The sequence below is a fragment of the Enterobacter sp. WCHEn090032 genome, assembly GCF_003986875.1.
GTDB lineage: Bacteria > Pseudomonadota > Gammaproteobacteria > Enterobacterales > Enterobacteriaceae > Enterobacter > Enterobacter sichuanensis.
Genome location: NZ_RXRN01000027.1, coordinates 1 through 56334, shown reverse-complemented (window position 1 = coordinate 56334; position 56334 = coordinate 1). Strand labels below are relative to the sequence as shown.

Genomic DNA, 56334 nt, shown 5'->3' with positions numbered 1-56334 from the left:
CCAAAGGGGAGAGGGGCTCGAACGGTTCCCTCTCCCCTTTGGGGAGAGGGGTAGGGTGAGGGGCGTTCACTTCGCCAACATCCTCTCATTCTTCGCCCGTAACTTCTTCGCCCGACTCTCCAGCACCAGATAACAGACCGTTGCCAGCGCCAGCGGCAGGAAGTAATAGAGCATGCGGTAGGCGAGCAGGGCCGCAATGATGATGCCCTGAGAGACATGTTCTCCGGCCAGCAGAGCGATGAAGACCGCCTCCAGCACGCCGATCCCCGCCGGAATATGCACGATCACCCCGGCAATACTGCTCACCAGCAGCACGCCCAGCACGAAGAAGTAATTCACGTCTTCACCCATCAACAGCCAGATAATCGCCCCCATCGCCATCCAGTTAGCGCTGGACACGGCCATCTGCAGCACCGCGAACTTCCACGAGGGCAATACCAGTTTTTGCCCTTTGATCGTCATATGACGGCGTTTCGCAAACGCGCAGGCCCAGAGATAAACGGCGATAATTAACAGCAGCACGATACCCAGTATGCGCAGGGTGGTTTCGTCGATATACCAGTGCGCGGGCAGCTGTACCACGCCGACAGTAAATATCACCCCGCCAAGCAGAATATAGCCCAGCCAGTTGGTGGTGATGCTCAGGGAAAAAATGCGCGTAATCGTCCCGCCTGGCAGCCCCAGGCGCGAGTACAGGCGATAGCGCATGCCAATCCCCCCGACCCAGGTGCTCAGCGTCAGGTTAAAGGCGTAGCAGATAAACGACACCAGCATGACCTGACGTTTGGCCAGCTTGTGGCCGCAGTAAGCCCGACCCAGCAGGTCATAGCAGCCATACATCAGATAGCTCACGATAACCAGCCCAAGCGCCCCCAGCAGCACCATCCGGTTATAGTTGCGGATAACTTTCCACACCTCTTCCCAGTCAACTTTCTGCGCGTAGACCACCAGCAGAACCGCGACGGCGATGAAAAACAGCCAGGTCAGGATCTTTTTTGCCAGCCGCCAGCGCGGATGTGATTTCGACATCAGGGTTTGCCTCCGTCTTCCGCTTCAATACGGTCCTGGGTTTCCATTTCCGGTTGTACCGGCGGGTCCACCTGCGCCAGTTTCGGCGTATGCGCCGGCAGCCAGCCGACCATCGCCGGGAAATGGCGCAGGAAGTGGAACACCACCACGCTGATGCCCAGGTTCCACCAGGTGCGTTTGGGGACCATGGATTCATCCACCCGCACGCAGTCGTTGACGATCAGTGCCTGCAGGTTATCCCGCAGGGTCTGGTTAAACTGGCGATCGTGAATGATCAGGTTGGCTTCCAGATTGAGCGACAGGCTAAGGGGGTCAAGGTTACTGGAACCGACGGTTGCCCAGTGGTCGTCCATCAGCGCGACTTTGCCGTGCAGCGGCCGACGGCGATATTCGTAGATCTGAACGCCGCCTTTCACCAGATAGTTATACAGCAGCCGCGCTCCGACTTTGACGATGGGCATATCCGGCTCGCCCTGCACAATCAGCTTCACCCGCACCCCGCGTCGGGCCGCATTGCGCATGGCATGCAGCAGGCGATAGCCCGGGAAAAAGTAGGCGTTGGCGATGATCACTTCGCGCTTCGCGTTGGCCAGCATCTTAAGATAGTGACGTTCAATATCGTCCCGGTGCTCACCGTTATCCCGCCAGACGAAAAGCGCCTGCGCTTCGCCGGGTTTGCGGTTCTCTTCCGGGCGATGATGGCGTCGCCACCAGCGGCGAACGGCCTCTTTCCCCGGCAGGTTTTCCAGCTCAAACAGTAAAATGTCCTGTACCACCGGGCCTTCAATGCGGATTGCGTAGTCCTGCTTCGCTTCCGGGCCATAGTCGGACATATGTTCCGCGGAGTAGTTAATGCCGCCAACAAACGCTACCGTCTCATCCACCACTACAATTTTGCGGTGCATCCGGCGGAAAAGGTTGGTCCGCATGCCGAACAGGCGAGGGCCGGGATCGTAGTAGCGGAACACCACGCCCGCGGCGGTCAGCTCATTAACGAACGCGTCGCTGAGGTCCGGCGAGCCATAGCCATCCAGCAGCACCTCGATTTTGACGCCGCGCCGGGCGGCGCGCAGCAGCACGCTGTGCAACTGCTTGCCAACGTTATCTTCGAACCAGATAAAGGTTTCGAGGATCACCTTCTGCTGAGCGTTATCAATGGCCTTAAACACGGCCGGGTAATACTCGTCTCCGTTGACCAGCAGCGTGATCCGGTTGCCTTCCTGCCAGGAACATTTCATAAGTGGATCTCCGCGCTGAGCGGGGCATGGTCGGAAAGATGCCGCCAGTTGAGGAGCGCCAGCGCGGTAGGGCTGCTGGCGTGGGCATTTTTCACGTAAATGCGATCAAGGCGCAGCAGCGGAAACCGTACCGGAAACGTGCGCGCAGGCCTGCCGTTCGCCCGGGTGAAAATCTCCTCCAGCCCGGCATCCACTTTCAACGGATGGTTTGCCCGCTGTCGCCAGTCGTTGAAATCGCCTGCCACGACAACAGGTTCACCGTCAGGCAGCGCGTTGGCCCATTCGGCCAGCATTTTCAGCTGCGCCTGACGATGGGCTTCGCGAAGTCCCAGATGAACGCAGCCGACATGGATCGGCAGATCAAGATTGGGCGGCGTAATGCGACAGTAAAGCAGCCCGCGTTTTTCACTCTCCCCGACGGAAACGTCGCGGTTTTCGTAATGTTCTATGGGATAACGCGACAGCACCGCGTTGCCGTGATGCCCTTCAGGATAGACCGCATTGCGGCCATAAGCGTAATCACTCCACATGGTGTCGGCCAGAAATTCGTAGTGCGGTGTGTCGGGCCAGTTTTCAAAGTGGAGCGGATGCACTTCGTGGGCGCCCATCACTTCCTGCAGGCAGACAATATCCGCGCTGACGGTGCGCACCGCGTCGCGCAGCTCCGGTAAAATGAAGCGGCGGTTAAATGCTGTGAAGCCTTTATGAATGTTTATCGTCAGCACTTTAAGCGAGAAATGCTGCATTTTTTTCGTCATAAGCTCCTTCCTGAGTGACTATCCCGATGAAAATAAAGTGTAGTCGTCGTCACAAAAAGATGCGGCGTTACGGAATTTTCCGTAAAGTGCGGTAGTCTGATTAAGCAGAGAAAAATCCTTCAGGAGAGAAGCCATGAAGTGGCAACAACGTGTTCGTGTCGCAACTGGCCTGAGTTGCTGGCAGATAATGTTGCATTTACTGGTCGTGGCCGTACTGGTGATGGGCTGGATGAGCGGCACGCTGGTGCGTGTTGGCCTGGGACTATGCGTCCTTTATGGCGTCACCGTACTGTCGATGCTGTTTTTACAGCGCCACCATGAAGCGCGCTGGCGCGAGGTGGGTGACGTGCTCGAAGAGCTCACCACCACCTGGTATTTTGGTGCGGCGATGATTGTGCTTTGGCTATTGTCTCGCGTGCTGCAAAACAACCTGCTGCTGGCCCTGGCCGGTCTGGCTATTCTTGCCGGGCCTGCGGTGGTCTCGTTGCTGACCAAAGAGAAAAAGCTACGCGATGTTGCGTCTAAACATCGCGTACGCCACTGAGCCCGTCGTGGCCGCGATGACCAGTAGCGGCCACAAACTTCCCCAGACAATATCCAGACTCGCATCCTTCAGATAAATTTGCTTGGTGATATCCGTAAAGTGACGAATCGGGTTTATCCACGTCAGATCCTGTAGCCACACCGGCATATTCTCAACGGGCGAGACATACCCCGAGAGCAGGATCGCGGGCATCATAAAGACGAACACCCCGATAAACGCCTGCTGCTGCGTCGAACAGAGCGCGGAAATCAGCAGTCCAAACCCCACCAGCGACAGCCCGTAAATCACCATGGTGAAGTAAAACAGCGCCAGCGAGCCGGCGAACGGGATCTGGTAGGCCCAGATACCCACCCCCAGCACGATGGTGACCTGGAACGTGGCGACAATCAGCGCCGGCACCGCTTTGCCGACAAAGATTTGCCAGGTGGCGAGCGGGGAAACCAGCAGCTGATCCAGCGTGCCCTGTTCGCGCTCGCGGGCGACGGAGAGAGAGGTCACAATCATCACCCCGATGGTGGTGATCATGGCGATCAGCGACGGCACCACAAACCATTTGTAGTCCAGGTTCGGGTTGTACCAGTTACGCACCACCAGTTCACTGTTGTTGGGTTTCGGTTTTCCCGCCATGAGCTCCTGCTGGTAATCCTTCACTATCTGCTGCAGATAGTTGGCCGCGATCTGGGCGCTGTTGGAGTTACGCCCGTCGAGGATCAGCTGAATCGGCGCGGTCTGGAAGGTGTCCAGGTTGCGGGAAAAATCCGCCGGGAAACGCACCAGCAGCAGCGCTTTTTGGGTGTCGATAGTGGGCTTAATCTCCTGCGGGCTTTTCAGCAGCAGGACATGGGTAAAGGCTTTCGCACGGGCAAAGCGCTGGGTCAGCTCGACGGCATGTTTGCCGTTGTCTTCGTTGTAGATGGCGATGGTGGCGTTGGTCACCTCAAGGGTGGCGGCAAACGGAAACAGTAAAACCTGGATCAGCACCGGCAACACCAGAATGGCGCGGGTTTGCGGCTCGCGCAGCAGGGATTGCAGCTCTTTGCGTATTAACGTCCATAAACGGTGAAACATGTTCGCTCCTTAATCCAGTCGCCGTTTGGTTTTCATCCACGTCAAACCAATAAACATCACCGCCGACGCCATTAAAAACAGCGTGTTGATAATCAGTACCACCGGAATATTCCCCGCCAGGAACAGGCTTTGCAGGGTGCTCACAAAGTAGCGCGCCGGAATAATATAGGTCACGGCGCGGATCACGGCAGGCATGCTGTCAATCTGGAAGATAAACCCGGACAGCATAATCGACGGTAAAAAGGCGGCGTTGAGGGCCACCTGCGCGGCGTTAAACTGGTTGCGGGTAATGGTGGAGATGAGCAGCCCCATGCCCAGCGTGCTGAGTAAAAACAGGCTGGTGATAAAGAACAGTACCACCAGCGAGCCGCGATACGGGACGCCGAGGATAAAGACGGACACCAGCATGCAGAGCAGCATCGCCAGCATGCCGAGAAAGTAGTAGGGAATAAGCTTGCACAGCAGCAGCTCGACGCGCGTCACTTCGGTTGAAAGCAGCGCCTCCATGGTGCCGCGCTCCCACTCGCGGGCGATCACCAGCGAGGTCAGTATCGCGCCGATCACCGTCATGATAATGGTCACCGCGCCCGGAATAATAAAGTGCTGGCTGATGGCGGCAGGGTTAAACCAGTAGCGCGTCTCGACGTCGATCAGCGGTTCAAACGTCTCGCCACGATCCTCGGCGCGCTGCATTTGCCACAGCTGCCAGATACCTTCCACATAGCCCTGAACGAAGTTCGCGGTATTCGGCTCGCTGCCGTCGGTAATGACCTGGATCGGCGCATCGCTATTCGCACGCGCCATGTTGGCGGCAAAATCCACAGGAATAACGATCAGACCGCGAATTTTCCCGGCCTGCATTTTCTGGATTAATTCCTGCCGGTTATCGCTGATGGTGGCATCAATGTAGGGCGAGCCGGTCATGGTGTGGGTGAAGTCCAGCGCCTCTTCGCTCTGCTGTTCCAGCAATATCCCAACCCGCAGCTTGCTGGAGTCCAGATTAATGCCGTAGCCAAAGATAAACAGCAGCAGCAGGGGGATCACCACCGCAATCAGCCAGCTACTCGGGTCACGCACGATCTGCCGCGTCTCTTTAATACACAGCGCGCGCACCCTGCGCCAGGAAATGGCATTACCGCGCATGGGCATTCTCCTTATCCCAGTCGTGGATGAGGGTGATAAACGCCTGCTCCATGGTCGGGTCCGGAACCTCATCGTCGGCGGCCTGCGCTTTCAGGTCGTCGGGGGTGCCGTGGGCAATCAGCTTGCCGCGATACACCAGCCCAATGCGGTCGCAATACTCCGCCTCGTCCATAAAGTGGGTGGTGACCATGACGGTCACCCCTTTTTCCACCATGCTGTTGATATGCAGCCAGAACTCGCGGCGGGTGAGGGGATCAACGCCGGAGGTTGGCTCATCCAGAAACAGAATATCGGGCTCGTGCATCAGCGAACAGGCCAGCGCCAGCCGCTGCTTAAAGCCGAGCGGCAGTTCGTCGGTGGCGTGGGAGGCGATGCTGGTTAACCCGAAGGCCTCGCTCATGCGGCGAATTTTCTCATTCTGCGCCCGCCCACGCAGGCCATACACCCCGGAGAAAAAGCGCAGGTTTTGCTCTACGGTCAGGTTGCCATACAGGGAGAACTTCTGCGCCATATAGCCCAGGTGCTGGCGCGCTTTGCCGGAGCTGACCTTGAGATCCATATCCAGCACCAGCGCTTTACCAGACGTCGGGACCAGCAGACCACACATCATCTTAAAGGTGGTGGACTTCCCCGCGCCGTTCGGCCCGAGCAGGCCAAAAATTTCCCCGCGCTTCACCGCGAAGTTGACGTTGTCGGTGGCGGCGAAATCACCAAACTTTTTGGTCAGGGATTTGGCTTCAATCACCGTTTCCCCGGGTGTCCCTTCCACCGTGTGCAGGATTGCGCCGAGGGGGGACTCCGATGTGCCAGCCCCGCCCAGCAGGTCGATAAACGCATCTTCAAAACGCGGCGCGGTTTCTTCCATCTCGAGCTCAGGCATGCCCTGCGCACGGCGAATATCGTCAACGGTGGCCTCTTTTTTGAGGATCACCCGCACCGAGCGGCCCTGAATCATCCCGTCGCTGATCTGCGGCAGTTTCAGTACCCGCTGCAGCAGCTTGCGGTTGGATTCCTGCGGACTGTGCAGCAGGAAACTGCGCCCGGCCATGCTCTGCGTCAGCGTCGTCGGCTCGCCCTGGTAGAGCAGTTCGCCTTCGTTCATCAGCAGCACGTCCCGGCACTGTTCGGCTTCGTCGAGGTAGGAGGTACTCCAGAGGATCAGCATCCCGTCGCCTGCCAGCTCGTGCACCATCTGCCACAGCTCGCGGCGCGAAATCGGGTCAACGCCCACGCCGGGCTCATCCAGCAGCAATACTTTCGGCTCGCCCACCAGCGTGCAGGCCAGGCCCAGTTTCTGCTTCATCCCGCCGGAGAGCTTGCCCGCCAGGCGGTCCGTGAACGGACCGAGGGAGGTAAACGCCAGCAGGCGGGCGAAGGTTTTCTGCCGCGTTTCGCCGGTAACGCTGCGCAGATCGGCATACAGGTTCAGGTTTTCCATCACCGTCAGATCTTCATACAGGCCAAACTTCTGCGGCATATAGCCAAGCATGGCGTGCAGCGCACCGTCGTCCTTAATCGGGTCAAGACCCAGTACGCTGGCCGAGCCTTCATCCGGCTTCAGCAGGCCGGCCAGCATCCGCATCAGGGTGGTTTTGCCTGCGCCGTCCGGGCCCACCAGCCCGGTGACATAGCCTTTCTGGATGGTGCAGTTCAGCGGGGCAACCGCGGGTTTATCCATTCCCTTAAAGCGTTTAACCAGATTGTTGAGCTGAATAACCGCGTCATTCATGTCGTTCCCCGTTGTTCACTTTTACGGTAACAGGCATGCCCTGACGCAGCGCGTCGTCCGCATCGGTTACGATGATGCGCAGGCGATAGACCAGGTCGGTGCGCAGGTCTGGGGTTTCAACGGTTTTCGGTGTGAATTCGGCGGTAGGGGAGACAAAGCCCACTTTGCCGTGATACGGCTTGTCCGGGCGGCCATCCGTATAGAGCAGCAGCTCGCGGCCCGGCTGCATCTGGCCGAGATTCGGCTCGTCGATGTAAGCGCGTACCCAGACCGGGCGGGTCAGGGAGAGGGTTAAGACGGTGCTGCCCGCGCTGAGCATACTGCCCGGCTCCACGGCGCGGGTCATCAGCGTGCCGTCTGACGGTGCCACCAGCGTGGTATCGTGCAGATCCAGTTCCGCCTGGGCCAGCTGCGCCTGCGCCTGTTCCAGACTGGCTTTGGCCTGAGCAATGTCCTGCGGACGGTTACCGGTGCGGTACTGGCTCAGCTTGTCCTGGGCGGATTTCAGTGTCGCCTGGGCCTGATCGCGTGATGACCGGGCATTTTCCAGATCGTTAGCGGAAATCGTACGGCTTTTCCATAGCCCCTGCTGGCGGGCATAGAAATTCTGCGCGTAGTCATAGGCCGCCTGCGCCTGTTTGACGGCCGCCGCGGCCTGGGCAATCTCTTCATCGCGGTAGCCGGCCAGCATCAGATCATACTGCGCCTGGGCAACGGACACGCCGGCTTTGGCCTGCAGCAGCGCATTTTCAAAAGGCGCTTTGTCGAGCATACCCAGCGTCTGGCCCGCCTTAATGGCATCGCCTTCGTCAACGTTCAGCGAGGCGAGACGTCCGCCGACCCGGAAACTCATATTCACCGTGCGAATATCAACATTACCGTACAGCGTCAGGCCCCGGTCCTGATGGCTCTGATACCACAGCCAGCCACCGACTCCCGCAGCAAGCAAAACAACAACCACCAGAAGGATGGCGACAGGTTTTTTCATGACTTCAGGCTCCTTTGCGTTAAGCCTTGCAGGATCAGATCGAGATGACAGGCGATGACCTGGCTAATCTGCGCGGCTTTATCCTCATCAAATTGTGTCCAGCCGGTGCGTAACAGGATGGTCTCCCGGCCCAGACGGAAGGCCAGGATTTCACCCAGCAGGGCGTGGGTATGCAAAATTGTTCCGGTATCGTCGGCATCCCGTCCGGTATAGGCGGCAATGAGCCGGGTCAGGTGGGTATGCATCGGGGCAATCACCCGATCGTGTACCCGCTGGTAGGCGGCAGTGGGGGAGAGCTGCTCGCGGGAGATAAACTTGCTGAGATTGAGCGTATCGTCGTGCGTCAGCAGGCGGATCATGTTGTGACAGGCATTAAGAATCAGCTGGCGGATGGCCTCGCGATCGGGCGCAGGCTGGCTGAGCAGCGCGGTGGCTTCCTCGACGTGCGGGTGAAATTGCGTGCCGATAAAATCGGCGATCCAGTCGGCGCAGGCGAGGTATAAATCCTCTTTTGAGCCAAAATAGTAGGGAATGGCAGCGATGTTCTGCCCGGCCAGCGCCGCGATATCCCGGGTAGTCGCGTGCAGCCCGTACTCTCCAAACTGCGCCAGCGCGGCGGCAATAAGCTGATTTTTGGCCTGTTCACCTTTTGATGTCGTCGGGGTTGTATTCATGGCAGCATTAAAAATTAATCAATCGATTGATTAAGACTATGCCTGATTCCCGTTCTCGTCGAGGGAACTGAGGGATATTTTATGCGCCACGTCACAAAAGCTGCTACACTCCGCCCCTTCGCGACATTGTGGTTTTTGTCCTCCTAATTGTTATATCTCCCTGAAAACTACACCTGTGATGGTCGGGGCGGTTCGGAGTTTTTATGTCTTTTGATTCCCTTGGCCTGAACCCGGAAATTCTGCGCGCGATCGCAGAGCAGGGCTACGTTGAGCCAACCCCAATCCAGCAGCAGGCGATCCCCGCCGTCCTGCAGGGCCGCGACCTGATGGCCAGCGCCCAGACCGGGACCGGTAAAACCGCGGGCTTTACCCTGCCGCTGTTAGAGCTGCTGGTAAAAAATCAGCCGCACGCCAAGGGCCGTCGTCCGGTCCGCGCGCTGATCCTCACCCCAACCCGTGAGCTGGCCGCCCAGATTGGTGAGAACGTGCGTGACTATAGCCGCTATCTCAACATTCGCTCGCTGGTCGTTTTCGGTGGTGTCAGCATTAACCCGCAGATGATGAAGCTGCGCGGCGGTGTGGACGTGCTGGTGGCCACGCCGGGCCGTCTGCTGGACCTGGAACACCAGAACGCGGTGAAGCTGGATAACGTTGAAATTCTGGTGCTGGACGAAGCCGACCGCATGCTCGACATGGGCTTTATTCACGACATTCGCCGCGTGCTGGCTAAACTGCCGCCGCGTCGTCAGAACCTGCTCTTCTCCGCGACCTTCTCCGACGAGATCAAGGCGCTGGCGGAAAAACTGCTGCATAACCCGCTGGAAGTGGAAGTGGCGCGCCGCAACACCGCCTCCGAACAGGTGACGCAGCACGTTCACTTTGTGGATAAAAAGCGTAAGCGGGAACTGCTCTCGCAGATGATCGGCCAGGGCAACTGGCAGCAGGTGCTGGTCTTTACCCGCACCAAACACGGCGCGAACCATCTGGCGGAACAGCTGAACAAAGATGGCATTCGCAGTGCGGCGATCCACGGTAACAAGAGCCAGGGCGCGCGTACCCGTGCGCTGGCGGACTTCAAGTCTGGCGATATCCGCGTGCTGGTGGCGACCGACATCGCCGCCCGTGGCCTCGACATTGAAGAACTGCCGCACGTGGTGAACTACGAGCTGCCAAACGTGCCGGAAGACTACGTGCACCGTATTGGCCGTACCGGCCGCGCGGCGGCAACCGGTGAAGCGCTCTCACTGGTGTGCGTGGATGAGCACAAGCTGCTGCGCGATATCGAACGCCTGCTGAAGAAAGAGATCCCGCGTATCGAAACCCCGGGCTATGAAGTGGACCCGTCCATTAAAGCGGAGCCGATTCAGAATGGTCGTCAGGGTGGTCGTGGTCAGGGCGGCGGCGGTCGTGGCCAGCAGCCACGTCGTGGTGAAGGCGGTGCGCCGAAGTCATCGGGCAAACCTCCGCGTCGTAACAACGAGGCCAAACCCGCCGGTGAAAATCCGTGGCGCAGTGGTGAAGGCAAGTCTGCAGGGGAAGGGCAGCGCCGACGCCGCCCGCGCAAACCTGCTAACCCGCAGTAATCTGGAAGCCCGGTTGTAAAGCCGGGCTTTTCTTTTGCGGCAGCCATCAGAAAGTGCCACAATAGTGGCTGTTTATACAGTATTTCAGGTTTAAAATGGCGTTAACCGCGGCGCTCAAAGCGCAGATTGGTGCCTGGTACAAGGCGCTACAGCAGCAGATCCCCGATTTTATCCCCCGAGCGCCGCAGCGGCAGATGATTGCTGATGTGGCAAAAACGCTCGCCGGGGACGACGGGCGACATCTGGCGATTGAAGCCCCGACCGGCGTCGGTAAGACCTTGTCGTATCTCATTCCCGGCATCGCGATTGCCCGTGAAGAGGACAAAACGCTGGTGGTCAGCACCGCCAACGTGGCGCTGCAGGATCAGATCTTCAGCAAGGACCTGCCGCTGCTGCGCAAAATTATCCCCGACCTGCGTTTCACCGCGGCGTTTGGGCGCGGGCGCTACGTGTGCCCGCGCAACCTGGCCGCGCTCGCCAGCAGTGAACCCGGTCAGCAAGATTTGCTGGCGTTTCTCGATGACGAGCTAACCCCGAACAACAAGGTTGAGCAGGAGCAGTGTGCAAAACTGAAAGCCGACCTCGACGGCTATAAGTGGGACGGCCTGCGCGATCACACCAGCCAGCCCATTAGCGACGACTTATGGCGCAGGCTCAGCACCGATAAAGCGAGCTGCCTCAACCGCAACTGCCACTACTACCGGGAGTGCCCGTTCTTTGTCGCTCGCCGCGAGATTCAGGAAGCGGAAGTGGTGGTCGCCAACCATGCGCTGGTGATGGCCGCGCTGGAGAGCGAAGCCGTATTGCCGGAGCCGAAAAACCTGCTGCTGGTGCTCGATGAAGGCCACCATTTGCCGGACGTGGCGCGGGACGCGCTGGAGATGAGCGCCGAAATCACCGCTCCCTGGTTCCGTCTGCAGCTCGATCTCTTCTGCAAGCTGGTGGCAACCTGCATGGAGCAGTTCCGCCCGAAAACCACGCCCCCGCTGGCGGTGCCCGAGCGGCTGAGCGACCATTGCGAAGAGGTCTACGGCCTGATTGCCTCGCTCAACAACATTTTGAATCTTTATCTTCCGGCAGCCCAGGAGGCCGAGCACCGCTTCGCCATGGGAGAGCTGCCGGAAGAAGTGATGGAGATTTGCCAGCAGCTGGCGAAGCATCTGGAAAAGCTGCGCGGTCTGGCAGAGTTGTTCTTAAACGATCTCAGCGAGAAAACGGGCACCCACGACGTCGTGCGCCTGCACCGCATTCTGCTGCAGATGAACCGCGCGCTGGGGATGTTCGAAGCGCAGAGCAAGCTCTGGCGGCTGGCCTCGATGGCGCAGGCCTCCGGCGCGCCGGTTACCAAATGGGCCACCCGCGAAGTGCGCGACGGGCAGGTGCATCTCTTTTTCCACTGCGTGGGCATCCGCGTGGCCGACCAGCTGGAAAAGCTGATCTGGCGCAGCGTGCCGCACGTGGTGGTCACCTCTGCGACTCTGCGCTCCCTTAACAGTTTCTCGCGTCTGCAGGAGATGAGCGGCCTGAAAGAAAAAGCGGGCGACCGCTTTGTGGCGCTGGACTCGCCATTTAACCACTGCGAACAGGGCAAGCTGGTTATTCCCCGCATGAAATACGAGCCGCTGATTGACAACGAAGAGCAGCACATCGCGGAGATGGCGGCCTACTTCCGTGAGCAGGTCGAGAGCAAAAAATACCCCGGGATGCTGGTGCTGTTTGCCAGTGGGCGCGCCATGCAACGGTTCCTTGAGCACGTCATCGACCTGCGTTTACTCCTGCTGGTACAGGGCGACCAGCCGCGCTACCGGCTGGTGGAAACGCACCGCAAGCGCATCGATGGCGGTGAGCGCAGCGTGCTGGTGGGGCTGCAGTCGTTCGCTGAAGGTCTGGATCTAAAAGGGGATTACCTGACGCAGGTGCATATCCATAAAATCGCCTTCCCGCCGATCGACAGCCCGGTGGTGATCACCGAAGGGGAGTGGCTCAAGAGCCTGAACCGCTATCCGTTTGAGGTGCAAAGCTTACCGGCAGCGTCGTTTAACCTGATTCAGCAGGTGGGACGCCTCATCCGAAGTCACGGCTGCTGGGGGGAGGTCGTTATCTATGACAAACGTCTGCTCACCAAAAACTACGGCCAGCGGCTGCTGAATGCCTTACCGGTGTTCCCGATAGAACAGCCGGAGGTACCGGAAATAAAAGAACGCCCGGCAAAACAGACTGCCGGGCGTCGGAAAAGCATCCGTGCTAAGGGGCGCGGTCCTACTGGTAAGTAAAAGTGGCCTGAACAACGCTACTGAAGGTGCCAGCCGTTACCGGCATCGACGTTGCGTAATAGCGTGCGGCCATCGGAAAATCAGCAGTATGGGTTGAGCCATTTATCATCGTGTTGAAACTGGCTTGTGGGGCGAGGGTGATAAAATCTATCCGGTCTGCCAGTTCAAGGGCGAGGCCACCTGCTGTTCCCGTGTTGGCGTACTTGTTGGGGTGCTTTGCGTCAGGCTGGCCATTGACCGTGATGGTCGCGACCATCAGGCTGGCAGGACAATTTGTCAGGAGAAGGTCAAAATTTTTCCATCTTCCGGTATCACCGACGGATTTGAAATCGCTGGAAAGTGTCTGACCCATATCGACCACCATGTTCTGGCTGCTGCTGTCCACCTGGCAGGTGGTATCGTAAATATTCCCTGCAATATTGACGGTGACGTCGGTTGCGGCCACCGGGAGAGTCGCCAGTAAAAGACAGTACAAAAGCGGTTTCATCGGTTCATCCTTATTGATACTCAAGATCGATGGTGGCAACGGTATTGGCTGTTCCGGCCGTTACGGTGGCATTGGTCTGGTAATACTGAACGGAAAAGGGGATGACGTCGGGCACGTTGGGCTCGGTACTTCCGCCCACCGGAATAGGGTAGTTGTAGCGAAGATCGACGCCGTCAAGCAGCATTCTCACGCCGATACCCGTGGCGCTACCGCTGCCAGGCGTCAGGTTCAGGACATCAGGATACTGGCTGTTATAGCCATTCGCGCTGGTGACCGACGCGGTAAGATTGACCGTTTCAGTACAGGTTGCGGTGATATTGAATGATTTCCATGCCGTATAACTGCCCACATGGGTAAATTGTGAGACCGGGAAGTCCCCTAACGTGACCGTCAGATTGAGCGGGTCAATGGAGCAGGTGGCCGTTCTCTCCGAAATCGTGGTGGAATAGTGGCTGGTATTGCGGGCGCCAGAAATACCGACAGAGTTATATACCCCGAATCCAAACGGATCCTGCGCACTGGAAACCGTCCCCGCGCCAATGTGTGAGGCGGTTTTAATTAACCGTTCGGTATAGGTGAAAGAGAATGTTTGCCCGCTGTCGCTGCTGACACTGCCTACCGGTGTAGCGCTTGAGTCACAGGTATACCCCGTTCCGCGAACGACCTGCCCGCTGCTGTTCAGGAGCTCAATGCCGATGCCGTCAATATTGGTGGCATAAACGCCTGGCATGCCCGGCACTTCAGCTCCCGTCCCGTAATAACAGGCAATAAGGGTATGATTTGCAAGCGTTCCGGTGCAGCTGCCGCTGACGGTGTGCGTCTTTGCGGATCCCGGAATGACGCTGCCCGTGTCGAGGGTTGTTGGAACGGACAGCGTGCCGACATTAATGTTATAGGGCAGATCGGCACTGTCGCAGGTTGTCGCCGCATGGGCATGCGGCATGAGACATACGCTGGTGAGGAGCACCAGCAGCGCAAAGGCATATTTAAACATGTTCATTTTTCCCCGGAAAAGTCATACGCATTGCGCCGTGATGTTAAGAACCGCACTGTCGTCTTTCGCCGGCAGGTGATACGCCGCGGTACAGTGGCTGTCGGCGGTTTTTCCCCAGCTGACCTTCACCGTGCCTTGCTCATGCATACCGGTCAGGTAGACCTGACCGCCGTCACCGACAATAAATTCACCGTCCTGATGGGCCTGCGAGGCCGTTGCCCCAAACGGAATCGGCCGACCATCCGCGCGTGTTAAGGTCATCAACACCCGGCTGCCGACGTGGGTTTCATAATGCGCGCGCACAATCGCGCCGCGCGTTGGCGTCACTGTTTTCGCGGCCTGGTCAATATCCGCATTGCCCGGCAGGGTCTCGGTATTCAGCGCGAGGGTGTTATGTCGATATGGCGTGACGTACGGCACAATGGCGTAGCCGCGGAAATCAGTATTCACGCCTGTCTGGTTGGTGATGTTCGTGTCGTCTGCGCCCGGCGCTTCCACCAGCGCTGCGGTCTCACCCATTGGTTGACCGAGGGTGATGCCGTGAGCATGGGCAATCACACTGCCCTGAAGACCGATGTTGAGCTGTTGCTGCTGGTTGTCCTGCGAATAGCCAGCGCTCACTTCACCATAGGTGCCTTTGTAATCGCCATTCAGGCTGGTGCTGTCGCCGCTGCTCTGGCTGTGGCCCTGCTGCACGCCCCAGCTGAGATTATTGCCCGCCAGCGCGGTGCCGTTCAGGCCTACGCTTTGGGTTGTGTCGTGTCTTGTGCTGTTCAGGTTGTAGTTCACCCAGGTGTTGCTGAGCCAGCGATCGAGGGGAACAGAGACGTTGAACGCGAGGGTCTGTTCGCTGGTTTTCTCATTATTATCGTCACTGCCGTCACGCGTGTTTTTATCCAGCCCGTAACTCAGACCGTAGCTGATCCCGTGCCAGGCGTTGTTATAGCCGAGGCTCAGGGAGGTCATCCCCTGGCTTGCGTTCCAGTAGTTCTCTTTCACCAGGCTTAACGTCAGCGAACCAAACGTGCCGCCGAGCGACTGGTCGACAGTGGCCTCTTCACGGCTGCGCCGGGTATCCGGGGTTTCCCAGTCATCATTGCGGGTATGGGAATCCAGGGTGTCCTGCAGGGTGTAGAACCCCTTGCTGTTATAGCGATAGCCGGCAATGGAAAAATGGGTGCCAGTGGTGGCGAAATCTTTGCTGTAGCGGATGCGCCAGGAGCGACCGTGGGTGGCATCCTGGTCCTGCATCTCCGATCTGGCGTCGGTGACATCCACTGAAAACGCGCCGAGCTCGCCGATGTTCTTCCCGAACCCCAGCGCCAGCGCATCGAAGTACTGGCTGGCCTGCACGCCGCTGTAGGCCGTAAAGCCATAAGGCAAACCGTAGATTGCGGTCCCCTGGATGAACGGCGTTTTCTCGACGTCGCTGTCATAGCTGCGATAGCGCCCCGCGGTAAGGCTGTATTTAAAGTGGCCTTCACGCTGCAATACCGGCACCGACGCGTAGGGCACGACAAAATGTTGTTCGCTGCCGTCCGTCTCTTTCACGGTGACGTTCAAATCTCCACTCCCGCCGGTGGAGTAGAGGTCGTTAATCTCAAACGCGCCAGGAGCGACATAGTTCTGGTAAATGACGTAACCGTTCTGGCGGACAATCACCTGAGCGTTACTGTGCGCGGTACCGCGGATCACCGGCGCAAACCCTTTCATGCTGTCCGGCAGCATATCGTCGTCCGAAGCGATCTGCGCCCCGGTGAAAGAGATGCTGTCAAACACGTCCGCAGGGGAAGAGCTTTGCCCGAATTTGACGTTACCGCCAAGCGGCACGATATCGCGCTGGGCATAGGTATAGACGGAGGAAAACGCACTCTCCTCGTCTCCGTCACTGCTGGTTTTGCTCCAGGTGGAGTAGTTCCGTAAACGCCACGCCCCGAGGTTAAGACCCGGACGCAGGTTAAGAAATTCACTGTGCTGATCGGTACTGTTTTCACCTTTGCCGCGGTTGTTCCCGGCGCTGAAGCTGTAATTCAGCAGCAGGGCGTTAATTCCCTCGTCGTATTCCTGCGGGTCGACGTAATCACGCGGGACCTGGGTAATCGCGGTCTGCGGAATGCTTAACAGCAATTGCTGGGGATTAACATGAAACGTTGCGCTGGCGGAGGGGATGAGGCTCAGATCAATACATTGGGCCTTATCGTCCTGCACGTATTTATCAATATTAATGCCGAAGCTTTTAACTGAGCCGCGCTCAGGCACGGCTGCAGCGTTGATTTTCCGCTGGCGTCTTTTTTTAGCGTGAATTCAATCTCTTTGGCTGCAACTTTATTGTTGTTAACGAACACGTCGACGTGGTATTTACCCGGCGCCTGGCCTGGGCCAATCTCAAAGATACTCAGGTCAGTCTTTCCCTGGCCCGGGTTGTCAATATCCAGCAGCGCCGGGTTGAAATAATCATCGGCCAGAACTTTTTGCACACAAACACCCAACAGGGTACAACCCAATGCAATCAGCATTGAGCGCCCGTGTTGTTTGGGTGGTTCGGTGGAATATTCCCAGCTCATAATGATGTTTAGCGAATCCAGCGGTTATTTAATTTGCGCAGAATATGACTGGCTAATACCGCCGTAGTCATTGATGATTTTCCAGCTCACGGTATGTGCAGTTATATTTCCCGGGGTGGTGAAAACCGTTTCACTTTTCGGTGCGGCATAGGTGGCTTTGTCAACTTTTTTACCGTTGAGTTTTATTTCCTGGAAATTCATATAAAACGGCGTGGGGTTTTCGATAATCAGCTGATTTCCCCGCGTGTGCCAGGATAATTGCGTGGTCATATCTTCCGGATTACCGGTAATACTCGCCGGGCGATACAGCAATTTAATTCGGGTTTTAATCGCGATCTGCAGCGTGTTGATGTTTGCATTGCGCTCGGAAGAGGGAATGGATTTAATATTCAACCAGAACAGCGATTCGCGATCGGCGGGTAAATTCCCCCCGGTTCTGATAATACGCAGCACGTTTTCCTGCTTTCCGTCAAGGCGGAACAGGGGCGGCGTGATCAGGAACGGGGCTTTCTCGCGTGCGTTATCTTCCGTTTCCACCCATGACTGGACAAGGTAGTCGAGGTTGTCCGGGTTGGTGATTCCAATGGAAGACTCTTTTTTATTTTCTGGATAGACCACGCGCGTACCGCCGATAGTAATACCGGCATGGGCGACAGAGACAATAAATAAAAAGGAGGAGGCCAGAAGATATTTTCGCATAGTGAAACCGTCATCAAGAAATAACAGATATTAGCCACTGGGGTAGCTAATATCTGTTTTATTAGTTGTAAACGATGGTGAAGGTGGATGCAGCATTCGCCACGCCGGCGGAAACGGTTCCTCCGGTCTGGATATAGCGTGCACCAAACTCCAGATCGTTCGTTGTAGTACCTGACGTGAGGGTATACGCAGCGGAAGACGTATATAAACTCAGTGGGGTTTGCGTTTTATCCAGCAACTGGACACCCACTCCTGACGCGGTACCGGTTCCTGACGTCACAGCAAGGATATCCTTATTGTTACCATCAGGTGTCCCGCCGAATGTTACCGAGGCGCTGGTAACAGTATCGGGACAATTTTTAAGTTGAATACTAAAGCGGGTAGTCGACGTCGTCGAACCACTTCCGGTAAATGCCGATTTCGCAACCTTACCTAATGATACGGTAAGTGGATTGCTTAATCCGTTTACAACCGTACATGCCGAGTCAATAACTTCACCGGTGAAATTAATTTGACCCTCACCACTGGATGCAAAAGCAGAAACGGAAGCACATGCCATCCCGGCAGCGATCCCCGCAATAATTAATTTTTTCATTTAAATCCTCTGAATGAAAATAGGGCATTTCGGGTATTAATCATCACGTGGCTGATTAATTCGGCAGGAACTATCGCTGAGAACTATTTTTCGTTCAATTTAACTTCAGACCATTTTTACCCTCTAAGCGCCTTCGGCGGGGCGGGGAGAGGAAAATGATTACCCGCCAGGCATTTATCAGGGCTATAGTATCTGCAAAGAGCCGCAAGGAGAGATGTCGTGGATTATCGTAAAATTATCAAAGAGGTAGGGCGAGGAAAAAACCATGCCCGCGACCTGGATCAGGAAACGGCCCGTGCCCTGTACACCCATATGCTCAACGGCGATGTTCCCGATCTGGAGATGGGCGGTATCCTGATTGCGCTCCGTATTAAAGGCGAAGGGGAAGCGGAGATGCGCGGCTTCTATGAAGCGATGCAGGCGCAAACGCTGCGTTTAACCCCCCCGGTGGCAAAACCGATGCCGATTGTCATCCCCACCTATAACGGCGCGCGCAAGCAGGCGAATCTCACCCCTCTGCTGGCGATTCTGCTGCACAAGCTGGGCTTTCCGGTGGTGGTCCATGGCGTCAGCGAAGATCCCACGCGCGTGCTGACGGAGACCATCTTTGGCATGTTAGGTATTGAACCGACGCTGCACGCTGGCCAGGCGCAGGCGAAGCTGGACGGCCATCAGCCAGTCTATATTCCGGTGAAGGCACTCTGCCCGCCGCTGGAAAAGCAGCTGGATATGCGCTGGCGCATGGGCGTGCGCAACTGCGCCCACACGCTGGCGAAACTCGCCACCCCCTTTGGCGAAGCGGATGCCCTGCGCCTCTCCAGCGTGTCGCATCCGGAGTACGTGACGCGTGTAGGCACATTTTTTGAAGAGATTGGCGGAAGGGCATTGCTGATGCACGGTACAGAAGGGGAGGTTTACGCCAATCCGCAGCGCTGTCCGCAGCTGGTCTTAATCGATCCCGCAGGCACGCGGCCCGTACTGGAACGTCAGGAAGAGAATGTCGGCGTGATAGTGCCCGAGGCAAAGGATCCGCATACCACCGCCCACTGGATTGAGCAGTGTCTGGCCGGAAATGTGCCTGTTCCGCATTCGATCAAACTCCAGATGGCCTGCTGCCTGCTGGCGACCGAAGAGGTGGAGTCAGTCGAGGCCGGGCTTAAACGCGTGGCGCAGGCGTTTTAGACAAAAAAAAAGCCCGTCCAGTGGCGGACGGGCAAGCAAGGGTAACAAACAACAGGGTCAATGAGGGTTGGAGCAGCTCACCAGAGGGTATGGCGAGGGGACAGCATTCATTCAGTCGATTATTTGTAGATAACCGCAGTACCGCTCAGCTTGTTATTGGTGTTCGCGGAAGTGATGCTGTATCCGCTTGCACCGGCAGCTGCCGCTTTCTCAGCCAGTTTGGCTTCCAGACCGTCCAGCGTGGTCGCGCCTTCTGCACTCACCACACCGATTTTATTCATGTTTTGCGCCTGAGCTGGAGAAACAGGTTCTGCAGCGAATGCACCAAAAGACAGAGCAGACAGGGCAACAGCAGCAACAGCATATTTGATGGTTTTCATAATTAATCTCTCGCAGGTTATTCTGTTAAGGGGACGATGTTCCGTCGATGTGATAAGTATCACGCTTTTTTCCGACAGATAAAATCGAAGAGAATTGACGTGGTTGCTCAAAAAAATTGAATGACAAATAACTTATTGAATATTAATAAATTCAGAAGAGGGATTTACATTTCTTGTCGCTGCGCTTTACAGAGGCGTGATGAAGGGCACATTTTGCTACGCGGCGGGCAAAAAATCGTGAGCGTAAAGGAACGCACTTTCGGGGTTTACTTAGGTAAAGGAAAGTCAACGTAACTGGCTGTCTTTCGATCCTCTGCGATTATATCCCGAATGAGGTGAATTTTTCGAATCTTTATTCTGCTGACATGAGATGCATAACCGCACACCGGGAATGGCTTTACGCCGCGCCTCCGGGATGGGCTCTCCACATTCTTCACATTCCGTTAAGCTCTCACCGCGCGGAATTTCGCCGCGAGCGCGGGCAACGGCATCTTCAATTGTACTGTTGATCTGTTCGTTAACGGCGTCGTCATTCGCCCATCCGGAAGCCATGGCATTCTCCTCACGCAGGGGGTATCTGAGTTATATGGGGTCAAAAAATGTGCAATCAAGACAGGGGATGAGAACTGCACCTGTCGGCCAGATGCAGTGATTCTCAGAAGGGGAGACTATTTATAGATGGTTGCTGTGCCATACATGTGGTTATCGCCACCGGCGGAGTTTACCACGAAGCCTTTCGCACCTTCCTCGCGGGCTTTTTCAGCCAGTTTATTTTGCAGATCGTCAAGGTTGCTGGCACGGCTTACCGACACGGTGCCCGCAGGGCGGAGCTGGCTGGTATCGGTACTTTGGGTCAGTGACTGAACGGCCATGGCAGAAAATGACGCGGTGGCCAGAACACCGGCAACAACGACAAGGGTCAGATATTTTTTCATAATCACATCCTCAGGGGAAACAACAGGTGATTCCCTTTAAGTTTAGAAGCCGGACGAGTGTGATTAGGCGCAAATATTTGATGATGATCTGCTTATTTTTTGAACGATGTTAATTGACAATTCGCTGACAGATCATAGACATAAAGGTGTTTGATTTATGGCGTTTTTTTAAGCGCAGAAGAGAAAGATTTACCGTTGGGCCAGCAAAGGGTATCTTACGCCGCTGTTTAAAGGAGAATGCCATGACTTCCCAAAAGCCGGGATTGCACCCGCGAAATCGCCATCGCAGCCGCTACGACATGAAGGCCTTATGCCTGAGCTGCCCGCCGCTGCAGGATTACCTTGTTCAGACCCCAGCAGGTGAACCGTCGGTTAACTTTGCTGACCCGCAGGCGGTTAAAATGCTGAACAAAGCCCTGCTGGCGCATTTTTACGGTGTGGCGCACTGGGATATTCCGGAAGGCTTTCTCTGTCCGCCTGTACCAGGCCGCGCGGATTATGTGCACCATCTTGCCGATCTCCTCGCAGACGATCGTGACGGCGTGGTACCCCAGAACGCTTCCGTGCTCGATATTGGTACCGGCGCGAACCTGATTTATCCGCTGATCGGCGCGCATGAGTATCACTGGCGCTTCACCGGAAGCGAAATCGGTGCTGAGGCCTTCGCCAGCGCCCAGGCCATTATCAGCGCTAACCCGGGATTAAGCCGTGCTATTCGCCTGCGTCGTCAGAAAGACGCTGCCTCTATTTTCAACGGCATTATCCATAAAAATGAAAGCTACGACGCGACGATGTGCAATCCCCCGTTCCATGATTCAGCCGCCGCCGCCCGCGCGGGCAGCGAGCGCAAGCGCCGCAATCTCGGTCAGGCGGAAGACGCTGCGCTGAACTTTGGCGGCCAGCAGCAGGAGCTGTGGTGTGAAGGGGGCGAAGTCGCGTTCATCCTGCGCATGATCGCAGAAAGCAAGCAGTTTGCCCGTCAGGTGAAGTGGTTCACAACGCTGGTTTCCCGGGGAGATAACCTGCCGCCACTGTACCGCGCGCTGACCGAAGCCGGTGCCGTCAAAGTGGTGAAAAAAGAGATGGCGCAGGGCCAGAAACAGAGCCGCTTTATCGCCTGGTCGTTTATGGACGATAACAAACGTCGCAAATAACACGCTGTCGTAGGCCGGGTCAGGCGAAGCCGCCACCCGGCTCGGTTACAGCGTCGGCTCCTGCGGAGGGAGCGGTGAGGCGGGCGGCGACAAGACCTGATACGTCTGCACCGGCATCCTTACATTTGCCAGATCGAAGTGTTTCTTCACCATGCTGTCGAGGGCAAAGCGCACCGTCCACTGCTTCAGCGGCTGGGTGGTAAAGGAGACGCGAAGGGTAAATGCCGTATTCGTCAGCCCGACAATGCCGGCAAATGATGGCTCGCCAATCACCAGCCCGCGAATATCCTCCATCTGCATCAGCTCTTCTACCGCATCTTTCAGCGCCTGCTTCGCTTTGTCTGCATCCTCATGACGATCCACATCGTAGTTCGCCACGACGGAACCAATCCCGCGCACAAAGTTGGCGAAGGTAGTGATCGAAGACCAGGGAATAATATGGTACGCCCCGGTGTCCTGACGCACGCCGACAGATCGGATGGACATGCGCTCCACCGTGCCGGTGAGCGGCCCAATCGTCACCAGATCGCCGGTATTCATCCCGTTCTCAAACTGGATAAAGATGCCGGTAATAATATCCTTCACCAGCGTCTGTGACCCGAAGGAGATAGCCAGCCCCAGCGCACCGGCACCGGCCAGCAGCGGGGCGATATTCACGCCAATCTCGGACAGCACAATCATGATGGTGATGGTACTGATAATCACCGCCAGCGCATTGCGGAACAGCGTCAGCAACGTGCGGGCACGCGCGCTGGGCAGCGGCCTGCCGTGAATGTCAGAGACCAGACGGTTCTCTATCAGGCTTGCCAGCAGCGTCCAGCCGACGGCAGAGAAGAACAGGATCAGCGCGATACGAATTAAAATATCGACGGTCTTTTCCCCGGCGCCGTTATGCAGCCAGTTCCAGAAATCGAACAGCCCCCAGGCGTTGAGCAGCAGCATAATCGCCACGCAGACGGTCAGGATGCGCGCGACCTTGAGCGAGACTGACATCCAGCCGTTCACCCGTTTTTGCAGTTCCGGGTAATTGCGCTGCACCTGCGGTGAGAGGGTGATGGTTTTTGATATCCAGCGGGATAACAGGCCCGACACAAACGCCGCGATGCCGATAATGGCCAGGCTTTTGAATGTGGCACCCATCATAAATTTCAGGCTGTTACCCGGGTCGAACAGCGAAAAGAAGCACAGCACAATGAAATAGGCGCTGGCCAGCCAGTGCCACACGAGGGCGAAGGCGCGAATAAAGAGGCTAAAGAACGAGAGGGAGCGATCGGCCAGATGCAGCAGACTCTCGGTGATGGTCTTTTTATTATGAAAGATAAGGTACAGCGACCAGACGGTAATGCACAGCATGATCACCACGTTTGCCAGCGCGCCAAACTGGACGTTCACCTGGTTCGAGATGATCGGCACGGCCACCAGCAGACCATAACCAATTAACCCGCTGAGCACGCTCAGACGCAGCGCCCAGTATTTCGCGCTCTCATCCCGTATGGAAAAAGGACGCAGTTCCGGCACGTGGGGGCAAAACAGTAGCCGCAGCAGTGCCTTGAAGAACTCAATCAGGGCAAAGGCATTGAGGAACAGTGATTGCTGGAAGGCGATGGTTTTGTTGCCCGCATTCAGCCTGTCGGCCAGCATCTGGCCTAAAAACAGCGTCAGCGCCAGCAACAGTAAATCGATGATAAACGCTGACGCGATCATCAACGGCAGGTGGAGCCAGCTGCTTCTCTGCTGATTTTTCCTGCGACCCCATTGCCCCATTTTGCGGTACAGCGGCCACGCGCTCAGGCGCACCAGCCAGTAAAAAAGAAATACTGCGCCCGCCAGCATCAGGAACTGCGTGGCGGCGACGGTAAACGTTTGTGGGTTAAAGGGCTTATGCGGTGAGCCAATCAGATTACGATAGAGCTGGGCAAAGCGTGAGGAGAGGGCTTCGCCATAGTGGCGGCTGACGTCGGTGACGTTTTCCAGCACCGTTTTTTGCTCCTCCACCTGCGGAGGGATGATGTCAGGGACTGGCTCCTGCGACGGCGTGGCGGCGACTTTTCGCAGCTGGCTGATGAGCTCCTGGCGGGAAGCATCGTTCTCCAGGACGTCGGCAAGGGCGCTGTAGGCGGCTTTTTTCTGTTCGACATCGGGTTCAGGTGGCGGCGTATTTTCCTTCGTCGCGGTCGTTCCGGTGGTGACGCCGGGGATCGCAACGGCGAACGATGGCGCACTAAACAGGCTTATCAACAGCAACAGGATCCACGGCACGGCGTCCTCCGGTGAAAATGTCGAACAAAATGATAAGTATAGAAGTCGGGACGCAGAGGAGGATTTTTGAGAACAATCTGGCGTAAAAAAGCCGGGCATGCCCGGCTCAGCGTAACGCGGTGGATCAGGAGACGTGCTGCAGGAACTCCTGCAAACGCGGGCTTGGCGGGTTCGCGATTAATTCCTGCGGGTTACCGTCTTCCGCGATACGGCCTTTATCAATAAAGATCAGACGGGAAGCCACTTTCTCCGCAAAGCCGATTTCGTGGGTCACGATAACCATCGTCATCCCTTCTTCGGCCAGATCCTGCATGACCTTCAGCACTTCATGGCGCAGTTCCGGGTCAAGCGCTGAGGTTGGCTCATCAAACAGCATCATTTTCGGTTTAACCGCCAGCGCGCGGGCAATCGCCACACGCTGCTGTTGGCCGCCGGAGAGCTCAGAAGGGTAGTGGTGCGCACGCTCTGCCAGACCCACTTTCGCCAGCAGATCTTTTGCCAGCGCTTCGGCCGCCGCTTTGTTGGCGCCGCGCACGCGCAGCGGGCCAAACATCACGTTTTCCAGCGCCGTCAGATGCGGGAACAGGTAGAATTGCTGGAACACCATGCCCGCTTCCTGACGAATCAGACGGTCATCCACTTTCGGGTCATTCACCTTCAGACCATCGACGATCAGATCGCCGCTGGTGATCTCTTCCAGCTTGTTGATGCAGCGCAGCAGGGTCGATTTACCGGAGCCTGACGGCCCGATAATCACCACCACTTCACCCTGTTTGATGCTCAGATCGATATTGTGCAGCACCTGGGTTGGGCCAAAGTGCTTGGAAACGTTTTTAAATTCAATCACAGGATTTTCATCCTTCTTTCAAGACGACGCAGAACGAAGCTCAGAACCAGAGTAATGATCAGGTAGACAACGGCTACCGCACTCCAGATTTCCAGCGCACGGAAGTTGCCAGCGATGATCTCCTGGCCCTGACGGGTCAGCTCAGCCACGCCGATAACAATGAACAGCGACGTATCTTTAATGCTGATGATCCACTGGTTACCGAGCGGCGGCAGCATGCGGCGCAGCGCCAGCGGCAGAATAACGTGACGGATCGTTTCGCGACGAGAAAGACCTAACGCCAGACCGGCTTCACTGAAACCTTTATGAATCGACAGCACAGCACCGCGGGTGATTTCCGCAATGTAGGCGCCTGAGTTGATCATAATGGTGACGACGGCGGCGCTAAACGGGTCGATGCGCAGGTCGGTGAACGCCATCGGCAGGGCGAAGTAAATGAACATGACCTGCACGACAATGGGCGTGCCGCGGATCACTTCGATGAATACCAGTGCGATGTGGTTTGCAATCCAGCCGCCGTAGGTGCGGGCGAAACCGGCGACAAGACCGATAATCAACCCACCAACCAGACCCAGGACTGAAATCCACAGGGTCATTTTAGCGCCTTCAAGCAAGAGTGGAATGGCAGGCCAGATGGCGCTCCAGTCAAACTGCATGATAATTTCCTGTTACTGTTACCGTGTTTCAAAAATATCAGGGGCGAAAGGTCGCCCCCGAGTGAACGTCATTTTTACGTCTTATTATTTAGGCTCGGTACCGAACCATTTTTTGTAGATTTCGTTATAAGTACCGTTCTCTTTCAGCGTTTTCAGCGCGCCGTTAACTTTGGTGCGCAGCTCGTCGCTGCCTTTCGGGAAGGCGATACCGTACTGCTGTGCTTCCAGTGACTCGCCCACCGCTTTGAACTTGCCGTTGCCCGCCGTTTTGATGAAGTACAGGATGTTAGGCGTGTCGTGCAGAACCGCGTCAGCACGGTTGGTGCCGAGTTCCATGTAGGCGTTATCGATGTTCGGGAACTGACGCAGGTCTTTGGTTTTGATATTCGCTTTGGCGTAATCAACAGAACCGGTGCCACTCTTCACTGCAACCACTTTGCCGTCGAGATCTTTCACGCTTTTTACGTCGTTATTATCGGCTTTGACCATCACCAACAGGCCGCTTTTGTAGTAGCCGTCAGAGAAGTCGATCGCTTTTTTACGCTCATCAGTGATGGTGATACCCGCCAGCGCCAGATCTACGTTTTTGGTTTGCAGTGCCGGGATAATGCCGCTGAAGTCCATTGGCTTCAGGGTGTAATCCAGCTTGAGTTCTTTTGCGACAGCGGCCCACAGATCCACATCAAAACCAACGTATTTATCACCCTGTTTGAATTCAAACGGAACGAACGCCGTGTCGGTCGCCACAACCAGTTTGTCGGCAGCCTGAGAGGACACCGCAAAAGCCAGGGTAAGTGCAGCCAGTGAAACTTTTAATACAGACTTCATAGCATTTCCTTTTATATCCACGGGGCGATCCCCTGCGAGAACACGTGGCACAATGAAAAAATCGTGCCAACTTTACAAGCTATTGTTTTGTAAAGGGGATGATGTCATGCATTGCACAATAAACGTGGCAATGGCGTTCTGTTGCACCAAAGTGGAGCACTGTTTTGGTGCGTCTGGTTTGGTGCAACTGACGGGGAGACATTTAGCGGAAATTCTGACGAAAAAACAATCTTTCGTTAACGGTTGTGTGAGGTGATTATTACAATTTCTTCACTTTTGCACGGTCTCAGGCAAAAAGTGTGCACCATAGATGTGCAAAACCCTCGCCAGTGGGCGAGGGCTTAATAGATAATTCGTATGAATTATTCGATGTTAGATTCGATAAACCACAAGAATTGATCCAGGTCGCGGGAGGCAGCAGTGAAGATGTCTGCGGTATCTTCGTCTTTCGCCTGGCTGATGGCTTTACGCACATCGTTTGCCACGATGGCATAACGGTCCGCCAGCTCTTTCAGATGCTCCTGAACGGTATGGATATCCAGCGGATAGCTTTTCAGTGGCGTTTTGCTGTTGATCACCTGCGTGGTACCCAGCGCCACACCGCCCAGCTGCACAGCACGTTCGGCCATGGTATCGAGGTGGGTCACCAGTGCTGTGCGGAAGCCATCCAGCATTTCATGAACGGCAATAAAGTTTGCACCGCGCATATTCCAGTGGGCCTGTTTGGTGATCAGCGAAAGATCGATGAACTGGATCACCTGGCGATTGAGCAACTCAATCGTTGCTTTTTTGTCGCTGTCCGATACATCGTTACGGGTATAAAGCAGATTAGACGCTTTCGTTTTCACCAGTTTAGCGGTACTCATAATCTCATATCCTCTTGATGTTTATGTCCCAGGTAATTACGGAACTAAGTATAGCACCGGATTTTTTCCCTGCGGTCTGGCTGTGCCTATTGGTTTAATAGCAAGAAGTGCGTTGTATTTTTAATTCACTGATAAATAAAGAGGATTCTTGAATTGATGCAGATCAATCTTAATTCTGTTTACCGCTTTGGGTACGAGGAGAATATGTCTTCTTTGTGACAAAGCATGTCAGCAAATATAAGGATTTTCTCCCTGGCATTTATTCTGCATGACAATGAAGCCATGCAGAATATACGTCATTAGCTAAGGTCTACTTTCTGAACTTTTGACTCGGGACGCATGGTGAGCGTCGAGCCCATAGAGGCCGCAATAATGGAGCACAGTGCCAGCGTCTGGGTAAAGGTCAGGGTTTCACCGAGGAAGATCATCCCGGAGATAGCGGCAAGCGCGGGCTCCATGCTCATCAGCGTACCAAAGATGCGTGTGGGCAGGCGGGTGAGGGCAATCATCTCCAGCGAATAGGGCAGCGCGGTCGAGAGGACGGCGACAGCGAGCCCAACCGGCATCACTGACCATTGCCAGATAGACTCCGTGGCCTGCGCCATGCCGAGCGGCACAAAGATGATGGCCGCTATTAATGACCCCAGCGCGACGGTCGCCGGCCCATGCTCTTCCCCGGCACGTTGACCCGTAAGGATATAGACCGCCCAGCAGGCACCCGCACCCAGCGCCAGCGCGGCCCCCGTCAGGTCAATCTCTGAGACGTTCTGGCCCAGCGGTAACAGGAACCATAATCCCAGAACGGCTAATATCACCCAGATAAAGTCAACAGGCCGACGGGACGCGAAAAGCGCTACTGCCAGCGGGCCGGTAAATTCCAGCGCGACGGCAATGCCCAGAGGAATGGTCTGGATAGAGAGATAGAACATATAGTTCATTGCCCCCAACGCCAGCCCGTAGAAAAGCAGCGGAAGTCGCTGCGCTTTCTGGACACGCAGCCGCCAGGGTTTAAAGATGACCACGAGGATCAGGGTGCCTAATGCGATACGCAGCGCCGTCACGCCCGGCGCGCCCACCAGCGGGAAGAGTGATTTCGCGAGTGATGCGCCGCTCTGAATGGACAACATCGCAATCAGTATTACAGCAACCGGCATCCAGACCGACGACCTGCGGGATAACCCTGGCATCCTTTCTCCTGTCATGTTTTGTCAAAAAGGGTAAAAGCCGCAGTGTAATTGAAATATGGCGCAACGGTTGAGCTACTGTTGAAAAAAAACCAGGGAAAATCCGTAAAATAGATAAGCACTGCTGGTTTTATCGCCTGTCAGATTAGGAATAATCTGGATGAATGTAACGGCATTGACGCGCACTATTGGCGTTTTGCAGCAGAAATCCTTTGTGATTTGAATAAGATAACTGTCGATGGAAACGTTCTGTTACAGGAAAGGCTTCGTTAGACATCACGAATCACAAAGAGTTTCGCAAATTTTTTTGATATATTTAAAACTTACGGACTTACTTGAAGCACATTTGAGGTGGTTATGAAAAAAATTGCATGTCTTTCAGCACTGGCCGCTGTACTGGCTGTTTCCGCAGGTACCGCTGTAGCTGCTACTTCTACTGTAACTGGTGGTTACGCTCAGAGCGATATGCAGGGCGTGATGAACAAAGCTAACGGTTTCAACCTGAAGTATCGTTACGAGCAGGATAACAACCCACTGGGCGTGATCGGTTCTTTCACCTACACCGAGAAAGATCGTTCTGAAAACGGCGCATACAACAAAGGTCAATACTACGGTATCACCGCAGGTCCAGCTTACCGTCTGAATGACTGGGCAAGCATCTACGGTGTTGTTGGTGTTGGCTACGGTAAATTCCAGCAGACCGAAAACGAAGGTCTGAACCGCACTGCAAGCAACAGCGACTATGGCTTCTCCTATGGCGCAGGCCTGCAGTTCAACCCAATCCAGGACGTTGCTCTGGACTTCTCCTATGAGCAGAGCCGTATCCGCAACGTTGACGTTGGCACCTGGATCGCGGGCGTAGGTTACCGCTTCTAATCACTTCGGTGATTAAATAAAAAATCCGCCCACTGTGGCGGATTTTTTTTTGCAAGGTAAAAGCAAAACGGCAACCATGGGTTGCCGTTTTTACTGTTTTTTCCCTCTCCCCGTGGGAGAGGGCCAGGGTGAGGGCATCAGGCTGCTACTTACTCTTAATATCAAAAATATCCGTACCCAGATGGTTGTAGTCAACTTTCTGTAACTTGAAGTTGGTAACGTACACTGGGGGCGCTTTCTTGTTTGAGACAAACGGGTAAGCATTTTTTATCTGTTCGGCAGTAATCCCCGTCCACTGCGAGAAGAACTGCAGGAAGTCATTTGCCGAACGACGCGCTTTAATGATGCGGTGCGTTTTATCATCACTCGACAGCACCATAAACGGTACCTGGAAGTTCTGCTGGAACTTGTCGTCGTGCGCCAGATACTGCACCTCTTTCCCGCGCTCTTTAAACGCCAGCCCGTGATCCGAGAAATAGACCATGGAGAAGCTATCGCCCGTATTGCGTAACTGCTCGTACAGCTTGCTGAGCAGGTCGTCGGTTTGCGTCATGGTGTAGAGATAGCACGAGGTCTCTTTGGACTGCACAAACTCCGCGTACTTCCCGCCAGTACGATCGCACGCCTGCGGGTGTGACCCCATCAGGTGCAGGACAATCAGCTGAGGCTGCGTGCGCTGGGTGGCAAAGACCTGCGCCGTCATCTTAAGCAAGGCTTCGTCTTTGGTGTTTTTATCGGCTTCAAAATCACCGTTTTTCAGGAACTGCACTTCATCAGCCCGTTTGGCGATGCTGGCGATGGCGGTATCGTATTCGCCAATTTGCCCCTGATTGGAGAACCACCACGTCTGAAAACCTGCGCGGTTTGCCAGAGTGACGAAATTATCCTGATACTGGGGTTTACCATCTACCACCCGGTTAAGAGTCAGGCCGAGCGATTTCTGCGTCGAGCCGCTGGCCGCGACATAATCGGTAAACAGGGTCCCCTTGACCGAATCAGCAAACGGGGTGTTATTCCAGTGCCCGCCAAACGCCCCCATGGCATCGCGACGCGCGCTTTCACCAATCACCACCACATAAGTGTGATATTTCGGCTTCACCGCCAGCACGTTCCAGGTGTCTTTCATATTGGAAAGCTCAGCCATACGCGCCTGTTCGTCGAGCACCTCTTTATTGTTCACCACCACATCTTTCACGAAGCGGAAAACCGGATAGCCGATGTTGGTGAGCCTTAGCTTGCCGTCCCAGGGAATATTCTGGATGGGGGCGACAAACGCCACGGCAACGCTGAACACCAGACAGAGTACTTCGATCTTACCCCAGGATCTTTTCTCGTCAGACTGACGACGAATGGCGATAACGCCCAACGCGAAGATAAAGAGCCCGACCACGTAGCTGTACCACGGGAAGATCGTCAGGATCTCCGTCGACTCTTCCATGTTGGTCGAGTGCAGCGCCAGCAGGGTATTAAAGTTTGGCGAGCCGTACGCCTGACCAAACGGAAAATAGAGCGCAGCAACCAGCGAACACATGCCGATTAACGCTTTTTGCGCACGTGGTGCGGTTCGCCACAGCAGGTGCAGAATGCAGGTAAAAGCCACTGCGTAGAGCAGACTAAAAGGATAACCGAGTGCAAAGTTAATCAGTAATGACTGCAAAAAGTAAAATCCCGTCCACGGGCTTAAGGCCCGGCTGCGGGTCACAACGGTATCTATCAGGGTTAAATTCATAGGTCACTATCATGGATGAAAACGCCATGTGCTCACCCTGGCGTCAAGGGTCATAACCTGCCTGACAGTGCGTGGAGAGGGAATGAGGGTCCGCTTCAGCGAGCCGCAAATTGTGCAGGGCTGCAAGAAGATAGTGCGAGCGCTAAATAATATCAACAGTTGCTAAGCAGATGTTTTGCGAAGGGGATTGCAAATCCGTAAAAAAGATCGGGAATAGGGCGGCTAAAAGCCAGTTTACAGCGAGAGTGTGACGGGAAAATGACGCGGCGTACCGCAACGCCGCTTAGTGGGAAGGTTTGTCGTCCTGATGCGGTTTGTTGTTAAACATATCGCACAGCATGTTCAACAGCATTAAGCGCACTTTAAAAGGAGAGTGGGTAAACACGGTCATACACCTCTTGAATTCGTTCATAAGACCTCCTGATTTTTGATCCCTTCGATCCGTGAAGGGTGACTGCATTACATACAGATATAGCACAGGCTATATTGTATAGCTATGGCTATTTCGTTAATTTTTTGTGCTTGCAGAGCTATGGTTTACAATGTGCGCTCTCGATACCGGGCGCTGGAAGCGTCACCCCACTGAGGAAGTACAATGAACCGTCGCGCAGGTAAGCCAGCAATGAGGAAAACGACGCAACTGGTGAATGTTGAAGAACATGTCGAAGGTTTTCGCCAGGTCCGTGAAGCGCACCGGCGTGAACTGATTGATGATTATGTTGAACTCATTTCCGATCTGATCCGTGAGGTTGGGGAAGCGCGCCAGGTCGATATGGCCGCCAGGCTGGGGGTGTCGCAACCAACCGTTGCGAAGATGTTAAAACGGCTGGCTTCTGTGGGGTTGATCGAAATGATCCCCTGGCGCGGGGTTTTCCTGACGCCGGAAGGGGAGAAACTTGCGCAGGAGAGCCGCGAGCGCCATCAGCTTGTCGAGAATTTTTTACTGGTACTGGGCGTCAGCCCGGAGATTGCCCGCCGGGATGCGGAAGGTATGGAACACCACGTCAGCGAAGAGACGCTGGTGAAGTTTCGCGAATTTACCCTTAAATATGGTCCCTCCGCTGAATGAAAATCCCTGGACTGCAGGCCCTGGCACGCGATCGCTTCTTTCATCTGTTATTGATCACTGGCGCAGGGTTAAGCCTCTTTGTGCCGTTTGCGCCGCACGCCTGGCCTGCTGCGATTGACTGGCGCACCATTATTACCCTGAGCGGCTTAATGATGCTCACCAAAGGGGTTGAGCTGAGCGGCTATTTTGACGTGCTGGGACGTAAAATGGTGCGCCGCTTTGCCACCGAGCGCAGGCTGTCCCTGTTTATGGTCTTCTCCGCCGCGGTACTGTCGACGTTTCTGACCAACGACGTGGCGCTGTTTATTATCGTGCCCCTCACGCTCACCCTGCGTAAGCTGTGCGAGATCCCGGTTAGCCGGCTGATCATCTTTGAAGCGCTGGCCGTCAACGCGGGTTCGCTGTTAACGCCTGTCGGCAACCCACAGAATATCCTTCTCTGGGGACGTTCCGGGCTGTCGTTCGCCGCATTCACCTGGCAGATGGCGCCGCTGGCGCTGGTGATGATGGCGTCGCTGCTGGCGGTCTGCTGGTTTGCGTTTCCGGATAAAAAACTGCAATACCACAGCGGTACAACCGGCCCGCAATGGCAGCCTCGTCTGGTCTGGAGTTGCCTTGGGCTATACATCGTCTTCCTGTTCGCGCTGGAGCTGAAGTATGAGCTGGCGGGCGTGCTGCTCGTGGCGGCGGGGTTTGTCGTGCTGGCGCGTCGCGTGCTGGTGAGCGTGGACTGGACGCTGCTGCTGGTCTTTATGGTGATGTTTATTGATGTGCATCTGCTCATCCAGCTTCCGGCGCTGCAAAACGTGCTGCACAGCGTCAGTACGCTGTCTCAGCCGGGACTGTGGCTGACGGCGATTGGCCTGTCGCAGGTTATCAGCAACGTGCCTTCCACCATTCTGCTGCTCAACTACGTTCCGCCGGACACGCTGCTGGCCTGGGCCGTTAACATTGGCGGGTTTGGGCTGCTGCCTGGATCGCTTGCCAATCTGATTGCCCTGCGGATGGCGAACGATCGCCGTATCTGGTGGCGCTTCCATCTCTGGTCGCTTCCGATGCTGATCTGGGCCGCGACGATCGGTTTCGGAATATTCCTTCTCATATAGTGCGCAATTTGTCAGTTTTTCCTGGCAAACGTATAGCAACGTCCTAGCTTTAGTGAACGGCATAGTGTGATGCCGCTCACTGACAGGACTGTTGCTGACCTATGGCTGAAGATCAAAATCCGCCTGCTGACGAGCAGGACAAAAACAATAATGAGCGTAAGCGTCCGGGCAAAAAACCGTTAATCATCCTCGGCATTGTCGTGGTGATCATGGTCGTTGTGGCGCTGGTCTGGTGGTTTTTAACCCGTAACGAAGAGACAACCGACGACGCCTTCACCGACGGCGACGTGGTGACGATTGCCCCCAAAACGGCAGGCTATGTCACCGAGCTGCGCGTGCGCGATAACCAGCGCGTGAAAAAGGGCGATCTGCTGGTGGTTATCGATCCGCGGGATACCACCGCACAGCGCGATCAGGCTCAGGCCCAGCTTGGGCTGGCTATCGCGCAGCTGCATCAGGCCCAGGCGCAGCTGGCGCTCTCCAGAGTGCAGTATCCCGCCCAGCGTGATGAGGCCAGAGCGCAGGTGCTGAAAGCGCAGGCCGATCTGGCGAACGCGCAGGCAGAGTATCGCCGCCAGCGCGGCGTCGACCCGCGTGCGACCACCCAGCAAAGTATTGATTCCGCGAATGCGCAGCTGCGCAGCGCCCAGGCGGGTCTGGCCAGCGCCCAGGCGCAGCTGGAAGTGGCAGAGCAGGTACAGCTGCAAATCCGCCAGCAGGAAACCAACGTTGAAGCGCGCGAGCGTCAGGTCGAGCAGGCTAAAGCGCAGCTGGAAACGGCAAACCTGAACCTCTCCTATACCGAAGTCCGCGCCCCGTTCGACGGGTTTGTCACCAAACGCAACGTGCAGCCCGGTACGCTGGTGCAGGCGGGGACGGCACTGTTCTCACTGGTTTCCCCAAATGTGTGGGTCGTAGCGAACTTCAAAGAGTCGCAGCTTGAGCGGATGAAGCCGGGTGATAAGGTCACCGTCTCCGTGGATGCATGGCCGGATATGGAACTTGAGGGGCATGTCGACAGTATCCAACAGGGGAGCGGCTCGCGTTTCTCCGCCTTCCCGGCAGAAAATGCCACCGGTAACTTTGTCAAAATTGTGCAGCGCGTGCCGGTGAAAATCGTGATTGATAAGGGGCTCGATCCGAACAAACCGCTGCCGCTGGGGCTGTCGGTGGCTCCGAAGGTGACGGTGGAATGACGGATCACAGCCACGACAACTGGAAACCCGCCAGTAATCCGTGGGCGGTGGCGATTGTCGTCACCCTGGCGGTGTTTATGGAGATCCTCGACACCACCATCGTCAACGTGGCGCTGCCCCACGTGGCGGGGTCGCTCTCCTCCAGCTACGACGAATCCACCTGGGTGTTAACCAGCTATCTGGTCGCGAACGGCATTGTGCTGCCCATCTCGGCGTTTCTGAGCCGGGTGTTTGGTCGTAAGCAGTTCTTCCTGATCTGCATCGTGATGTTTACGGTCTGTTCGTTCCTGTGCGGGATTGCCACCGAGCTGTGGCAGATCATTCTGTTTCGCGTGATGCAGGGCTTCTTTGGCGGCGGCCTGCAGCCTACCCAGCAGTCGGTACTGCTCGACTACTTCAAGCCCGAGGATCGGGGCAAAGCGTTTGGGCTCTCGTCCATTGCGATTATCGTTGCTCCGGTACTCGGCCCGACGCTGGGGGGCTGGATCACGGATAACTACTCCTGGCGCTGGGTCTTCTTTATCAATATCCCGGTGGGGATTGTCACGGTACTGGCGATCTACCAGCTGCTGGAAGATCCGCCCTGGGAGAGCAAATCGAAAGAGAAACTGACCATCGACTGGACGGGGATCGGCCTGATCGCGCTCGGCCTCGGCTGCCTGCAGGTGATGCTCGACAGGGGCGAAGACGAGGACTGGTTCTACTCCCACTTTATTCGCACCTTCGCGGTGTTGACCCTGATCGGCATTATCGGCGCCATTTACTGGCTGATGTATGCCAAAAAACCGGTGGTGGATCTGCACTGCATGAAGGACCGCAACTTCGCCGTCTCAAGCCTGTTGATGGCGGGGATGGCGATGATCCTCTACGGTAGCTCGGTGGTGATCCCGCAGCTGGCGCAGCAGGATTTGGGCTACACCGCCACCTGGTCCGGGCTGGTGCTGTCCCCTGGCGCGGTGTTGATTGTGTTGACCATCCCGCTGGTGCTTAAGCTAATGCCGGTGGTGCAGACGCGCTGGATTATTGCCTTTGGCTTTACCTGTCTGGCGGTGTCGTTCTTCTGGTCTCGCACGCTCACTCCGGATATCGACTTCGAAACGCTGGTGCTGTTCCGCAGCGCCCAGTCGCTGGGGCTGGGGTTCCTGTTTGTTCCGCTGACCACCATTGCCTTTATTTCGATCCCACGACGGCTGAACGCCGATGCGGCGGCGCTGTTTACCATGTTCCGTAACGTTGCGGGCTCGGTTGGGATCTCGCTGTCGACGGCGGCCATCACCGAACGCTCACAGGCGCACAGCGCGCATCTGGCGTACCACGCCTCGCCGTTTAACGAGCAGTTCCAGCAGGCGATACGCGAGAGCGCCCAGGCGATCCAGAATTTCACCACCCAGGTGGGGGATCCCACCGGGATTGCCACCGGACGCCTGTACCAGACCATGATTGAGCAGTCGCGCTTCCTGGCCTACATCGATGTCTTCACCCTTCTGAGCGCGGTGGCCTTGTTACTGATTCCGTTTTGTTTGTTGCTCTCGCCGGTTAAGAGCGAGGGGAGTGCAGGAGCACACTGATGATACACAGACGTTTACACCCCCTGATGATAATGATGCTGCTGGCCGGCTGCGCCGTCGGGCCGGATTATCAGCCGCCCGCGCCGCCTGCCGTGACGCACTGGAACGATAAAGGCGACAGCGCGGTGAAATCGCAAACCACCTCCGCCGCGACCAACCCGCGCTGGTGGAAAACCTTCGGCTCCCCGCAGCTCGACAGCCTGGTTGAACGCGCCATCGCCGGAAACCTGACGCTGCAGCAAACGGTGCTGCGCATCGCGGGAGCGCGTGAACAGATTAACCAGGCGGGCGGGGCGTTTTACCCGTCAGTGAACGGTAATCTGCAGGCGACGCGCCAGCAGCTCGGGCTGGAAGGGGAGCTGAAATCCCACGGCGTGTATGACCAGCTGGATAATGTCGATCCTGAGCTGCGGGGCGCGTTAGGACCGCTGACGCAGCCGATCAACCTCTATCAGGGCAGCTTCGACGCCCAGTGGGAAATCGACCTGTGGGGCAAGGTGCGCAGGCAGGTCGAGGCGGCGCAAGCGCAGCAGAAGGCGGCTATTGAACAGCGTAACGACGCGCTGGTGTCGCTGGAAGCGGAAGTGGCCCGCGCATGGCTGCAGCTGCGCGGGGCGCAGAGCATTATCGCCACCCTGAACACGCAGATTAAAAGCGCGCAACAGACGCTGGATCTCACCGAAAGCCGCCAGCGCGGCGGGCTGTCACCGCAGATGGATGTCGAAAACGCCCGGGCGCAGCTGGGCAATCTTGAAGCACAGCTGCCGCAGTATCAGGCGCAGGAGCGCCAGGCGATGAACGGTCTGGCGATCCTGCTTGGTAAGCCGCCGGGCGCGCTGGATGCAGAACTACAATCCGCGCAGCCGATGCCGGCCCTGCCGGATATCGTACAAACGGGCATTCCGTCGACGCTGGCGCGACGCCGCCCGGACGTGCGTGAAGCGGAAGCGAATCTTCATGCCGCCACGGCGCAAATCGGCGTCTCGGTGGCCCAGCTGTTCCCGAGCTTTACCCTTTCCGGGCAGTTTGGCCTGCGAAACAGCGAAACCAACTGGCTGACCGACTGGAGCAGCCATTTCTACAGTTTTGGTCCGCAGGTGTCGATTCCCATCTTCCAGGGCGGACGGCTGGTCTCCAGCGTGAAACTGGCGCGCGCGCAGCAGGGGGCGGCGGTGCTGGACTATCGCCAGACGGTGCTGACCGCGCTCGGGGATGTGGAGAATGCGCTGGTGAGCTACCGTACCGATCAGCAGCGTGAAGCGGGCCTGGCGAAAACCATCGACGCGCTGCAAAACGCCTTTGACCTGGCGAGCGACAGCTACCGGCAGGGGATCGCCAGCTTTATCGACGTGCTGGACGCCCAGCGACAGCTGGCGCAGGCCCAGCAGCAGCGCGCCCAGGCGCAGGTGCAAAGCGCCCTTGACCTGGTGGCGCTCTACAAGGCGCTCGGCGGCGGCTGGGAGCCGTATCAGCAGGTGCAATTACCGGACTACACCGTCTTTGGCGATGCCCCGCGCGGATAAATTTTCAGAGGATTGGGCAAGAAACGGACAGGAACGCCACATTCGCGATGGCTGAGAGGAGGGTATAACTATCGGGTACCCAATCGACATGCGAGGAATGACATATGCGTTATCAAAAACTGGGCAACACCGGTCTGTTTGTTTCTGAACTCTGCCTCGGCACCATGACGTTTGGCGGTGAAGGCGGCATGTGGGGCAAGATTGGCCAGCTGCAGCAAAATGAGGCCGAGCAGTTGGTGGGCCGCGCGCTGGATGCCGGGATCAACTTTATCGACACCGCGGACGTTTACTCGGAAGGGCGCTCGGAGGCGATCACCGGCCAGGCGCTGAAAAACCTGAAAATCCCGCGCGAAAACGTAGTGGTGGCTACCAAAGTATTCGGCGAAACGGGGACGGCAGGGGTGAACTCGCGCGGCAGCTCGCGCTACCACATTATCAGCAGCGTGAAGGAGAGCCTGCGCCGTCTGCAGCTCGATCATATCGATCTCTACCAGCTTCACGGTTTCGACCCGGCCACGCCGATTGAAGAGACGCTGTACGCGCTGGATAACCTGGTGCAGCACGGCCACGTGCGCTACATCGGCGTCTCGAACTGGGCGGCATGGCAGATTGCCAAAGCGCTCGGTATTTCTGAACGTCTCGGCCTTGCGCGTTTCGCATCGCTCCAGGCGTATTACACCATCGCCGGACGCGATCTGGAGCGCGAGCTGGTGCCGATGATGCAGAGCGAAGGCGTCGGGCTGATGGTCTGGAGCCCGCTGGCGGGTGGCCTGCTGAGCGGAAAATATGGCCGCGACGGGCAAAGTGAAGCCGGGGGTCGTCGTCTGGAGTTCGACTTCCCGCCGGTGAATAAAGATCGCGCCTTCGACTGCGTGGACGTGATGCGCACTATCGCCGAAAGCAAGGGTGTCTCCGTCGCGCAAATCGCACTGGCGTGGCTGCTGCATCAAAAAGCCGTCACCAGTGTGATCATTGGTGCCAAACGCGTCGAACAGCTGGATGACAACATTGCCGCCACCGGGATCCGCTTAAGCGAAGACGAGCTTAAACAGCTTGATGCGGTCAGCGCGCTGCCGCGGGAATATCCCGGCTGGATGCTGGAGCGGCAGGGGGAATATCGCCGTAATCAGCTCGCACAACAATAACCTTCCTTTCCCCGGTAGGCGCTTCGCTTACCGGGGCTTTTTTCCCGCCTTGCTCACAAAAAACGATCCTCCTCTTTGATCGCTTTTACCTCTTCGTCTATATGACTAGTCATGAAATTTAAATGACTAGTCATATAGGGAGAAACCATGAACAATCAGCTGCCAGCCAACTTTTTATGGGGCAACTCGGTATCCAGCATGCAGACGGAAGGGGCATGGAATGAGGGCGGAAAGGGAATGTCGGTCTACGACATTCGAGAAGCCGGGGAGAACATCTCTGACTGGAAGGTGGCGACCGACTCCTACCACCGCTACCGGGAAGATTTCGACCTGATGCAGGATCTGGGGATGAACTGCTACCGCTTCCAGATCTCCTGGAGCCGGGTCTGCCCGCAGGGGGACGGTGCGTTCAACGACGAGGGTATTGCCTTCTACGACCGCTTTATCAACGACCTGATCGCTCGCGGTATTGAGCCGATGATCTGCCTCTACCACTTCGATATGCCGCTGGCGCTGGCGCAGGAATACAACGGCTTCAATGACCGCCGGGTAATGGACGCCTTTATCCGCTACGGTAAAAAGATGATCGACTGCTTCGGCGACCGGGTGAAGTACTGGCTGACCTTCAACGAGCAGAACATCTTCCATATGCCGGAAGCGTTTCGCATTTCCGGCTACATGAAAGGGGAAAAAAACCTGCGCGAGCTGTACGAACTGCAGCACCATACGATGGTGGCGCACATGGCGCTGACCGAGTATCTGCACCAGACCAAACCGGGCCAGCTGATGGGCGGCATGCTGGCGCACCAGCTGATCTACCCGGCCACCTGCAAACCGCGCGATATCTTCTGCGCCCAGCAGTACGACGAATTCCTCAATCAGAACCTGCTGCGTGTTTTTGCCGGTCAGGGCTACAGCCCGGCGGTCATGGCGGTGGTGGAGCAGGAAGGGTTTGGCGATCTCTACCGCGCCGAGGATTTAGCGCTACTGGCGCGCACCAAAAACGACTTTATGGCCTTCAGCTATTACGCCAGTAAAACGCTGGACAGCGATGCGATCCCGGAGGGCACGCCGGTCAACTATTACCTGCTGCACGGCGAGAAAAATAACCCGTACCTGAAAGCCACCGAGTGGAACTGGCAGATCGACCCGCTCGGTTTTCGCACCATCATTACCCGCTACGCCAACGACTGGCGCATGCCGGTGTTCCCGATTGAAAACGGCATTGGCGTGATTGAGTCCTGGGATGGCGTCAACCCCATCGAGGATACCTACCGCATCGACTATCACCGGGCGCATATTGAGGCGATGAAAGCCGCGATATTTGAGGATGGTGCAGAGGTGATGGGCTACCTCGGCTGGGGTTTGATCGACATTCTCAGCTCCCAGGGCGATATGCGTAAGCGCTACGGGGTGGTCTATGTCAACCGTGAAAACCACGACCTGAAAGACCTGAAACGCGTGCCGAAAAAGAGCTACGCGTGGTTAAAACAGGTTATCCATACCAACGGACGCGAGATGTAAGCCGTACGCTGCCGGGCCGTTTTTGTGACTGATTGATGGGAACTATCCGCTATGTCTGAAACAAAAATCACACCGCATATGCAGTCCTTTGTCGATAAATTTGTTGAGTTCTCGGCGCGCCTGGCAAACCAGGTGCACCTGCGCTCCCTGCGCGACGCCTTCGCCACGGTGATGCCGATTTTCATCCTCGCCGGACTGGCGGTGCTGGTGAACAACGTGGTGTTTCCGTGGATCCTGGAAGGCGACACGCTTACCCACTTTAAAGTGTGGGGCGAGGCGATCATCAACGGCACGCTGAACATCGCCGCGCTGCTGCTGGCGCCGATGATTGCCTGGTCGCTGGCACGCAACAAGGATTTCGACAATCCGGTCTCGGCAGTGGTTATCGCCGTCAGCAGCTTTATCATCATGATGCCGATGCGCTTACAGATCACGCCCGTCGGCAGTGAGACCACGGTAAACGTCACCCAGGTGTTGACCTTCGCCAATATCGGCTCGACCGGGATTTTCGCTGGCGTGTTGATTGGTCTGCTGTCGACGGAGCTGTTTATCGCTATCTCGCGGCTGAAGGCGTTGCACATTTCGCTTGGGGAAAACGTGCCGCCGGCGGTGAGCAAATCCTTTACCGCGCTGATCCCGACCATCCTGACGCTCTCGCTGTTTGCTATCCTGGCAGCCCTGCTGGCAAACGTGCTGCACACGGATCTGATTCATCTGATCACCACCTTTATCCAGCAGCCGCTGCGGCTCATCAACACCAGCCTGCCGGGAACGATTTTCATCTACAGCTTTGGTAATTTTCTGTTTACGCTGGGGATCCATCAGTCGGTGGTGAACAGCGTGGTGCTTGAACCGTTCCTGCTGATCAACACCAATGAGAACATGCTGGCCTTCGCCAACGGTCAGCCGATCCCGCACATCATCAACAACATCTTCGTGCCGACGTTTGGCATGGTGGGCGGAACCGGCAGCACGATCTCGCTGCTGATCGCCATCTTTATCTTCTCGCGGCAACAGTCGGCGAAGCAGGTGGCGCGTCTGTCGCTGGCGCCGGGTCTGTTCAATATCAACGAGCCGGTGATTTTTGGGCTGCCGATTGTCTTTAACCTGCCGCTGATGATCCCGTTTGTGCTGTTGCCCGCCATCGGCATCTATTTTGCCTGGCTCTGTACGACCCTGGGGTTGATGTCGCGCTGCGTGGTGATGATCCCCTGGACGACACCGCCGATCCTGAGCGCCTGGCTGGCGACGGCGGGGGACTGGCGGGCGGTGGTGGTGCAGTTGGCAATCATCGTATTTGGTGTATTCTTCTACCTGCCTTTCCTCAAGATTGCCGAGAGAGTGGCGTTAAAAAACAGCGGGATAGAAACTAACTGAAAGGAAGGACGATGGCGGCGAAGTACATCACCATAGCGCGGGAAATCAAGAAACGCATCATCAGCCAGCAGTACGCCGCCAATGAACCGCTGCCGGACCAGTTTGCGCTGGCCGCGGAGTTCAATACCAGCCGGATGACCATTCAGCAGGCCATGCGTCAGCTGATTGTCGAAGGGCTGGTGTATACCCGCCAGGGGCAGGGGACGTTCATCCGCAAGAATTTTCTGCAGCTGTCGCAGTGGGATCTCTCCGGCAGCGACTACTTTGGCGCGACCAAAACCTGGGAGCATCTGGGTACGGTGACCAGCCAGGTGGTGCATTTTGAACTGCGTTTTCCGAACGAGAAAGAGCAGGCTTCGCTGATGATCAACGCCGATACGCCCGTCTATGATTTCATTCGCCTGCGTCTGCTCAACGGTGAGCCGATGTCGCTGGACGCCACGGTGATGCCGCTCAATCTGGTGCCCGGCCTGAATAAAAGCCATCTTGAAAGCTCGGTGTTTCGCTATATCCAGGAGACGCTGGGGCTGAAGATTATGGGGTCGTACCGGGTAGTGCGGGCATTAAAGCCGAATGCGCTGGACATGCAGCATCTGGTCTGCGAGGAGAGCGACCCGGTGCTGGAGGTGGAGCAGGTGATCTATCTGGAAGATGGCACGCCGCTGGAGTATGCCCACTGCCACTACCGATACGACCACGGCGGGATTGTGATCGTCAATAACGGGTAAAAAAAAGCGGGCATCGAAGCCCGCTTTTTTCTTTTTGGCGATTAGTTCAAACGCACCGGCATACCGGAGCGGTTCTGCACCGCCTGGTCAACAATCGTCGTCTCGACGTCAGGCTGAGAGGTCACCGCCTGCACCGCGCTGTTCAGCGTAATCGGTACGATTTCGTTATTGTTGATCTGATCTTCGCTGGTGGACAGCGGGTTGTGCACTTCGATGTAACGGCTACCGTCTGGCTCAGACGTGGCTTTCACCGGTTCGTTGATGAACTGCACACGCGTCCCGACAGGTACGTTTTCGAACAGGAATTTGATGTCGTCGTTACGCAGACGTACGCAGCCGTGGCTCACGCGCAGGCCGATACCGAAGTTGGCATTAGTACCGTGAATAGCATACAGACGGCCAATGTACAGCGCGTACAGACCCATCGGGTTATCCGGGCCTGCCGGAACCACGGCTGGCAGCGGCTCGCCTGCTGCGATGTATTCCGCGTGCATTTTCGCCGTTGGGGTCCAGGTTGGGCCTGCTTTCTTACGCTCAACTTTGGTGGTCCAGTTCAGCGGGGTGTCTTTGCCCAACTGGCCGATACCGATTGGCAGCACAATCACGGTGTTGGTGCCTTTCGGGTAGTAATACAGACGCATTTCCGCGCTGTTGATGACGATACCTTCATGAACGGTATCCGGCAGGATCAACTGCTGAGGAATGTTAAGCACGGTCCCGGCTTTTGGCAGATACGGGTCAACGCCCGGGTTCGCTTCCAGCATGTTAGACAGGCCCAGCTGGTACTGCGCCGCAAAATACTCCAGCGGCTGAGTGTTACCCTCAGGCACCGTCACTACCTGGTTTTGACCCACCAGACGGCTACCGTCTGTCGGCAGCGGATAAGTCACCGCAGAAGCGGTTTTGCAAAAACCTACTACGGCTAACGCCGCCGCAAAAAGCGTTGTTAATTTCATGTTCATGTTGTGCGAGGTATCTAAGCCATTCAGGCGTGAGTTGATAAGTCTGAATCTGTGATGGGAGCGCATTATATGTGCATTCCCGCTAACAGGGAATTCAGATGTGTACGAAATCACATTTTTTTCGATTTTGTTAAAGTTTAGCGGAGCGTCGCAACACGGGATCTCAATTCGGAATTGTGGCATAATGCCGTGTTTATCACACTTTTCGCAGGAATCTCCCCGTGTTAGTTACCAGCAACGTCACGATATAGTTTCAAAGTAACTAATTGTTTTCTTTATCTTTCTTACCTCCCTGATGAACTCATAACACATACATTACTATTGCTCTTCGCTGCATTGCACGTAAAATGACCAAAAATGAGCTTATTGAAAGCGTAGCGATGACAAAGCCTGAGGGATACTTTATGGACATAGCATTACTCAACAAGGGGAGAAACAGGGCTTGGTCAGATACGATGGTGAATCTTGAGGCTCGTAAGCTAGTTGAAACAGCCAACCAACTATCTGCATTCTATTTGCATGATGGTCTTACACGAATCAAGTTTGTCGAAGAGATAAAGCAGATCGTAGAAAAGGAATTTGCAGCAGCACGATTTGCTAAAACTGATGAAGAGTGTATGGCTTGTATCAAGAATCTCCGTGCAGAAAGTGACAATTTACGTGAACAAGATCGCCTGTTAAGAACCAGAGCTGCGCAGCTTTATGCGAAAGTCGAATTCATCAGGGAAAACAATAAAATAGTTGGTTATGTTATCTCAGCTGTGAATATTGTTATATCAGGGATGGCTGCTATTGGTGGCGCAATAATGATGACGACCGGAACACCAATAGGGATATTAGCGGGAGCGATACTAGTAGTAGATGGTGCAAATGGTATAACAAAAGAAGTCGATAAAATATTGCATGGACAACAATCAAAATCGGAAGGTATTTTCGCTGATGGTATAATGGAAACAGCCAGTTTTATGGGCTTCAAACCTGAATCAGGGCTCGCTGCTTACAAAGCTATTTCGCTTAGCGCAAGTGTTTACACTATTTTTGGCTTGTCGAGGAAAGCAGAAGCATGGAGGCTTTTTCGTTATATTCCAAACGATTACTATCGGAAGATTACAGTTATGAGCAAACCAAAGCTGACTATGAAAATCGTTGGCTACGGAATCAAAGCTAAGGTGATTTTCGATCTTATCAATACAGACTAACTCCTATTTTTCCTACAAAACCGCCAGGATTTATATGAAATTACTGGCGGTTGTATAAAGATCAAGAACATTGATGTTATTAATAAGCCAATACTTCCTGATATTAACTTGCCTGTACTGGAATAAGCAGCTAAAACTATCAATGATAGTAAAAAGAAAAACAATATGCAAATCAGGATATTAAACCTTTTAGCCAGGTCATGTACTACCTCATCAAAATCTCCTCCAAAACTTTCAATGTTGTTTTTTAAAACCTGTATTTCTTTGTTAGTAAATCCCGATTTCAACAAAGAATCTTCTGTAATGCCCATTCTGTCACTCCGTTTGGTCATAAAGTGCTCTTAACAGAGGCTGATTATACTTATGAAATTTAAAGCATACCAGCTTTAGTCCTTATCCCGGATTGGAGAATCCACAATCCCTTAGACATGTCTAAACCAAGCTGTGGAAGTGGTAACTAAGCGGTATTTTATCAAGTGTTATAATTTAAATTGATCACTTTTTTTAATGGCATACATCCCCATTCCGTTCGATGATGAAACAGCACAGTTTTTACTAAAGTTGCATGCGTTAAGCAGCAAGCAGAAAAGCCAATAAAATCATATTATTGACTCACTAACTATTTCAAAATGATTATTAACTCACGTCACTTTCAACCTATTCCCTTTTGAAATCATTACCACTCTGTATGTGTATACAGTTTTAAAAAGTGTGCATAGAAGCTATTGTGTTAGAACATTATAATTGCTTTGTTCTAGACATTTCAGGGAGGTAATCATGTCAGGCATGTCAGGAGTATCAAATAATGCGACTTCAAACATTTTGGGTTTTGATTACCAAAAGTTTATAGCTTTAGAACGATGTTTGAGTGGAAAAGAAAACGATGTTATCTGGATTGAGTGTTTTGGTGATGTTGCTCATAATGGAACGAGCACTGAAGTAAAGCATCATTCTTCAAAGACTTGGCTTAATGATACACATAAAGATTTTTGGAAGACACTATATAATTTAATGTCGGAAGATTCTGTTTACGATAATTTTACTCGATTTGAGTTATTAACGACTTCAGACATCAAAGAAGATGTCTATTTTTTATAAATGGAATGAATTATCTGCGAATGTAAAAATTGAGCGTTTAAAGAAAGTTATCCCTACTAAAGCCATTAAGAAATATCATGATAAATTTATGAGCGTATGTGAAAAGGAGATACTTACTCTTATTGATAAACTCAATATTATATCATCACAACCTATAATCTCTCAGAAAAATATGCAAAATATGAAAAGAGATTAAATAATATAATGACTCAGATTTGTAACCAACTCGATTTTGAACAAGAATTGAAACCTGCAAATCTTTATTTTTCGTTAGAATCTTTTGATTTTTATCATAAGCTTGGTGAGCAAAAAATTAGGCTTCATGAAATGGGGAGCGGAGCTAATTGGCTTGCATGTCACTTGTCTTTATTTCTATCTATTTTATATATTCTGTCCACAGAGAAAAAATCGTGCATTCCAACATTCCTTTTTTTAGATCAACCGAGTCAGGTTTATTTTCCATCAGGGTTTTATGATGGAAAAAAAAAGACTCAGATGTCAAAAAAGTGGAGAATATATTTAATACTATTGTTACTCTTCTGGGTCATATCAATAAGAAAATGGGGTGTATGCCTCAAATTATAATCTTAGAACATGCAGATAAATTAGAACTTCAAGATATTGATTTTGAATCTTTAGTTAGAAAAAAGTGGAAAGAAAATGGTGAGAAGCTAATATAAAATTTATTTCAATAGTTGGGGGGGCTCTATTAATGTTATATTAGATTAAAATCTTTCATTTGATTATTTTTTTAGAGGTCGATCTTGATGTGTTTTTAAATAAAGACTGCTAGCGGGAATCGCTATTATTAATGGGGTAGCATTCATTGTTATATTCAACAAGCTCATAGCCATCGTTATTTAAGATTTTAGCTATTTTATGTGTCCCATATCCTTTTCGACGCAAATCGATAATCCGTTTGACGGTGTCAAGCTTTTCACTAAAAACAAACTTATCTTGCTTTCGTTCTAACCAGAAAGGGAGAACTTTGTTGATTATTTCACCATTTAAAGCACGTTGACGTTGCTGTCCTTTCGTCTCACGTAAACGCTGAGACTTTTCTCCAATTCTTTAGGCGCCAGATCAGCTGCTAGAGCTATCCTGATGACACTTACGAGGTCGTTGACAGATTCACACAAGCCATCGACCAACGAAGCGATGAAGACGTTGTTTTGCAGAATTGACTTAATGATTTGTTGGGTTACGTCGATACCTCGACGGCTCAGACGATCCAGCGATTCAATGATGATAGTCGAGCCTTGCTCAATTTGACCATTCTCAATTGCTTCGAGCATATCTCCAAGCGAAGGCCTGTTTCCCTCTTTGAATGCTGAGATTCCGAGATCTTGGAAGTTCTTATCTGATAGAATTAGACTATTAGCATGTGCATACTATTCTGCAAGTTCGATTTGGCGCCTTACAGAGTCGCCTTGTTCCTGCTTCTTTGATGAAAACCTTATGTAAGAGTATGCTTTTCCGTTTTGTTTCATATACACCTCAGTAACTTACAAGAGAGTATCAATTTTGCTTCTTTGCAACAATATCACTATGCAGTTTGGCAGTAAGCCGCTGTTCGAAAACATTTCCGTCAAATTTGGCGGCGGCAACCGTTACGGCCTGATTGGTGCCAACGGTAGCGGTAAATCCACCTTTATGAAGATCCTCGGCGGTGACCTGGAGCCGACGCTGGGCAACGTTTCGCTCGACCCTAACGAGCGTATCGGTAAGCTGCGTCAGGATCAGTTCGCCTTTGAAGAATTCACCGTGCTCGACACGGTGATCATGGGGCACGCGGAGCTGTGGGAAGTGAAGCAGGAGCGCGATCGTATCTATGCGCTGGCCGAGATGAGCGAAGAAGACGGTTATAAAGTGGCCGATCTGGAAACGCAGTACGGCGAAATGGACGGTTACTCCGCGGAAGCCCGTGCGGGCGAGCTGTTGCTGGGCGTGGGTATTCCGGTAGAACAACACTACGGCCCGATGAGCGAAGTTGCGCCAGGCTGGAAGCTGCGCGTGCTGCTGGCGCAGGCGCTGTTCTCAAACCCGGACATTCTGCTGCTCGACGAACCAACGAACAACCTGGACATCGACACCATTCGCTGGCTGGAGCAGACGCTGAACGATCGCGACAGCACGATGATCATCATCTCGCACGACCGTCACTTCCTGAACATGGTCTGTACGCACATGGCGGATCTGGACTACGGCGAGCTGCGCGTGTATCCGGGCAACTACGACGAATACATGACGGCGGCCACCCAGGCGCGTGAACGTCTGCTGGCGGACAACGCCAAGAAAAAAGCGCAGATTGCAGACCTGCAGTCCTTCGTTAGCCGCTTCAGTGCCAACGCTTCTAAATCGCGTCAGGCCACCTCGCGCGCGCGTCAGATTGACAAAATCAAGCTGGAAGAGGTTAAAGCCTCCAGCCGTCAGAACCCGTTCATCCGCTTCGAGCAGGACAAGAAACTGTTCCGTAACGCGCTGGAAGTGGAAGCCCTTACCAAAGGCTTCGATGAAGGTCCGCTGTTCAAAAACTTCAACCTGCTGCTGGAAGTGGGCGAGAAGATTGCCATTCTGGGGGCGAACGGTGTGGGTAAATCCACCATGCTGAAAACCCTGGTGGGCGAACTGCAGCCGGACAACGGCACCGTGAAATGGTCTGAAAACGCGCAAATCGGTTACTACGCGCAGGATCATGAGTATGAGTTCGAAAACGATCTGACCGTCTTTGACTGGATGAGCCAGTGGAAGCAGGAAGGCGACGACGAGCAGGCGGTGCGCAGCATTCTCGGGCGTCTGCTGTTCAGCCAGGACGACATCAAGAAGCCGGCTAAAGTGCTCTCCGGTGGCGAGAAGGGCCGCATGCTGTTCGGCAAGCTGATGATGGAAAAACCCAACATTCTGGTGATGGACGAACCGACCAACCACCTGGATATGGAATCGATCGAGTCGCTGAACATGGCGCTGGAGATGTATCAGGGCACCCTGATCTTCGTCTCTCACGACCGCGAATTCGTCAGCTCGCTGGCGACCCGCGTGATCGAAATTACGCCAGAGCGCGTGGTGGACTTCACCGGTAACTACGAAGATTATCTGCGCAGCAAAGGTATCGAAAGCTAAAAACCTTGCCCGGTGGCGCTACGCTTACCGGGCCTACGGGTTAGTTTGTAGGCCGGGTCAGGCGAAGCCGCCACCCGGCAATGTTCAGAGCACCCACTCGCTCCCTTCAACCCCATTCACGCGCAATTTGCGTTTTTCCCCCGCCGGTAACGACACCTTCAGGGCTTTCCACGCCGGACGGTAATCCCCGCGCGCGTTGACCTTCAGGTCGATGGTTGCCCCGTCGCACACCATTTCCCATTCCACCCACAGCGCATTGCCGTTCTGGTAGCCCCAGCTTTCACCGTCGTCTTCAAACAGCAGGCCAGCGCTGGCGCCGACACCTTTCACCGGGAACAGCTTCAGTTCGCGGGCGTCGTCCTTTTCAGCAGACACATGCGTAATACGTTCGCTGAGCGGCAGACCGGCACCGGCGCGCACCAGCAGCGGCAGTTTTTCCAGCGGCGCGTCGAGGACGATCCACTGCCCGCCCGCATACCACTCATGGGTATAAAAATCGTACCAGCCGGTTTCGTTATCCGGCAGCCAGAGACGGCGTGCACGCTGACCGGCTTCGACGACGCTTGCGACCAGCACGTCGCGGCCCAGCAGGAAGTCATCACACTCTTCGAAAGTCTGCGCGTCGTGCTCGTGGTCGAGGAAGGTTGGGCGCAGCATCGGTTCATCGTCTGCGTGTGCCTGCCAGAGCAGGGTGTAGAGATACGGCAGCAGGCGATAGCGCAGTTCAATGGCCGCGCGAATGGCAGGGGTCACGCCCGGGTACATCCACGGCTCGTTCACCGTGTGGTCATCGTTCCACGAGTGAATGGTGAAGCGCGGGTGCATCACCCCGTTCTGCACCCAGCGAACAAACAGCTCGGCGTCCGGTTTGTCGCCGGAGAAACCGCCCACGTCGTGGCCGACGTTAAACAATCCGGACAGGCTCATCCCCAGCCCCATGCGGATGTTATAGCGCAGGGTCTCCCAGCTGGTGCGGTTATCCCCGCTCCAGGTCTGAACGTAGCGCTGCATCCCGGCGCAGCCGGAGCGGGAGATCAGATACGGACGCTTTTCCGGGGCAAAGCGCTGCTGCGCTTCCAGCGAGGCGCGCATCATCAGCAGCGGCATCACCGGGCGAATATGCTTGATGGCGATCTCCTTGCCAAAGCCGTGGCAGCGGGCTTCTCCATCCCACACTTCATATTCGTTGTTGTCGTTCCAGGTGGAATCAATGCCCATCTCCAGCAACTGCGTGGTGACGCCGTTCTGCCACCACTGCACCGTCTGCGGATTGGTAAAGTCGAGATGCGATCCTTCGTCATCCCAGAAGCTGGAGCGTTCGGGTGCATCGGTTTCTGAATCGCGAATGAACAGGCCGCTCTCCGCCACTTCGCTATAGCGCGGATGGTCCTGCAGCAGGCACGGCTTGATGTTTGCCGCAAGTTTCAGCCCTGCGTCGTGGAACGCCTGGGTCATCACCTTCGGCTGCGGCACTTTGTCATGGTTCCAGTTAAAGACGTAGCGCTTGCCGTTGATCGAGGTATAGCCCGAGGAGAGCTGGAACGAGTCGCACGGGATGGCGTGCTCTTCACACAGGCGAATAAAGTTCATCAGCTGATTCTGCGCGTCCGGCGCGTCGGTGTAGTGCATGGTTGAGCCGCTGTAGCCCAGGCTCCATTTCGGCCCGAATAACGTTTTCCCGGTCAGGCGCACGAAGGCTTTGGTGACGTCCAGTACCCGTTTGCCGGTAAAGAGGTAGTAATCAATATCGCCCGCTTCCGCCTGCCAGCGGCGATAGGCGGTGTGGTAGTTGTCGATCTCGTTACCCAGGTCCAGCCAGCAGCTGCTCAGGTTGTCATAGAACAGGCCGTAGCTCACGTCGTCACGGCGGGTGAGAGTGAACGGAATATGCTTATACAGCGGGTCGGTGCTGGCGGCGTTGTAGCCCATCGCATCGAGGTTACGCATCTCATAGCGTTTACCGTTACGCTGCAGATCGCCCGCTTTCTCACCCAGACCGTAAAAACGCTCGTCCTTGCGGCGGCTCAGGTAGTGCGCCACCCCGTCGCCGTGGGCATTCAGCAGGTAGGCACTGGTCGGACGGTCGTTGACCAGCGGCTGCCACGCGCCCTCGTCATTGCGGTAGTGCCACTCCAGCCACAGCGGCTGGTGGACGGTCACGCGCAGCCGATCGGTCGCCACGGTTAACGTGTCGTCCTGCTGCGTCAGCGTCCAGGCCGGGCAGGTGAAGCCGCTGAGATCGTCGCGACGGCGGCCTTCCCACGGTACGTCTTTCTCCGGCGCGATGCTCCAGGTACGGTCGAGCGCCAGTTCGCCTTTACGCTTAATCAGCACGCGGAACAGGTTCTCTTCCAGCACATACAGGCACAGGCGGTGCTGATTATCCACCAGCAGTTCCAGATGGTTTGCCGACTGCTTATCGACGGTCCAGTTTTTCAGGGTTTTCATATGCAATACATCCACTATCAGGCGCGCTTGGCGCGACGTTCAGCAATAAATGCTACCAGGAAGAGAGCGCCAATCAGGTCAAAGAAGCCCATGGCAATAAAGAGCGGGTTAAAGCCGATTTTGTCGGCGGTCACTCCGATTAACAGCGAGAACAGGAAGCTGGCGATCCACGCCGCCGAGCCGCGCATGCCGTTGACGGTCGCCATCTGACCTTTATCAAACGACTCCACGACCAGGGCGCTCAGCATGCAGGAGATGATCTGGTGCCCGAAGCCGCCGATGGAGATCAGCACGATGGTGATATACGGGTCGCGGGTGATGGCCACGATGGCCAGAGAGATCATCAGGAACGCGCCGGTCACGGAGCTTGCCACGACCGAGTTCACGCGGGAGCAGCCGAACAGGCGGGTGTACAGACGCGTCAGGTAGCCGCTCGCCACGCTGCCAAGGTCAGCGGCGAGGAACGGCAGCCAGGCAAACATCGCAATCTGTTTCAGGTCCATGCCGTGCTCTTTGGCGAGATACAGCGGCACCCAGAAGCTCAGCACTGCCCAGGCCGGCTCTGCCATAAAGGCCGGGATGGCGATACCGTAAAAACGTTTGTTCTTAGAGACGGTTTTCAGCGCGGTCAGGAACGGCAGCTTCACCGCAGGCGGTTCGTTATCCTGCTTGATAAACGCCAGCTCGTCTTTGCTCAGGTTCGGGTGCTGCTCCGGGTTGTGGTAGAACGCCCACCACAGGATCACCCACAGCAGCGCCAGCACGCCGGTGAACATAAACGCTCCCTGCCAGCCGAACGAGGCGTGCGCAAAGTAGATGATAGGCGGGGCCAGCATCGCGCCGATGGAGAAGCCTACACCCGCCCAACCGGCGGCGACAGGACGCTCTGATTTCGGGAACCATTCGCCAATCGTTTTGGCGTTTGCCGGCGTGGCGGCCGCTTCAGAGGCCCCCATAAAGAAGCGCAGAATAGCGAGATGCAGCCAGCTTCCGGCCCCCGCGTGGAAAATACACATCAGCGCCCAAATACCGGCGCAGACCATAAAACCAATCTTCAGGCCGATGACGTCAATCAGCCAGCCGCACAGGGGCTGGAAAATGGTGTAGGCGATCTGGAAAGCCCCGACGATCCAGGAGTACTGCTCGGTGGTGATCCCGAGGCTCTCTTTCAGCTCCGGCGCGAGAATACCTAACGAATTTCGGGTGATGTAGTTAACGGTGACGCCCAGTAAGAACAGCACCAGTACGTACCAGCGCAGGTTTTTAATGACGCGACGGGTTTTGCTTGCCGCAACGGTGTTATTGATGTCCTGACTCATTTTACTCTCCACAAGACGGACGCTAAGGGGACGGAGGTTCAGGTGTCACACAGTTTTTTATGCCTTTGATTTCTATCCGTTTAGAATGCTTAAGTTGCTATACAACTAGTATGGAAGTTGTGTGACAGGTTCACCTTAAGGGAGAAAATGAGTGGGCAGTAGTGGATTTTGTGCAAAAATTCTCATAACTGAGCTTAATCATTTGGCATGATGGCGTGCGTATCAGTAATGACCTGACAGACACGCTATGAAAATTTTGTCATTTCGCAAATGGAGCCAGATCACAAAATGGACAAAAGGCTAAAAATCACCGAAATTGCCGCCCGTACCCAGCTCTCGATCAGCACCGTTTCGCGGGTGCTGGCGGGGAAGGCCAATACCAGCGAAAAAGCGCGGGCGAAGGTGCTGGAATGCGCCCGCGAGCTGGGGGTGCTGGACGGGATGGCGGCGGGGCGTTTGCTGCTGAACAGCCTGGTGGTGTTCGCCCCGCAGCGGGCGTTTGACGAGCGGTCTGACATCTTTTACTACCGCGTGATCCAGAGCGTGAGCAAAGGCCTGGCTTCCCACGATGTGCGCCTGCGCTACTGTGCGCTGGAGGAGAACGACAGCGACGCCCAGCTTTTTCTGGCGCGCATGAACGAGCCGGACACCCAGGCCGCCATTCTTCTCGGGATTGACGATCCGCATATCCACGATCTGGCGGTGGATGTCGGTAAACCCTGCATGCTGATTAACTGTCGCGATCGCCATATGCGCCTGCCGGCCGTGGCGCCGGATCATCGGGCGATTGGCGAGCGGGCGGCGGAGTATCTGTTTGAGATGGGGCACCGCGAAGTGATGAACGTGCTCTGCCTGCGTCGCTACACCATGGAACTGCGCCTCTCCGGCATCCGCGATGCGTGGCAATCCCACAACCTGACGTTCAACGACAAACGCGATCTGCTGGTGGTACCGAGTTTCAGCGCGCGCGAAACGGAACAGATGGTCAGTGACTGGCTGAGTCAGGTGCAGGGCAACGATCTGCCGACGGCGTTTCTGGTCGGTGGCGACTTTATGGCCGCGGGCACCATCAGTGCGCTGCAAAAACAAGGGTTGCGCGTGCCGCAGGACATCTCGGTGATGAGCATTGACGGCTTTAATCTGGCAGCCATTCAGGATGTGCCGTTAACGGCGGTGCATGTGCCGCGCGACGAGCTGGGAACGGAAGCGGTGCATATGCTCCAGCAGCGGCTGATGCGCCCGGACGCGCCGGTGGGAACCTTGCTGCTTAACGGCACTCTGACCGTACGGGAATCGGTCCGGCGGATACGTCAGGGGAAACGACGCACCGCCGTGGAGCGGGAAGGGCTGTACGACAGTTAAACCATGCCCAGCGCGCGCTTGCCGTGGATATTCAGGTCGGCCACGGTAAAACGGTCCTGCCAGGTCTTTTCATAATCTTCACGCGGGAAGTCACCCGGTGACGCGCCGGTTTCCAGCGCTTCCCGGACCTTTTTCGCATAGGCGAGGTTCTTCTCGCACATCGGCGCGGCAGGGATGTACATCACGTTGCCCCAGCCCTGCTGGTTCTCAACCGGTGCAACCGAGTGGATCACATCGCAATGCCACCACACCGAATCACCCGCCTCCAGTGCCGGAATGCTGCTTAACGCCTCGATAAGCAGCGGGTGCCACTTCTCAGAGACCGGCAACACGCGCCCCGGTGCGACGCCGCAGAGCTCGTCCTCCGGTACGTCTTCCAGCAGCGGGCGCAGCAGAATGTACGCCATGGCTTCCGGGATGGGCACCACGTGCAGCAGCCCCTGACCTGGGATCATATCCGACAGCGCCGTCCAGCCCTGGAAGGTGCGGAACACGGAGCATTTGGTGGTGTTATCCACGGTGTACTCCTCCACTTCGGTGCGGTGCGCGGCGTTCCACGGGTCGTATTTATCGACATTGCCGTCAAACACGCGGGCAAAGACCTGCTGATAGGCCGGCAGCAGCCAGCGCTCCAGCGCGCCGGAGTCGGTATGCGCCCCCAGCCCTTTCGAGGTGGTTCCCGGCGGACGGCGGCGAATACGATCCGGATAAATCACGCTCACATCCGGGTCGAACCACTGCTTGCCGTTGCTCTCGAATGTCCATAGACGGTTCAGGAACGACTGCACCTGCGCCATCTCTTCACTCTGGCGCGCCTGCATTTGCGCCTGCGACCAGTAGATCGGGTATATCTCCGGGCGGGAGGCCGTTAGGGTGCCGAAGAAGTTATCGCCCGGTCCTTTATACACCTCGTCAAACTGGTTGAGATCGAGGTAGTCGAGCATCGACTGATCCCACGCCAGGGCCTGCTCGCGCGGGAAGTGACCTTTAATCACCGCGCAGCCCCGGCGTTTGATGGCGTCGCGCTGCGCGGGCGTGATGGTGCCATTTTTCACATCCGCAAACGGGATCACCGGCCAGACCGAATCACCTTTGTTTTTCAGGGCGTTGATTTCCGCCACGCGGGTGGCGATTTTATCACTGAGCTTGTCGAACACCGCCTGCACGTCGCCAATCTGTGCGCGTAACTCACGTTTCAACTGACGGATTGCCGCTTTGTGATCCGCCGGTAAGGTTTCACTGGTAAAGGTCATAACTGCCTCGCATCTTTCATTCGAAAGTAAAAATATCTACAAGTGATACTTTAAGTTAAAAATAAGTTAATGCAAGTTTAAAAATTTGACGCGTGCCACAGGATGGTAAAGAAGGAGAGAGCCGGAGCGAGGCTCCGGCGGGGAAGGATTAGGCGTCGAACGGGGAGTGGGCGTCGAGCACGGCCTGAATCACGTTCAGCGCGCCCTGGTGGTTATTGTCGTCGGTACTGTAGCGGCAGATGTCTTTGATGCTGTCGGCCGCGTTGCCCATTGCAAACGAGTATTTCACCAGCTTCAGCATTTCCGCGTCGTTGCCGCTGTCGCCGATACCCACACATTCTTGCGGGGAGATAGCCCAGCGCTTCAGCAGTCGGCTGATGCCGTTGGCTTTGTGCAGGCCAGGGATAATCAAATCCACAAAACCAAAGCCGCTGGTGACCGGTTTCATGATGCCGTCCAGCGACACGTGCAGTTTGTCGATAAGATTCGGGATATCGCTGTCCGGCAGGTTCAGGGAGAACTTAAACAGCACGTCGTCAATGTCATGGTAATCGCTGACGCGCTTTAAGCGGTGATAGTGCTTTGACATCAGCGCCACGAACGCCTCCGGCGCTTTATCGCTGACGTACGCACTTTCAAGACCGCAGGCCACAAAGTTCAGCCCTTTGTCTTTCAGCAACTCGCCAGTGACGATCTGCGACTCATGGCGCGTCAGCTCGCCGTGGAAAATCTGCTCGCCGTGATCGAAGACCAGCGCGCCATTTTCCGCCACGAAGGAGATCTGCTCTTTCAGCTCCGGGAAGAAGGAGATGAGCTGGTAATACTGGTTGCCGCTGGCGACAACGAATTCAATATTGCGGGCTTTAAGCTGCTCAAACTGTGCCTGAAAGCGGTCCCGATCGTACTGCTTGGCATCATCAAGGAAAGTTCCGTCCATATCGGTGACGATAACTTTAACGGTCATACATTGCGCTCCTGGGTCACTGCGTTTTGAAACATTCTAATAACAAGGTGACGGGGAGCACAAATTTAATTTCATTCGAAAGTAAAAGCAAAACGGCAACCGAGGTTGCCG

Annotated in this window: 50 protein-coding genes and 2 pseudogenes; 20 read left to right on the top strand and 32 right to left on the bottom strand. The window is 55.3% G+C overall.

Annotation, left to right across the window (positions count from 1 at the left end; translation table 11 throughout):
- Positions 1-66: 66 nt before the first annotated feature.
- The 3 genes from EKN83_RS19040 to EKN83_RS19030 are packed head-to-tail and all read right to left on the bottom strand — an operon-like array spanning position 67 to position 3025.
- Complete coding sequence (locus EKN83_RS19040; protein ID WP_126801479.1) at positions 67-1029, bottom strand: YbhN family protein; 963 nt, start codon at positions 1027-1029, stop codon at positions 67-69.
- Positions 1029-2267 carry a cardiolipin synthase ClsB gene (gene clsB / locus EKN83_RS19035; protein WP_025757251.1) on the bottom strand — a complete coding sequence of 413 codons (1239 nt, stop codon included), beginning with the start codon at positions 2265-2267 and terminating at the stop codon, positions 1029-1031. The genes EKN83_RS19040 and clsB overlap by 1 nt, the downstream gene beginning before the upstream one ends.
- On the bottom strand, positions 2264-3025 hold the full coding sequence (locus EKN83_RS19030) for an endonuclease/exonuclease/phosphatase family protein (protein WP_025757252.1): 762 nt from the start codon (positions 3023-3025) through the stop codon (positions 2264-2266). The genes clsB and EKN83_RS19030 overlap by 4 nt, the downstream gene beginning before the upstream one ends.
- A gap of 133 nt (positions 3026-3158) precedes the next feature.
- Here EKN83_RS19030 and EKN83_RS19025 point away from each other — a divergent pair, with 133 nt between their 5' ends.
- Positions 3159-3569: a YbhQ family protein gene (locus tag EKN83_RS19025; protein ID WP_023334980.1), complete on the top strand. Its 411-nt coding sequence runs from the start codon at positions 3159-3161 to the stop codon at positions 3567-3569.
- Here EKN83_RS19025 and EKN83_RS19020 read toward each other — a convergent pair.
- Genes EKN83_RS19020 through cecR form a run of 5 tightly spaced genes read right to left on the bottom strand, consistent with a single transcriptional unit; the run spans position 3531 to position 9171 of the window.
- The gene (locus EKN83_RS19020) at positions 3531-4637 is read right to left on the bottom strand and encodes an ABC transporter permease (protein WP_126801478.1); all 1107 of its coding nucleotides are present in this window, start codon (positions 4635-4637) and stop codon (positions 3531-3533) included. The genes EKN83_RS19025 and EKN83_RS19020 overlap by 39 nt on opposite strands.
- Positions 4638-4646: 9 nt before the next feature.
- Positions 4647-5780, bottom strand: a complete 1134-nt coding sequence (locus EKN83_RS19015) for an ABC transporter permease (protein ID WP_126801477.1) — start codon at positions 5778-5780, stop codon at positions 4647-4649.
- On the bottom strand, positions 5770-7509 hold the full coding sequence (locus tag EKN83_RS19010) for an ATP-binding cassette domain-containing protein (protein ID WP_126801476.1): 1740 nt from the start codon (positions 7507-7509) through the stop codon (positions 5770-5772). Before EKN83_RS19010 ends, EKN83_RS19015 begins: the two co-directional genes overlap by 11 nt.
- Entirely contained in the window at positions 7502-8497 is a 996-nt protein-coding gene (hlyD, locus tag EKN83_RS19005) for a secretion protein HlyD (protein ID WP_025757256.1), read from the bottom strand. The genes EKN83_RS19010 and hlyD overlap by 8 nt, the downstream gene beginning before the upstream one ends.
- Positions 8494-9171, bottom strand: coding sequence for a transcriptional regulator CecR (gene cecR / locus EKN83_RS19000; protein ID WP_025757257.1), 678 nt, complete (start codon positions 9169-9171; stop codon positions 8494-8496). The genes hlyD and cecR overlap by 4 nt, the downstream gene beginning before the upstream one ends.
- A 203-nt stretch (positions 9172-9374) precedes the next feature.
- Between cecR and rhlE the strand changes: the two genes are divergently transcribed.
- Together rhlE and dinG are read left to right on the top strand one after the other, a co-directional pair.
- Positions 9375-10754: an ATP-dependent RNA helicase RhlE gene (rhlE, locus tag EKN83_RS18995; protein WP_126801475.1), complete on the top strand. Its 1380-nt coding sequence runs from the start codon at positions 9375-9377 to the stop codon at positions 10752-10754.
- Between the two features lie 95 nt (positions 10755-10849).
- Positions 10850-13027 carry an ATP-dependent DNA helicase DinG gene (gene dinG / locus EKN83_RS18990; RefSeq protein ID WP_126801474.1) on the top strand — a complete coding sequence of 726 codons (2178 nt, stop codon included), beginning with the start codon at positions 10850-10852 and terminating at the stop codon, positions 13025-13027.
- On the opposite strand, the gene EKN83_RS18985 is transcribed toward dinG, so the two are convergent.
- From EKN83_RS18985 to EKN83_RS18965, 6 genes and pseudogenes are all read right to left on the bottom strand, one after another.
- Positions 13014-13514, bottom strand: a complete 501-nt coding sequence (locus EKN83_RS18985; protein WP_126801473.1) for a fimbrial protein — start codon at positions 13512-13514, stop codon at positions 13014-13016. The genes dinG and EKN83_RS18985 overlap by 14 nt on opposite strands.
- Positions 13515-13524: 10 nt before the next feature.
- Positions 13525-14514, bottom strand: a complete 990-nt coding sequence (locus tag EKN83_RS18980) for a fimbrial protein (protein ID WP_260591305.1) — start codon at positions 14512-14514, stop codon at positions 13525-13527.
- Positions 14515-14529: 15 nt separating this feature from the next.
- On the bottom strand, positions 14530-14769 hold the full coding sequence (locus EKN83_RS23590) for a FimD/PapC C-terminal domain-containing protein (RefSeq protein WP_260591307.1): 240 nt from the start codon (positions 14767-14769) through the stop codon (positions 14530-14532).
- Positions 14770-14859: 90 nt separating this feature from the next.
- Positions 14860-17024: pseudogene (locus EKN83_RS18975) on the bottom strand (fimbria/pilus outer membrane usher protein); the annotation flags it as partial.
- Positions 17025-17096: 72 nt separating this feature from the next.
- Positions 17097-17771 carry a molecular chaperone gene (locus tag EKN83_RS18970; protein WP_126801472.1) on the bottom strand — a complete coding sequence of 225 codons (675 nt, stop codon included), beginning with the start codon at positions 17769-17771 and terminating at the stop codon, positions 17097-17099.
- Between the two features lie 61 nt (positions 17772-17832).
- Positions 17833-18366 carry a fimbrial protein gene (locus EKN83_RS18965; protein ID WP_025757263.1) on the bottom strand — a complete coding sequence of 178 codons (534 nt, stop codon included), beginning with the start codon at positions 18364-18366 and terminating at the stop codon, positions 17833-17835.
- Between the two features lie 219 nt (positions 18367-18585).
- On the opposite strand from EKN83_RS18965, the gene ybiB reads away from it, so the two are divergent.
- Positions 18586-19548 (top strand): DNA-binding protein YbiB, encoded by a 963-nt coding sequence (gene ybiB, locus EKN83_RS18960; RefSeq protein ID WP_126801471.1) that lies wholly within the window; start codon positions 18586-18588, stop codon positions 19546-19548.
- Between the two features lie 119 nt (positions 19549-19667).
- On the opposite strand, the gene ybiJ is transcribed toward ybiB, so the two are convergent.
- The 3 genes from ybiJ to mcbA all read right to left on the bottom strand — a co-directional run bounded on the left by ybiJ (position 19668) and on the right by mcbA (position 20863).
- Positions 19668-19928 (bottom strand): DUF1471 family protein YbiJ, encoded by a 261-nt coding sequence (ybiJ, locus tag EKN83_RS18955; RefSeq protein ID WP_025757265.1) that lies wholly within the window; start codon positions 19926-19928, stop codon positions 19668-19670.
- A gap of 285 nt (positions 19929-20213) precedes the next feature.
- Complete coding sequence (locus EKN83_RS18950) at positions 20214-20480, bottom strand: DksA/TraR family C4-type zinc finger protein (RefSeq protein ID WP_025757266.1); 267 nt, start codon at positions 20478-20480, stop codon at positions 20214-20216.
- A 116-nt stretch (positions 20481-20596) separates the two neighbouring features.
- Positions 20597-20863, bottom strand: coding sequence for a DUF1471 family periplasmic protein McbA (gene mcbA / locus EKN83_RS18945; protein ID WP_025757267.1), 267 nt, complete (start codon positions 20861-20863; stop codon positions 20597-20599).
- 242 nt (positions 20864-21105) lie between these two features.
- On the opposite strand from mcbA, the gene rlmF reads away from it, so the two are divergent.
- Entirely contained in the window at positions 21106-22017 is a 912-nt protein-coding gene (gene rlmF / locus EKN83_RS18940; RefSeq protein WP_025757268.1) for a 23S rRNA (adenine(1618)-N(6))-methyltransferase RlmF, read from the top strand.
- 45 nt (positions 22018-22062) lie between these two features.
- Here rlmF and ybiO read toward each other — a convergent pair whose 3' ends face one another.
- The 6 genes from ybiO to rhtA all read right to left on the bottom strand — a co-directional run bounded on the left by ybiO (position 22063) and on the right by rhtA (position 28660).
- Positions 22063-24276 (bottom strand): mechanosensitive channel protein, encoded by a 2214-nt coding sequence (gene ybiO, locus EKN83_RS18935; RefSeq protein ID WP_126801470.1) that lies wholly within the window; start codon positions 24274-24276, stop codon positions 22063-22065.
- Positions 24277-24400: 124 nt separating this feature from the next.
- The gene (gene glnQ, locus EKN83_RS18930) at positions 24401-25123 is read right to left on the bottom strand and encodes a glutamine ABC transporter ATP-binding protein GlnQ (RefSeq protein ID WP_025757270.1); all 723 of its coding nucleotides are present in this window, start codon (positions 25121-25123) and stop codon (positions 24401-24403) included.
- Complete coding sequence (glnP, locus tag EKN83_RS18925; RefSeq protein WP_003858462.1) at positions 25120-25779, bottom strand: glutamine ABC transporter permease GlnP; 660 nt, start codon at positions 25777-25779, stop codon at positions 25120-25122. The genes glnQ and glnP overlap by 4 nt, the downstream gene beginning before the upstream one ends.
- Positions 25780-25863: 84 nt before the next feature.
- Positions 25864-26607, bottom strand: coding sequence for a glutamine ABC transporter substrate-binding protein GlnH (gene glnH / locus EKN83_RS18920; protein ID WP_025757271.1), 744 nt, complete (start codon positions 26605-26607; stop codon positions 25864-25866).
- Positions 26608-26969: 362 nt separating this feature from the next.
- Positions 26970-27473 (bottom strand): DNA starvation/stationary phase protection protein Dps, encoded by a 504-nt coding sequence (gene dps, locus EKN83_RS18915; protein WP_025757272.1) that lies wholly within the window; start codon positions 27471-27473, stop codon positions 26970-26972.
- A 299-nt stretch (positions 27474-27772) separates the two neighbouring features.
- Entirely contained in the window at positions 27773-28660 is an 888-nt protein-coding gene (gene rhtA / locus EKN83_RS18910; protein WP_025757273.1) for a threonine/homoserine exporter RhtA, read from the bottom strand.
- A gap of 354 nt (positions 28661-29014) precedes the next feature.
- On the opposite strand from rhtA, the gene ompX reads away from it, so the two are divergent.
- Positions 29015-29533: an outer membrane protein OmpX gene (ompX, locus tag EKN83_RS18900; RefSeq protein WP_025757274.1), complete on the top strand. Its 519-nt coding sequence runs from the start codon at positions 29015-29017 to the stop codon at positions 29531-29533.
- 145 nt (positions 29534-29678) lie between these two features.
- Here the strand turns inward: ompX and EKN83_RS18895 are convergent, their stop codons facing one another.
- Together EKN83_RS18895 and mntS are read right to left on the bottom strand one after the other, a co-directional pair.
- Positions 29679-31262, bottom strand: coding sequence for a phosphoethanolamine transferase (locus tag EKN83_RS18895; RefSeq protein WP_126801469.1), 1584 nt, complete (start codon positions 31260-31262; stop codon positions 29679-29681).
- Between the two features lie 283 nt (positions 31263-31545).
- The gene (mntS, locus tag EKN83_RS18890) at positions 31546-31674 is read right to left on the bottom strand and encodes a manganase accumulation protein MntS (protein WP_014831181.1); all 129 of its coding nucleotides are present in this window, start codon (positions 31672-31674) and stop codon (positions 31546-31548) included.
- Positions 31675-31857: 183 nt separating this feature from the next.
- On the opposite strand from mntS, the gene mntR reads away from it, so the two are divergent.
- The 9 genes from mntR (at position 31858) to EKN83_RS18845 (ending at position 42498) form a co-directional block, all read left to right on the top strand.
- Positions 31858-32331 (top strand): manganese-binding transcriptional regulator MntR, encoded by a 474-nt coding sequence (mntR, locus tag EKN83_RS18885; protein ID WP_025757276.1) that lies wholly within the window; start codon positions 31858-31860, stop codon positions 32329-32331.
- A complete protein-coding gene (locus EKN83_RS18880) occupies positions 32328-33437 on the top strand; it encodes an anion transporter (RefSeq protein ID WP_126801468.1) in 1110 nt (369 codons plus the stop codon). The genes mntR and EKN83_RS18880 overlap by 4 nt, the downstream gene beginning before the upstream one ends.
- 101 nt (positions 33438-33538) lie before the next feature.
- Positions 33539-34633: an HlyD family secretion protein gene (locus EKN83_RS18875; protein ID WP_025757278.1), complete on the top strand. Its 1095-nt coding sequence runs from the start codon at positions 33539-33541 to the stop codon at positions 34631-34633.
- Positions 34630-36201 (top strand): DHA2 family efflux MFS transporter permease subunit, encoded by a 1572-nt coding sequence (locus tag EKN83_RS18870; RefSeq protein ID WP_045285466.1) that lies wholly within the window; start codon positions 34630-34632, stop codon positions 36199-36201. Before EKN83_RS18875 ends, EKN83_RS18870 begins: the two co-directional genes overlap by 4 nt.
- Positions 36201-37724, top strand: a complete 1524-nt coding sequence (locus EKN83_RS18865) for an efflux transporter outer membrane subunit (protein ID WP_047958087.1) — start codon at positions 36201-36203, stop codon at positions 37722-37724. The genes EKN83_RS18870 and EKN83_RS18865 overlap by 1 nt, the downstream gene beginning before the upstream one ends.
- A gap of 104 nt (positions 37725-37828) precedes the next feature.
- Positions 37829-38869 (top strand): aldo/keto reductase, encoded by a 1041-nt coding sequence (locus tag EKN83_RS18860; RefSeq protein WP_095450000.1) that lies wholly within the window; start codon positions 37829-37831, stop codon positions 38867-38869.
- Between the two features lie 147 nt (positions 38870-39016).
- A complete protein-coding gene (locus tag EKN83_RS18855) occupies positions 39017-40393 on the top strand; it encodes a glycoside hydrolase family 1 protein (RefSeq protein WP_025757282.1) in 1377 nt (458 codons plus the stop codon).
- Between the two features lie 51 nt (positions 40394-40444).
- Entirely contained in the window at positions 40445-41770 is a 1326-nt protein-coding gene (locus EKN83_RS18850; protein WP_126801467.1) for a PTS sugar transporter subunit IIC, read from the top strand.
- Between the two features lie 11 nt (positions 41771-41781).
- Positions 41782-42498: a GntR family transcriptional regulator gene (locus EKN83_RS18845; RefSeq protein ID WP_045285471.1), complete on the top strand. Its 717-nt coding sequence runs from the start codon at positions 41782-41784 to the stop codon at positions 42496-42498.
- A 41-nt stretch (positions 42499-42539) separates the two neighbouring features.
- On the opposite strand, the gene ldtB is transcribed toward EKN83_RS18845, so the two are convergent.
- Positions 42540-43460 carry a L,D-transpeptidase gene (gene ldtB / locus EKN83_RS18840; protein ID WP_025757284.1) on the bottom strand — a complete coding sequence of 307 codons (921 nt, stop codon included), beginning with the start codon at positions 43458-43460 and terminating at the stop codon, positions 42540-42542.
- 404 nt (positions 43461-43864) lie between these two features.
- Between ldtB and EKN83_RS18835 the strand changes: the two genes are divergently transcribed.
- Positions 43865-44659 (top strand): DUF4225 domain-containing protein, encoded by a 795-nt coding sequence (locus EKN83_RS18835; protein WP_126801481.1) that lies wholly within the window; start codon positions 43865-43867, stop codon positions 44657-44659.
- Here EKN83_RS18835 and EKN83_RS18830 read toward each other — a convergent pair.
- A complete protein-coding gene (locus EKN83_RS18830) occupies positions 44656-44970 on the bottom strand; it encodes a hypothetical protein (RefSeq protein WP_126801466.1) in 315 nt (104 codons plus the stop codon). The two genes, EKN83_RS18835 and EKN83_RS18830, sit on opposite strands and share 4 nt — an antisense overlap.
- Positions 44971-45436: 466 nt before the next feature.
- On the opposite strand from EKN83_RS18830, the gene EKN83_RS18825 reads away from it, so the two are divergent.
- Positions 45437-45757 (top strand): hypothetical protein, encoded by a 321-nt coding sequence (locus EKN83_RS18825; protein ID WP_126801465.1) that lies wholly within the window; start codon positions 45437-45439, stop codon positions 45755-45757.
- Positions 45758-45898: 141 nt separating this feature from the next.
- A pseudogene (locus tag EKN83_RS23700) lies at positions 45899-46437 on the top strand (DUF3732 domain-containing protein).
- Positions 46438-46764: 327 nt separating this feature from the next.
- Here the strand turns inward: EKN83_RS23700 and EKN83_RS23585 are convergent.
- Positions 46765-47094 carry a recombinase family protein gene (locus EKN83_RS23585; protein WP_260591306.1) on the bottom strand — a complete coding sequence of 110 codons (330 nt, stop codon included), beginning with the start codon at positions 47092-47094 and terminating at the stop codon, positions 46765-46767.
- Between the two features lie 187 nt (positions 47095-47281).
- Here EKN83_RS23585 and EKN83_RS18805 point away from each other — a divergent pair, with 187 nt between their 5' ends.
- Positions 47282-48877 carry an ABC-F family ATPase gene (locus tag EKN83_RS18805; protein ID WP_126801463.1) on the top strand — a complete coding sequence of 532 codons (1596 nt, stop codon included), beginning with the start codon at positions 47282-47284 and terminating at the stop codon, positions 48875-48877.
- Positions 48878-48961: 84 nt separating this feature from the next.
- On the opposite strand, the gene EKN83_RS18800 is transcribed toward EKN83_RS18805, so the two are convergent.
- Together EKN83_RS18800 and EKN83_RS18795 are read right to left on the bottom strand one after the other, a co-directional pair.
- Positions 48962-51325: a TIM-barrel domain-containing protein gene (locus EKN83_RS18800; RefSeq protein ID WP_126801462.1), complete on the bottom strand. Its 2364-nt coding sequence runs from the start codon at positions 51323-51325 to the stop codon at positions 48962-48964.
- A gap of 17 nt (positions 51326-51342) precedes the next feature.
- The gene (locus EKN83_RS18795) at positions 51343-52644 is read right to left on the bottom strand and encodes an MFS transporter (protein ID WP_025757287.1); all 1302 of its coding nucleotides are present in this window, start codon (positions 52642-52644) and stop codon (positions 51343-51345) included.
- Between the two features lie 288 nt (positions 52645-52932).
- Here EKN83_RS18795 and EKN83_RS18790 point away from each other — a divergent pair, with 288 nt between their 5' ends.
- Positions 52933-54006: a LacI family DNA-binding transcriptional regulator gene (locus EKN83_RS18790; protein WP_126801461.1), complete on the top strand. Its 1074-nt coding sequence runs from the start codon at positions 52933-52935 to the stop codon at positions 54004-54006.
- Here the strand turns inward: EKN83_RS18790 and EKN83_RS18785 are convergent.
- Together EKN83_RS18785 and EKN83_RS18780 are read right to left on the bottom strand one after the other, a co-directional pair.
- Positions 54003-55259, bottom strand: coding sequence for a DUF1479 domain-containing protein (locus EKN83_RS18785; protein ID WP_126801460.1), 1257 nt, complete (start codon positions 55257-55259; stop codon positions 54003-54005). The two genes, EKN83_RS18790 and EKN83_RS18785, sit on opposite strands and share 4 nt — an antisense overlap.
- 148 nt (positions 55260-55407) lie before the next feature.
- The gene (locus tag EKN83_RS18780) at positions 55408-56223 is read right to left on the bottom strand and encodes a Cof-type HAD-IIB family hydrolase (protein ID WP_095440889.1); all 816 of its coding nucleotides are present in this window, start codon (positions 56221-56223) and stop codon (positions 55408-55410) included.
- Positions 56224-56334 lie beyond the last annotated feature (111 nt).

What these genes read in the sequence shown, in the direction of transcription:
- EKN83_RS19040 (WP_126801479.1), bottom strand. Translation starts at nt 1,029, where the DNA reads ATGTCGAAATCACATCCGCGCTGGCGGCTGGCAAAAAAGATCCTGACC.
- clsB (WP_025757251.1), bottom strand. Translation starts at nt 2,267, where the DNA reads ATGAAATGTTCCTGGCAGGAAGGCAACCGGATCACGCTGCTGGTCAAC.
- EKN83_RS19030 (WP_025757252.1), bottom strand. Translation starts at nt 3,025, where the DNA reads ATGACGAAAAAAATGCAGCATTTCTCGCTTAAAGTGCTGACGATAAAC.
- EKN83_RS19025 (WP_023334980.1), top strand. Translation starts at nt 3,159, where the DNA reads ATGAAGTGGCAACAACGTGTTCGTGTCGCAACTGGCCTGAGTTGCTGG.
- EKN83_RS19020 (WP_126801478.1), bottom strand. Translation starts at nt 4,637, where the DNA reads ATGTTTCACCGTTTATGGACGTTAATACGCAAAGAGCTGCAATCCCTG.
- EKN83_RS19015 (WP_126801477.1), bottom strand. Translation starts at nt 5,780, where the DNA reads ATGCGCGGTAATGCCATTTCCTGGCGCAGGGTGCGCGCGCTGTGTATT.
- EKN83_RS19010 (WP_126801476.1), bottom strand. Translation starts at nt 7,509, where the DNA reads ATGAATGACGCGGTTATTCAGCTCAACAATCTGGTTAAACGCTTTAAG.
- hlyD (WP_025757256.1), bottom strand. Translation starts at nt 8,497, where the DNA reads ATGAAAAAACCTGTCGCCATCCTTCTGGTGGTTGTTGTTTTGCTTGCT.
- cecR (WP_025757257.1), bottom strand. Translation starts at nt 9,171, where the DNA reads ATGAATACAACCCCGACGACATCAAAAGGTGAACAGGCCAAAAATCAG.
- rhlE (WP_126801475.1), top strand. Translation starts at nt 9,375, where the DNA reads ATGTCTTTTGATTCCCTTGGCCTGAACCCGGAAATTCTGCGCGCGATC.
- dinG (WP_126801474.1), top strand. Translation starts at nt 10,850, where the DNA reads ATGGCGTTAACCGCGGCGCTCAAAGCGCAGATTGGTGCCTGGTACAAG.
- EKN83_RS18985 (WP_126801473.1), bottom strand. Translation starts at nt 13,514, where the DNA reads ATGAAACCGCTTTTGTACTGTCTTTTACTGGCGACTCTCCCGGTGGCC.
- EKN83_RS18980 (WP_260591305.1), bottom strand. Translation starts at nt 14,514, where the DNA reads ATGAACATGTTTAAATATGCCTTTGCGCTGCTGGTGCTCCTCACCAGC.
- EKN83_RS23590 (WP_260591307.1), bottom strand. Translation starts at nt 14,769, where the DNA reads ATGACCTTAACACGCGCGGATGGTCGGCCGATTCCGTTTGGGGCAACG.
- EKN83_RS18970 (WP_126801472.1), bottom strand. Translation starts at nt 17,771, where the DNA reads ATGCGAAAATATCTTCTGGCCTCCTCCTTTTTATTTATTGTCTCTGTC.
- EKN83_RS18965 (WP_025757263.1), bottom strand. Translation starts at nt 18,366, where the DNA reads ATGAAAAAATTAATTATTGCGGGGATCGCTGCCGGGATGGCATGTGCT.
- ybiJ (WP_025757265.1), bottom strand. Translation starts at nt 19,928, where the DNA reads ATGAAAACCATCAAATATGCTGTTGCTGCTGTTGCCCTGTCTGCTCTG.
- EKN83_RS18950 (WP_025757266.1), bottom strand. Translation starts at nt 20,480, where the DNA reads ATGGCTTCCGGATGGGCGAATGACGACGCCGTTAACGAACAGATCAAC.
- mcbA (WP_025757267.1), bottom strand. Translation starts at nt 20,863, where the DNA reads ATGAAAAAATATCTGACCCTTGTCGTTGTTGCCGGTGTTCTGGCCACC.
- rlmF (WP_025757268.1), top strand. Translation starts at nt 21,106, where the DNA reads ATGACTTCCCAAAAGCCGGGATTGCACCCGCGAAATCGCCATCGCAGC.
- glnP (WP_003858462.1), bottom strand. Translation starts at nt 25,779, where the DNA reads ATGCAGTTTGACTGGAGCGCCATCTGGCCTGCCATTCCACTCTTGCTT.
- glnH (WP_025757271.1), bottom strand. Translation starts at nt 26,607, where the DNA reads ATGAAGTCTGTATTAAAAGTTTCACTGGCTGCACTTACCCTGGCTTTT.
- dps (WP_025757272.1), bottom strand. Translation starts at nt 27,473, where the DNA reads ATGAGTACCGCTAAACTGGTGAAAACGAAAGCGTCTAATCTGCTTTAT.
- rhtA (WP_025757273.1), bottom strand. Translation starts at nt 28,660, where the DNA reads ATGCCAGGGTTATCCCGCAGGTCGTCGGTCTGGATGCCGGTTGCTGTA.
- ompX (WP_025757274.1), top strand. Translation starts at nt 29,015, where the DNA reads ATGAAAAAAATTGCATGTCTTTCAGCACTGGCCGCTGTACTGGCTGTT.
- EKN83_RS18895 (WP_126801469.1), bottom strand. Translation starts at nt 31,262, where the DNA reads ATGAATTTAACCCTGATAGATACCGTTGTGACCCGCAGCCGGGCCTTA.
- mntS (WP_014831181.1), bottom strand. Translation starts at nt 31,674, where the DNA reads ATGAACGAATTCAAGAGGTGTATGACCGTGTTTACCCACTCTCCTTTT.
- mntR (WP_025757276.1), top strand. Translation starts at nt 31,858, where the DNA reads ATGAACCGTCGCGCAGGTAAGCCAGCAATGAGGAAAACGACGCAACTG.
- EKN83_RS18880 (WP_126801468.1), top strand. Translation starts at nt 32,328, where the DNA reads ATGAAAATCCCTGGACTGCAGGCCCTGGCACGCGATCGCTTCTTTCAT.
- EKN83_RS18875 (WP_025757278.1), top strand. Translation starts at nt 33,539, where the DNA reads ATGGCTGAAGATCAAAATCCGCCTGCTGACGAGCAGGACAAAAACAAT.
- EKN83_RS18870 (WP_045285466.1), top strand. Translation starts at nt 34,630, where the DNA reads ATGACGGATCACAGCCACGACAACTGGAAACCCGCCAGTAATCCGTGG.
- EKN83_RS18865 (WP_047958087.1), top strand. Translation starts at nt 36,201, where the DNA reads ATGATACACAGACGTTTACACCCCCTGATGATAATGATGCTGCTGGCC.
- EKN83_RS18860 (WP_095450000.1), top strand. Translation starts at nt 37,829, where the DNA reads ATGCGTTATCAAAAACTGGGCAACACCGGTCTGTTTGTTTCTGAACTC.
- EKN83_RS18855 (WP_025757282.1), top strand. Translation starts at nt 39,017, where the DNA reads ATGAACAATCAGCTGCCAGCCAACTTTTTATGGGGCAACTCGGTATCC.
- EKN83_RS18850 (WP_126801467.1), top strand. Translation starts at nt 40,445, where the DNA reads ATGTCTGAAACAAAAATCACACCGCATATGCAGTCCTTTGTCGATAAA.
- EKN83_RS18845 (WP_045285471.1), top strand. Translation starts at nt 41,782, where the DNA reads ATGGCGGCGAAGTACATCACCATAGCGCGGGAAATCAAGAAACGCATC.
- ldtB (WP_025757284.1), bottom strand. Translation starts at nt 43,460, where the DNA reads ATGAACATGAAATTAACAACGCTTTTTGCGGCGGCGTTAGCCGTAGTA.
- EKN83_RS18835 (WP_126801481.1), top strand. Translation starts at nt 43,865, where the DNA reads ATGGACATAGCATTACTCAACAAGGGGAGAAACAGGGCTTGGTCAGAT.
- EKN83_RS18830 (WP_126801466.1), bottom strand. Translation starts at nt 44,970, where the DNA reads ATGGGCATTACAGAAGATTCTTTGTTGAAATCGGGATTTACTAACAAA.
- EKN83_RS18825 (WP_126801465.1), top strand. Translation starts at nt 45,437, where the DNA reads ATGTCAGGCATGTCAGGAGTATCAAATAATGCGACTTCAAACATTTTG.
- EKN83_RS18800 (WP_126801462.1), bottom strand. Translation starts at nt 51,325, where the DNA reads ATGAAAACCCTGAAAAACTGGACCGTCGATAAGCAGTCGGCAAACCAT.
- EKN83_RS18795 (WP_025757287.1), bottom strand. Translation starts at nt 52,644, where the DNA reads ATGAGTCAGGACATCAATAACACCGTTGCGGCAAGCAAAACCCGTCGC.
- EKN83_RS18790 (WP_126801461.1), top strand. Translation starts at nt 52,933, where the DNA reads ATGGACAAAAGGCTAAAAATCACCGAAATTGCCGCCCGTACCCAGCTC.
- EKN83_RS18785 (WP_126801460.1), bottom strand. Translation starts at nt 55,259, where the DNA reads ATGACCTTTACCAGTGAAACCTTACCGGCGGATCACAAAGCGGCAATC.
- EKN83_RS18780 (WP_095440889.1), bottom strand. Translation starts at nt 56,223, where the DNA reads ATGACCGTTAAAGTTATCGTCACCGATATGGACGGAACTTTCCTTGAT.